General features: G+C 62.6%; 42 protein-coding genes and 1 pseudogene (1 of these 43 running past the window's edge). 12 read left to right on the top strand and 31 right to left on the bottom strand.

Features of this window, described 5'->3' with window-relative positions; genetic code table 11:
• Nucleotides 1-1,241: the 3' portion of an NADH:flavin oxidoreductase gene (locus HXS66_RS12470; protein ID WP_176503666.1), read on the top strand. It extends 856 nt beyond the left edge of the window; 1,241 of the gene's 2,097 nt are visible here — the last part of the coding sequence; the start codon falls outside the window, past its left edge; it ends in the stop codon at nucleotides 1,239-1,241.
• A 57-nt stretch (nucleotides 1,242-1,298) separates the two neighbouring features.
• On the opposite strand, the gene HXS66_RS12465 is transcribed toward HXS66_RS12470, so the two are convergent.
• The 5 genes from HXS66_RS12465 to HXS66_RS12445 all read right to left on the bottom strand — a co-directional run bounded on the left by HXS66_RS12465 (nucleotide 1,299) and on the right by HXS66_RS12445 (nucleotide 3,728).
• A complete protein-coding gene (locus HXS66_RS12465) occupies nucleotides 1,299-1,625 on the bottom strand; it encodes a S26 family signal peptidase (protein WP_176503665.1) in 327 nt (108 codons plus the stop codon).
• Nucleotides 1,626-1,653: 28 nt separating this feature from the next.
• A complete protein-coding gene (sodN, locus tag HXS66_RS12460; protein ID WP_176493247.1) occupies nucleotides 1,654-2,154 on the bottom strand; it encodes a superoxide dismutase, Ni in 501 nt (166 codons plus the stop codon).
• 2 nt (nucleotides 2,155-2,156) lie between these two features.
• A complete protein-coding gene (locus HXS66_RS12455; RefSeq protein WP_077376715.1) occupies nucleotides 2,157-2,366 on the bottom strand; it encodes a hypothetical protein in 210 nt (69 codons plus the stop codon).
• A gap of 25 nt (nucleotides 2,367-2,391) precedes the next feature.
• Complete coding sequence (locus HXS66_RS12450) at nucleotides 2,392-2,811, bottom strand: tetratricopeptide repeat protein (protein ID WP_176503664.1); 420 nt, start codon at nucleotides 2,809-2,811, stop codon at nucleotides 2,392-2,394.
• Nucleotides 2,812-3,008: 197 nt separating this feature from the next.
• Entirely contained in the window at nucleotides 3,009-3,728 is a 720-nt protein-coding gene (locus HXS66_RS12445; protein ID WP_176503663.1) for a hypothetical protein, read from the bottom strand.
• 675 nt (nucleotides 3,729-4,403) lie between these two features.
• Here HXS66_RS12445 and HXS66_RS12440 point away from each other — a divergent pair.
• Nucleotides 4,404-5,066: an NADPH-dependent FMN reductase gene (locus HXS66_RS12440; RefSeq protein WP_176503662.1), complete on the top strand. Its 663-nt coding sequence runs from the start codon at nucleotides 4,404-4,406 to the stop codon at nucleotides 5,064-5,066.
• Between the two features lie 97 nt (nucleotides 5,067-5,163).
• Here the strand turns inward: HXS66_RS12440 and HXS66_RS12435 are convergent, their stop codons facing one another.
• From HXS66_RS12435 to HXS66_RS12410, 6 genes are all read right to left on the bottom strand, one after another.
• On the bottom strand, nucleotides 5,164-6,222 hold the full coding sequence (locus tag HXS66_RS12435; protein ID WP_218015178.1) for a type II asparaginase: 1,059 nt from the start codon (nucleotides 6,220-6,222) through the stop codon (nucleotides 5,164-5,166).
• A gap of 284 nt (nucleotides 6,223-6,506) precedes the next feature.
• Nucleotides 6,507-8,207, bottom strand: a complete 1,701-nt coding sequence (locus HXS66_RS12430; protein ID WP_176503661.1) for a gamma-glutamyltransferase family protein — start codon at nucleotides 8,205-8,207, stop codon at nucleotides 6,507-6,509.
• A 79-nt stretch (nucleotides 8,208-8,286) separates the two neighbouring features.
• Complete coding sequence (locus tag HXS66_RS12425; RefSeq protein ID WP_054556070.1) at nucleotides 8,287-9,126, bottom strand: sulfite exporter TauE/SafE family protein; 840 nt, start codon at nucleotides 9,124-9,126, stop codon at nucleotides 8,287-8,289.
• A 245-nt stretch (nucleotides 9,127-9,371) separates the two neighbouring features.
• Nucleotides 9,372-10,700 (bottom strand): TRAP transporter large permease subunit, encoded by a 1,329-nt coding sequence (locus HXS66_RS12420; protein ID WP_176503660.1) that lies wholly within the window; start codon nucleotides 10,698-10,700, stop codon nucleotides 9,372-9,374.
• The gene (locus tag HXS66_RS12415; RefSeq protein WP_176503659.1) at nucleotides 10,697-11,239 is read right to left on the bottom strand and encodes a TRAP transporter small permease subunit; all 543 of its coding nucleotides are present in this window, start codon (nucleotides 11,237-11,239) and stop codon (nucleotides 10,697-10,699) included. Before HXS66_RS12415 ends, HXS66_RS12420 begins: the two co-directional genes overlap by 4 nt.
• Before the next feature lie 138 nt (nucleotides 11,240-11,377).
• A complete protein-coding gene (locus HXS66_RS12410; RefSeq protein ID WP_077376697.1) occupies nucleotides 11,378-12,469 on the bottom strand; it encodes a TRAP transporter substrate-binding protein in 1,092 nt (363 codons plus the stop codon).
• A gap of 712 nt (nucleotides 12,470-13,181) precedes the next feature.
• Here HXS66_RS12410 and HXS66_RS12405 point away from each other — a divergent pair.
• Nucleotides 13,182-14,156, top strand: a complete 975-nt coding sequence (locus tag HXS66_RS12405; protein ID WP_176503658.1) for a hypothetical protein — start codon at nucleotides 13,182-13,184, stop codon at nucleotides 14,154-14,156.
• On the opposite strand, the gene HXS66_RS12400 is transcribed toward HXS66_RS12405, so the two are convergent.
• The 9 genes from HXS66_RS12400 to HXS66_RS12360 all read right to left on the bottom strand — a co-directional run bounded on the left by HXS66_RS12400 (nucleotide 14,151) and on the right by HXS66_RS12360 (nucleotide 26,352).
• Nucleotides 14,151-14,603, bottom strand: coding sequence for an Lrp/AsnC family transcriptional regulator (locus HXS66_RS12400; RefSeq protein WP_077376692.1), 453 nt, complete (start codon nucleotides 14,601-14,603; stop codon nucleotides 14,151-14,153). The genes HXS66_RS12405 and HXS66_RS12400 overlap by 6 nt on opposite strands.
• Before the next feature lie 177 nt (nucleotides 14,604-14,780).
• Nucleotides 14,781-16,496, bottom strand: coding sequence for a bifunctional UDP-sugar hydrolase/5'-nucleotidase UshA (gene ushA / locus HXS66_RS12395; RefSeq protein WP_176503657.1), 1,716 nt, complete (start codon nucleotides 16,494-16,496; stop codon nucleotides 14,781-14,783).
• 351 nt (nucleotides 16,497-16,847) lie between these two features.
• On the bottom strand, nucleotides 16,848-18,278 hold the full coding sequence (locus HXS66_RS12390) for a uracil-xanthine permease family protein (RefSeq protein ID WP_077376686.1): 1,431 nt from the start codon (nucleotides 18,276-18,278) through the stop codon (nucleotides 16,848-16,850).
• 273 nt (nucleotides 18,279-18,551) lie between these two features.
• A complete protein-coding gene (locus HXS66_RS12385) occupies nucleotides 18,552-18,860 on the bottom strand; it encodes a putative quinol monooxygenase (RefSeq protein ID WP_084208749.1) in 309 nt (102 codons plus the stop codon).
• Between the two features lie 173 nt (nucleotides 18,861-19,033).
• Entirely contained in the window at nucleotides 19,034-19,693 is a 660-nt protein-coding gene (nfsB, locus tag HXS66_RS12380) for an oxygen-insensitive NAD(P)H nitroreductase (RefSeq protein ID WP_176503656.1), read from the bottom strand.
• Nucleotides 19,694-19,879: 186 nt separating this feature from the next.
• The gene (gene guaD / locus HXS66_RS12375) at nucleotides 19,880-21,424 is read right to left on the bottom strand and encodes a guanine deaminase (protein WP_255303231.1); all 1,545 of its coding nucleotides are present in this window, start codon (nucleotides 21,422-21,424) and stop codon (nucleotides 19,880-19,882) included.
• A complete protein-coding gene (gene xdhC, locus HXS66_RS12370) occupies nucleotides 21,421-22,407 on the bottom strand; it encodes a xanthine dehydrogenase accessory protein XdhC (protein WP_176503655.1) in 987 nt (328 codons plus the stop codon). Before xdhC ends, guaD begins: the two co-directional genes overlap by 4 nt.
• Nucleotides 22,404-24,818 carry a xanthine dehydrogenase molybdopterin binding subunit gene (xdhB, locus tag HXS66_RS12365; RefSeq protein ID WP_176503654.1) on the bottom strand — a complete coding sequence of 805 codons (2,415 nt, stop codon included), beginning with the start codon at nucleotides 24,816-24,818 and terminating at the stop codon, nucleotides 22,404-22,406. The genes xdhC and xdhB overlap by 4 nt, the downstream gene beginning before the upstream one ends.
• Nucleotides 24,796-26,352 (bottom strand): xanthine dehydrogenase small subunit, encoded by a 1,557-nt coding sequence (locus HXS66_RS12360; protein ID WP_176503653.1) that lies wholly within the window; start codon nucleotides 26,350-26,352, stop codon nucleotides 24,796-24,798. Before HXS66_RS12360 ends, xdhB begins: the two co-directional genes overlap by 23 nt.
• A gap of 340 nt (nucleotides 26,353-26,692) precedes the next feature.
• Here HXS66_RS12360 and HXS66_RS12355 point away from each other — a divergent pair, with 340 nt between their 5' ends.
• Nucleotides 26,693-27,370: a TetR family transcriptional regulator C-terminal domain-containing protein gene (locus tag HXS66_RS12355; RefSeq protein WP_084209727.1), complete on the top strand. Its 678-nt coding sequence runs from the start codon at nucleotides 26,693-26,695 to the stop codon at nucleotides 27,368-27,370.
• A 140-nt stretch (nucleotides 27,371-27,510) separates the two neighbouring features.
• On the opposite strand, the gene HXS66_RS12350 is transcribed toward HXS66_RS12355, so the two are convergent.
• The gene (locus tag HXS66_RS12350; RefSeq protein ID WP_176503652.1) at nucleotides 27,511-28,086 is read right to left on the bottom strand and encodes a hypothetical protein; all 576 of its coding nucleotides are present in this window, start codon (nucleotides 28,084-28,086) and stop codon (nucleotides 27,511-27,513) included.
• Entirely contained in the window at nucleotides 28,083-28,439 is a 357-nt protein-coding gene (locus HXS66_RS12345) for a hypothetical protein (protein WP_077376667.1), read from the bottom strand. Before HXS66_RS12345 ends, HXS66_RS12350 begins: the two co-directional genes overlap by 4 nt.
• A gap of 424 nt (nucleotides 28,440-28,863) precedes the next feature.
• On the opposite strand from HXS66_RS12345, the gene HXS66_RS12340 reads away from it, so the two are divergent.
• From HXS66_RS12340 to HXS66_RS12315, 6 genes are all read left to right on the top strand, one after another.
• Nucleotides 28,864-29,778: a MurR/RpiR family transcriptional regulator gene (locus tag HXS66_RS12340; RefSeq protein ID WP_205632693.1), complete on the top strand. Its 915-nt coding sequence runs from the start codon at nucleotides 28,864-28,866 to the stop codon at nucleotides 29,776-29,778.
• Nucleotides 29,779-30,411: 633 nt separating this feature from the next.
• A complete protein-coding gene (locus HXS66_RS12335; RefSeq protein ID WP_176503651.1) occupies nucleotides 30,412-31,266 on the top strand; it encodes a transporter substrate-binding domain-containing protein in 855 nt (284 codons plus the stop codon).
• Nucleotides 31,267-31,313: 47 nt separating this feature from the next.
• A complete protein-coding gene (locus HXS66_RS12330; protein WP_084208742.1) occupies nucleotides 31,314-32,039 on the top strand; it encodes an amino acid ABC transporter permease in 726 nt (241 codons plus the stop codon).
• Complete coding sequence (locus tag HXS66_RS12325; RefSeq protein WP_077376658.1) at nucleotides 32,036-32,689, top strand: amino acid ABC transporter permease; 654 nt, start codon at nucleotides 32,036-32,038, stop codon at nucleotides 32,687-32,689. Before HXS66_RS12330 ends, HXS66_RS12325 begins: the two co-directional genes overlap by 4 nt.
• On the top strand, nucleotides 32,673-33,491 hold the full coding sequence (locus HXS66_RS12320) for an amino acid ABC transporter ATP-binding protein (protein WP_176503650.1): 819 nt from the start codon (nucleotides 32,673-32,675) through the stop codon (nucleotides 33,489-33,491). The genes HXS66_RS12325 and HXS66_RS12320 overlap by 17 nt, the downstream gene beginning before the upstream one ends.
• Nucleotides 33,492-33,580: 89 nt before the next feature.
• On the top strand, nucleotides 33,581-34,858 hold the full coding sequence (locus tag HXS66_RS12315; RefSeq protein WP_176503649.1) for an amidase family protein: 1,278 nt from the start codon (nucleotides 33,581-33,583) through the stop codon (nucleotides 34,856-34,858).
• 93 nt (nucleotides 34,859-34,951) lie between these two features.
• Here HXS66_RS12315 and puuE read toward each other — a convergent pair whose 3' ends face one another.
• The 3 genes from puuE to HXS66_RS12300 form a co-directional block, all read right to left on the bottom strand.
• Nucleotides 34,952-35,905, bottom strand: coding sequence for an allantoinase PuuE (gene puuE / locus HXS66_RS12310; protein WP_218015177.1), 954 nt, complete (start codon nucleotides 35,903-35,905; stop codon nucleotides 34,952-34,954).
• 120 nt (nucleotides 35,906-36,025) lie between these two features.
• Entirely contained in the window at nucleotides 36,026-38,848 is a 2,823-nt protein-coding gene (locus tag HXS66_RS17470) for an ATP-dependent DNA helicase (protein ID WP_176503648.1), read from the bottom strand.
• A complete protein-coding gene (locus HXS66_RS12300) occupies nucleotides 38,845-40,683 on the bottom strand; it encodes a VRR-NUC domain-containing protein (RefSeq protein ID WP_255303229.1) in 1,839 nt (612 codons plus the stop codon). Before HXS66_RS12300 ends, HXS66_RS17470 begins: the two co-directional genes overlap by 4 nt.
• Before the next feature lie 291 nt (nucleotides 40,684-40,974).
• Between HXS66_RS12300 and HXS66_RS12295 the strand changes: the two genes are divergently transcribed.
• On the top strand, nucleotides 40,975-41,697 hold the full coding sequence (locus HXS66_RS12295) for a DUF3581 family protein (protein ID WP_077376644.1): 723 nt from the start codon (nucleotides 40,975-40,977) through the stop codon (nucleotides 41,695-41,697).
• Between the two features lie 190 nt (nucleotides 41,698-41,887).
• Here the strand turns inward: HXS66_RS12295 and selD are convergent, their stop codons facing one another.
• Nucleotides 41,888-44,287: a selenide, water dikinase SelD gene (gene selD, locus HXS66_RS12290; RefSeq protein WP_218015176.1), complete on the bottom strand. Its 2,400-nt coding sequence runs from the start codon at nucleotides 44,285-44,287 to the stop codon at nucleotides 41,888-41,890.
• Between the two features lie 70 nt (nucleotides 44,288-44,357).
• Between selD and HXS66_RS12285 the strand changes: the two genes are divergently transcribed.
• The gene (locus HXS66_RS12285) at nucleotides 44,358-45,059 is read left to right on the top strand and encodes an ACP phosphodiesterase (RefSeq protein WP_176503646.1); all 702 of its coding nucleotides are present in this window, start codon (nucleotides 44,358-44,360) and stop codon (nucleotides 45,057-45,059) included.
• 15 nt (nucleotides 45,060-45,074) lie between these two features.
• Here HXS66_RS12285 and HXS66_RS12280 read toward each other — a convergent pair whose 3' ends face one another.
• The 5 genes and pseudogenes from HXS66_RS12280 to HXS66_RS17600 form a co-directional block, all read right to left on the bottom strand.
• Entirely contained in the window at nucleotides 45,075-46,262 is a 1,188-nt protein-coding gene (locus HXS66_RS12280; protein WP_176503645.1) for an HlyD family efflux transporter periplasmic adaptor subunit, read from the bottom strand.
• On the bottom strand, nucleotides 46,259-48,544 hold the full coding sequence (locus HXS66_RS12275) for a type I secretion system permease/ATPase (RefSeq protein ID WP_176503644.1): 2,286 nt from the start codon (nucleotides 48,542-48,544) through the stop codon (nucleotides 46,259-46,261). Before HXS66_RS12275 ends, HXS66_RS12280 begins: the two co-directional genes overlap by 4 nt.
• Entirely contained in the window at nucleotides 48,541-49,944 is a 1,404-nt protein-coding gene (locus HXS66_RS12270) for a TolC family protein (RefSeq protein WP_176503643.1), read from the bottom strand. The genes HXS66_RS12275 and HXS66_RS12270 overlap by 4 nt, the downstream gene beginning before the upstream one ends.
• Nucleotides 49,945-50,060: 116 nt before the next feature.
• Nucleotides 50,061-57,344, bottom strand: a complete 7,284-nt coding sequence (locus HXS66_RS12265; protein WP_218015175.1) for a hypothetical protein — start codon at nucleotides 57,342-57,344, stop codon at nucleotides 50,061-50,063.
• 258 nt (nucleotides 57,345-57,602) lie between these two features.
• Nucleotides 57,603-57,671: pseudogene (locus tag HXS66_RS17600) on the bottom strand (hypothetical protein); the annotation flags it as partial.

Raw genomic sequence — 57,671 nt, 5'->3', positions numbered from 1 at the left:
TTCGTGAGGCGATGGATTTCCCGACCTTCCATGGTGCCAAGATTCAGGACATCGCCACCGCGCGCCATGCCATCGCCACCGGCAAGGTCGACATGGTCGGCATGACGCGTGCCCACATGGCGGACCCGCATATCGTGCGCAAGCTGTTGGCCGGCAAGGAAGAGGATATTCGCCCCTGTGTCGGGGCCAACTATTGTCTCGATCGCATCTATCAGGGCGGATCGGCCTACTGCATCCATAACGCCGCCACCGGGCGTGAGCTGGAGCAGCCGCATGACATCGCACCGGGCGAGGTCGCCAGGAAGGTGGTCATCATCGGAGCGGGGCCGGCAGGGCTTGAGGCGGCACGTGTCGCCGGTGAGCGCGGCCATCAGGTGGTGGTACTGGAAGCGGCGGACCAACCCGGTGGCCAGATCCGCCTGACCGCGCAGAGCGAGCGGCGTCGCGAGATGATCGGCATCATCGATTGGCGCATCAGTCGCTGCGAGGCGCTGGGCGTCGAGATTCGCTACAACGTCTTCGCCGAGGCCGAGGACGTGCTGGCGGAGCAGCCGGATGTCGTCATCGTCGCCACGGGCGGCTACCCCGAGGAAGACATGCCGCAGGTCGGCAGTGAGCTGGTCGTCTCCAGCTGGGACATTCTCTCCGGCCATGTCACGCCTGGCCGCAACGTGCTGCTGTTCGATGATGCGGGAGACCACGCCGCACTCCAGGCCGCCGAGATGATCGCCAACACCGGAGCCAGGCTCGAGATGATGACGCCAGACCGCACCTTCGCGCCAGAAATCATGGCCATGAACCTGGTGCCCTACATGCGCAGCCTGCAACGTCTCGCCGTCACCTTCACGCCGACCTATCGCCTCGGCGGTGTCTCGCGCGGTGAGGAGGGCCAGTTGATCGCCCAGATCGGCAGTGATTACCTGGATGACGCCGTAGCGCAAGGCAAGGGCACCGGTGCCTACGCGGATCAGCGAATCGTCGATCAGGTCGTCGTCAACTACGGCGCCCGCCCGATGGAAGATCTCTACTTCGAACTCAAACCTTACTCGCGCAACGGCGGGGCAGTGGACTACGACGCCTTGATCGCAGGACTCGCCCAGCCTGCAGACGGCCCAAGTCCAGAGCACACCGAGCGCTCAGCAGACGGCAAGTTCCAGCTCTACCGCATCGGCGATGCCGTCGCGACCCGCAATACCCACGCAGCAATCTATGACGCGCTGAGGCTGATGAAGGTGGTGTGAGGGTGAGCAGAGAGGTGGGATATCACAGGGGAGCCATGGCAAGGGACAAAGAAAGGCTCACGTATTGTCTTGAGAGAAGGTGTGGATCACTCGCCCTTTGACTCGCCGACAAGACAGCAAGCCCATCTTTTCAGTCGAAGTACTGTCCGGATGGGTACCTTCCAGCCATAGCATGCCGTCTGGTTGTATCTCACGTATGCGCTTGATGATGCGGCCGAAGTGGGGGTGCCGTGCCACCACGATATCCCCGACGCGATAGCGCGATTTCCAGCGTTTCAGCGTGACGACATAATCTCCCGGCGCAAGGCCGGGAGACATGCTGAGTCCATTGACGCGATAGAGTCCGAAGGGCATCCGTTCACTCTTGATCAATTCACTCTTCATCAGTTCTTTGGCGCATCATGTCGCTGAATCAGTCCAGCTTCGGATAGACGACAGTTTCAGACGGCGGATACGGGCAGGTGGCGGTAAAGGTGGTGAGTCCCTTGGTATCCCAGAACGCCGCGGCGAATTCATTGATGAGGGTCAGCAGCTTTTCCCCCTTGTCCCGCTCGATGCCCTGTTTGCAGGCAGAGCCGGCCAGCATGATGCTGTGGACCAGTGCATCGATGTCCGGATAGGCGTCACGCTGCGGCTGCTTGATGTAGTCGCCCCAGATGATGCGGATCTCATGCTTGGCTTTCTCGGCGTGGCTTTCCTTCTGCTCCACCAGACGGGCGAGCAAGGCCTGGTCTGCCAGCGTCAGGCTGTCCTTCTGGCCCAGCTCATTGATGAGGTCCATGAAGCGGATCACGCTGAGTGCGGCGATCTGCGCAGCGGACGGGTCATAGATCTTGCAGGGAATATCACAGTGCGCGGAGGCCGCAGGGAGTGAGACCAGTCGGTCAACGGTGCGGAGCAGGGCATGAAGCATGTTCAATCCTCCTTTTGCTGAGTGTTGTGACGTTTGTGACGCGACTGACGAATGACAAAGAACGCGGTTCCGATGACGGCTGCGATGGCGCCATAGAACAGGGTGTGAACGAGGGGGCTGCTCCAGTCACTGTGGTCATGTCCCGGGTGGGCCAGTGCCGTATTGGCGGCGGTCAACAGCAGCAGTCCACTCGCGATGAGGGGTTTCTTCATGCCATATCTCCTGTGGGGGTGAGGATCAGTGATGGACCCGCGTCGCCGCATGACGCGCGGGGGTTGGCCGATAAGTCCGCTGACGAGAGACGCCTAGCCATTGCACGGTATTCATGATGTCCATTCGCACCTGGCCACTGCCGCGCAGCAAGGCTTGCTGGTGGGCATGGCACAGGCCCGGGACGGAAAGCGCATGGGAGAGGCGGGCATGGGCAGCCTGCAGGGCGCTCATCGCCTGCGGGTGCTGCCCTTGGGCGCGATAGAGCTCTGCCAGGTTCTGATAGCTCACCACCAGCGCCGCGACGCCGCCTTCCGGGTCTGCACTGGGCATCAGAAAGATGTCTGCCAGGTGGCAGGCACTGAGATAGTGCTGCTCTGCCATGACGTAGTCGCCCTGTTCGAACAACGCATTGCCTGAGCGGGTTTCACGCTTCCATTGGTCCATGAGGCCCTCCTGTGACCGGGTGTCGTCAGCATGCCAATCTTCATGATTATGATAATCATTATCATTCAATAATGGTGCAATACCTCGACTGCTGCAAGGGCTCAGGGAGAATCCGTCAGGGACGTCCTGTGATACGTCTCAGGCTGGCAGGGCCAGGCAGGTGATGTCAGCGAAGCACCGAGCTTGAATGGGAGGGCTCATTGACGACTGGTAGTCGCCGGGGACGATTGGGGAAGACGGTCGCTGCCGCCATCAGACCCGGGTGAGGCAGAGGGTGTCGGACATTCAGGTGTCAGCGGCGCTGTCGGGGCTGAGGGATAGCGCTGTCTGGCCGTGTGCATGATGGTCTCCATGCTGGCGTAGACCATGTAGAGCTCTCCCAGATGCTTGTCTGTCCTTAGCGTGGCATCGTGAAGCGGCAACAGACCGAAGCGCTTGAAGATCTTCATGTTGGCGCGCTTGCACAACGCCAGAATCCCATCACCATTTCTGGATTTCACATGGCGTGCCGCTGCAGCCATCAACAGATTGCCATGGGCGAAACGTTTGGCCTCCGGGGCCATCACCAGACGGCTGAATTCATAGATGGCACCTTCTGGGATGGAAACGACATCACTGTCGTCAAAGAGGGTGCGCGACTCGAGACCGCCAGGTGTGATGCGAATGCTGCCCAGCAAGGTATCGTGCTGTGTGTCCATCAGGCAGATATGCTGACTGTTGCTGTCGATCACGTCATCGTGGTCCGTGTGCTTCTTGAGATATGCCTTGGCGACACCATGGTGTTGGTCACGCAGCTTGAGGACCTGCTGGAAGAGTGGATGGCGACGACCGAAGAATGACACCGTCTCTCGATGGGTCTGATGCGTGAAAGAAGAGGTGAACTGCGTGATGACGGCGACGTCGTGACTGTCTTTCATTCCCTTGCTGACTCCTCGCTTCCTGAGGTGGATGAGATATCTCATGCTTGTGGGATGGTAAAGCTAGCACTTTATTAGTTTTAGTGCATGTTTGTTGCGTCGCCATGACAGGTTCATGATGGGGGAAGCCGGATGTCGGTCTGCGCGAGACTCCGCCCTGCGGGATCACGCCAGGACTGAAGCGCGAAGAGGGCATGGTCGGATATTTGGCGATATCATTGGCAAAAATGTCGCGAAAATTGGGTTGATGGCATGATTCTGGGTGGTTCGGCGAACGCGGTCATCCATCGTGAGCCATCTTTCCGCCTTGCCAGTGGCGGGGGGATCGTCGTCCCTCGTCAGCAAGGAAATGGCGCAACCTCGAATATGCCATAACGCTACCCAAGGCTCATTGCTGGCGGAGATGTGCTGAGGAAACGGTGATGTGGCGCATCGTTTCCTGTCGAGGAATTCGTCGAAAGCGATCTCACCTTCGCGAGGTAAGCCTTGGGTGACGGGCGAAAATGGCGAAGACATCGAGTCTGATGTGTCGCTTCCGATCACGAGATACCACGAAGGGGGTTTCGGTCAATCTGCCAATCGGCCGAGATGGCAATGGAGCATGGTGGGAATGCGTGATTCAGGGGTGATGCGCTGCCAGAATCACCTTACATGACACACTTGAAGGAGTTGACAATGGCGCTCAAGATTCTGGTCTTTCTGGGGTCGGTACGGACAAGTCCCCCCCCATCCCCCGCACGTCTGGGAGAGCGGGTCGCCAGATGTTGCATGGCCAAGCTTGAGGAAAGTGGTCATGAAGCGGTGTTGATCGACCCCCTGAATTACGACCTCTCGGACCCCTTCAAGCCGCTGTTTTCCTATGCACAACGCAATGCCCCGCAGGACTTGCTCAATCTCGCCCAGCAAATTGAAGCGGCGGATGGCTATGTGATGGTCAGCCCCGAGTACAACCATTCCATGAGTCCGGCACTGGCGAATCTCCTGAATCACTTCGGCAGCTCGCTCTACTCCTACAAGCCGTCGGTGATCGCGACCTATTCCGCAGGCCAGTGGGGCGGCGTGCGGGCGGCGGTCAACATGCGCACCTTCCTCTCGGAGCTGGGCTGTCTGCCGGTCTCGGCGATGATCCACGTGCCCCGGGCCCAGGACGTGCTCGATGAGGACGGCAGCTACACCGAGACTCAAGATGCCCAGAAATGGAGCGGCTATCTCGAGCGGGCCTTCGAACAACTTGCCTGGTGGGCGAATGCGGCCAAGCGCTATCACGAGAGTGAAGAGGGTGAGAAGCGCCCCGGCGCCTTCACGCGCAGCCCCTCGCAGCGCAACGCGCCTGAATGAATCACTGAGTGTGGAAAAGCAACAAGGGACTGCCGTGGCAGTCCCTTGTTGCTTTGCGGGTCACTCTCACGCCGCGTCATGCCATCTGGTGGATGGCTTACTCGAAGTAGGCGCGCAAGGTGTCCATGTCATCGGTTTCGGTCAGCGCCAACGAGAGCAGAATGCGCGCTTTCTGAGGGTTGAGTGCGCCGCTGCCGATACCTTCTTCCTTGGCCGTCACGATGCCGTTGCCGGTACGCGTGCTGCGAACGACTGGCAGACCATCTTCCATCGCCTGCTTCACCAATGGCTTCAGAGTGTCCGGAATGGAGCCATTGCCGCTGCCGGCTATCACGATACCCTTGGCGCCATTGTCGAGTGCAGCGGTGAACAGCGCCGGGTCCATGTCCTGATGGGCGTAGATGATATCGACCTTGGGCAGGCCATCGAGGGACGTCACGTCAAAATGTGGCTTGTCGGTCGGGGTTGCCGGTGTGTAGTAGAAGTGCGGCTTGCCGCTGATGAAGGCACCCAGATAGCCCTGCTCGGTCGCCTTGAAGGTGTCCATCATGATGGCATTGGTCTTGGTGGTGTAATACGCCGAACCGATGCGGTCGTTGAGCACGATCATCGCCCCACGACCCTCCGCGCCTTCATCGGCGGCCAGCGTGACCGCCTCCAGCAGATTGAAGGGGCCATCGGCACTGATGGCGGTCGCCGGACGCATGGCACCCACCATCACCACCGGTTTGTCGCTTTCGACCGTGAGATCCAGGAAGAAGCCGGTCTCCTCCAGCGTATCGGTCCCATGCGTGATCACCACGCCATGTGTGGCATCAGTGGCCAGCGCCTCATTGATCGATTTCGACAGCTTTAGCAGGATTTCCTGATCGATGTTGCTGCTGCCGGTATTGGCGATCTGCTCGCCCGTCACCTCTGCCACGTCTGCCAGTTCCGGTACGGCATCCAGCAGTGCCTGCACGCCGATGCTGCCGGATTTGTAGTTGGTGGTGTCCGTGGAGGAGGCTGAACTGCCCGCTATCGTGCCGCCGGTCGCGTAGATCTTGACGCCCGGGTGATCCGCCGCATTGGCCTGAATGCCATAGGCCAGTGAACAGGCGGCGATCGAGATGGCAGCTACAAGGCGGCGAGGCGTCATGAAGGAAGCTGTGGTCATTGTGGTGAGTCGCTCTTTGTCGTTGTTGTCGGAGTTATCGATGCCAATGGCCTGTCGATACCGTGCTGGCCAATGAACATCCGATGCGTCTGTGCAGAGGCAGGCGGTTTGCCTCATGGTTTCCTCAATCATGAATAAGGAAAGTTTAATGTCATGACGAGGTCTCATCCCTGCCCCCCGGGGTCTGACGGGGGGAGGGAGGGGGGGGGAACCGTACTATTGTCAGCATCAATCTGAGTAGCAATATCCCGGCCAGCTCGTGACGCTGAGCTGGCCGGATTTCATCAGGTCAGCGCTGCACCACCATCACTGCGCGGATCGTGTGCCGCCTCGACCTGGCCATCGGGGTGACGCATCACCGCACCGGCGTGACCCAGCGTATCGCTATAGGCGTCTTCCAGCACCTCTACTTCATGCCCCAGCTCCCTGAGTGCCTCCGCCATGTCACCCTCAAGGCGCGATTCGAGCTTGAGGCTGGTGCTGACATCGCCCCAGGTGCGACCCAGCAGCCAGCGTGGAGCACTGATCGCGGCCTGCAATGACATGCCGTGGCGGGCGATGCGCGTGAAGACAGCCGCCTGAGTCTGTGGCTGACCTTCCCCCCCCATGGTGCCGAAGGCCATCACGCGGCCATCATCGAAACACGCCAGTGAGGGGTTGAGGGTGTGGAAGGGCTTGCGGCCCGGCGCCAGGCTGCGCAGTCTGTCGGGCGCCAGATCGAACGCCAGCCCGCGGTTCTGCCACATCACGCCACTGCTCGGCAGTACCATGCCACTGCCGAACTCCCAGTAGACGCTCTGGATGAAGCTGACGGTAGTGCCCTCGCTGTCCGTGGCGCCCATCCAGATGGTGTCGCCCTCGGCGGGCTCGTGGGGCCATTCCAGGGCGGCCTGCATGTCGATCATTGCCGCCTGCTGAGTCAGGGCATCCTGTGAAAGATGTACCTGTTGCGTCGCGATGCCGCTTTCCAGCCCGCCCTCGAGGCAGTCCGGAGAGGTGATCAGGCAGTCGCGCACCAGGAAGGCGCGTTTGGTGGCCTCGATCAGCGCATGCAGGTGACGCGGTGTATTGCCCTCCGCTTCGCTGATGCCGTGCCTGGCGCTCAATTCATCGTAAAGCCCCAGAATCATCAATGTCGCCAGACCCTGGGTCGGGGCGGGCAGGTTGTATACCTCACTGTCGCGCAGACGCACCTTGAGCGGCGTGACGCGTTGGGCGCGATAGCCGTTGAGGTCCTCCAGGCGCAGCGGACTGCCGGCGGACTGCAGTTCCTGCGCCATGTGCGCCGCCAGCTCGCCTCGGTAGAAATCGTCCAGCCCGGCATCCGCCAGGCGGGCGAGGGTCATGGCAAGCGCCGGCTGACGCAGGCGGGCGCCTTCCTCGAGCGCCATCGGCTCCCCTGACTCGCTCTGACCCAGATAGCGCTGCGCAAACCCGGGTTGCCGTGACAGCACGGCCAGGTGCTTCTCGCTCAAGGCTTGCTGGCTGGCGCTGACCGCGACCCCGTCATTGGCATGGCGGATGGCCTGGCGCAACAGCGTCGCGAGAGGCAATGGCGCGCGCTCGGCGTCGGAGGTGTCTGCCGAGAAGGCCAGTGCCTCCTGCCAGCCGCCGATGGTCCCGGCCACCGTCAAGGCGGACAGCGGCCCACGGGTGGGGATGCTGTCGCCATTCACCAGGGGAGCGCCTGTCTCGTCATCGGCGACACCGTAGCCTTGCGCGGCGTAGAACTCTCGGCTGGCCAGCGCCGCGGCCGGCCCACAGGCATCGATGGCGATGGGGGCGAGACCGGGTCGCTTGATCAGCCAGAAGCCATCGCCGCCGATACCATTCATGTGCGGATAGACCACGGCGATGGTCGCGGCCATCGCGACCATTGCCTCGATGGCGTTGCCACCATCGCGCAGGATATCGCGGCCCGCTTGCGCCGCCAGATGATGGGGCGCGGCGCAGGCGCCGCCAAAACCACGTCGGGTATGAATCATGGCGTCTTGCTCCTGAGGATTCCGTTGTTGTTATTGCGCCGTTGCTATTGCGCCGTTGTCATTGCGCTGAGGGCGGAGATCAGCTGCCGGTGAACAGGTCGTAGAACATGCGCAGTGCCGTGAACATCAGGAAGATGGCGAAGACCTTCTTGAGCTTGGCGGCATCCATCGCATGGGCCAGCTTGGCACCGATCGGCGCACACAGCATGGTCGCAGGCACGATGGCGGCGAAACCGAGCAGATTGACGTAGCCGATGGAGCCCGGCAGCAGGTTCGGCTCCCCGATGCCATTGAGCAGGAAGCTGGCGGTGCCCGGCAGGCTGATCACCAGCCCGAGCGCTGCGCCCGTGCCCACGGCCAGGTGCATCGGAGTGCCCAGGGTGCTGAGGGTCGGCACGCTCAGGGTGCCGCCGCCGATGCCCATCAGGGTCGAGACGCCACCGATGAAGGTACCCAGCGCACCACTGCCCAGCGGGCCCGGCAGGCCAGTGCCCAGCACGGTGGACTGACGACGGAACATGTTGAGCGCCACGAGGAAGGCGACGGTGGCGAACAGCCCCATCAGGACCGCGCCGCTGAACAGGTTGGACAGCAGGCCGCCGATGATGACGCCGATGATCACGCCCGGCAGCAGACGCTTGAGTATCGCCGGGTCAAGATTGCCCTTGGCGTAGTGGGCCCTGGCCGACATGATCGAGGTGGGAATGATGGTCGCAAGCGAGGTGCCGACCGCCTGGTGCATGCGGACCGCCTCATCGACACCCAGCAGGCTGAAGAGGTGAAAGAGCACGGGCACGATGACGATACCGCCGCCGACCCCCAGCAAGCCGGCCATCACGCCGGCAATCATGCCGGTGACGATGAGTGCGGCGATCAGACCGAGAATCCAGTGCAGTGGATAGGCTGAGAACAGTTCCATGGTGTTTCCTTGTAGTACCCGTATGGCGCGGGGTCATTCATTGCTGGTGAAAGTTGCCGACAGACGACATCGGCAGTCGAGGCATCTCCCTGGAGCGCTTTCTCTCGCGCTGTCTCCGAGGGGGTGCGAGCGGGTTGGCGAGCCAAGACATTACGCGTTGCTGAATTATCTTTTCAATGCCCTTGTGATGGCCAGGCCCCGTTGGTGGCGTCAAGTCGCCTGTCAGGCTGGCCATCGTGACCGGGTTACCAGCCGATGGCGTCCGGCAGCCCGGTGGCAAGACCCGGGAAGCAGAACAGCAGCACGACGGCCATGGCCTGCAGTCCCACGAAGGGGAGTACGCCGAGATACAGGTGGCGTGTCGTGACTTCCGGTGGCGCGACCCCCTTGAGGAAGAACAATGCCCAGCCGAAGGGAGGCGTCAGGAATGACATCTGCAGATTCATCGCCACCAGTACGCCCAGCCATACCATGTCGGTGCCATAGCCGATGAAGACCGGCAGGAACATCGGCAGTGCGATATAGCTGATCTCGATCCACTCCAGGAAAAAGCCGAGCACGAACAGTATCACCATCAGGAAGATGAGAGCGCCCAGTTCTCCCCCCGGCAGCAGATTGAACAGGTCATGCACCATGTTCTCGCCGCCCAGACCGCGGAAGGCCAGCGAGAACGGCTGCGCGCACAACAGGATGAAATAGACCATGGCGGTGATGGTCAGGGTCGAGTGCAGGCAAGCCTTGAGCATCGGGAAATCGAGGCGCCGCGCCAGCAGTGCGATCACGAGACTGCCCAGTGCGCCCATCGAGGCCGCCTCGGTGGGGGCGGCCACGCCACCCAGAATCGAGCCCAGTACCGCGAAGACCAGCATCAGCGGCGGAATCACGCTGCGCGCCAGATCCCTCAGCAATTCCTTCATGCCGCCAGCGGCGGCGCGCTCCTCTTCTGGAATGGCCGGGACGAGTTCCGGCTTCCACCAGCCCAGCACCAGCAGGTAGACGATGTAGATGACCGCGATCGCCAGGCCCGGCACGAAGGCCGCGGCGAACAGGGTACCGACGGATTCGCCGAGAATCTCCGACAGCAGGATCAACACGAGGCTCGGCGGAATGATCTGCCCCAGGGTGCCGGAGGCGCAGATGGTGGCCGAGGCCACGCCCGGGTGATAGCCGCGGCGCAGCAGGGTCGGCAATGTCAGCATGCCGACGGTGACCACAGTCGCACCGACGATCCCGGTGGAGGCGCCCATCAGTACGCCGACCAGAATGATCGCGATGCCCATGCCGCCGTTCACGCCACCCATGGCGCGCCCGATGGTCTCGAGCATGTCCTCGGCGACCCGCGATTTCTCGAGCATGACCCCCATGAACACGAACAGCGGTATCGCCAGCAACGTGTAATTGGTGACCACACCATAGAGACGTGCCGGCATCAGGCTGAACAGCAGCGGGCCGAAGCCCGCCAGACCCGCCACGAAACCGGCCACCGCCAATGAGATCGCGACCGGAATCCCGATCAGCATCAGGATCAGGAAGCCGCCGATCATGCTGAGGGCAATCCACTCATTCGGACTCATGAAGGCACCTTGGTGTTGGATGACGTGGTGGAAGAGGCGTCGGGCATGCGGTTCGTCAATGTCAGCAAGGCGCGCAGGCAATCCGCCATGCCCTGCAGGGCAAGCGCGGCGAAACCGATGGGGATGAAGGCCTTGAGCAGGTAGCGATAGGGCAGGCCGCCGGGGTCGGGTGAGCCTTCCATCAGTTGATACGACTGCTCGGTATAGCTCAGGCCGAGCCAGGCAATGGCCGTGCCGATGGCGATGGTCATCAGGGCGCCGAGCAGATCCACCAGCGCACGCCCCTTGGGGGGGAATCGATCATAGAAGACATCGACGCGAACGTCGGCGCGATGCTTGAGGGCATAGGAAATGCCCAGCAGCGCGATGGGGGAAATCAGATGCCACTCGAATTCCTGGAGTGGCACGGGACTGATGCTGAAGAAGTAACGCAACAGCACGTTACTGGCGACCAGCACCACGAGTGCCAACAGCGAGTAACGGGCAATGATGCCCAGCCGCTCGATGATGCCCTCGAGACAGTGGATGACATGCAGCATGACATGACCTCACGAACGCCACGACGGGACAGGCCGTGGCGTAGACAGGGGGAGCAGGGATGACACCAGCGGTGATCCGTTCAGGCACTGGGGACGTGAGCCGCAGGTACCGCCACGGGGGAGGTTCGATGTCAGCCGTCAGAGTGCCAGGAAGGTCTTCTCGCTGACGGCGGCCCATTCCTTGTGTTGATCGCGGAAGGCCATGAACGACTCGTGCACACGTGCAGTGTCCGGATCGGCGGCCGCCATGTCGGTCAGCGTCTTCTCGGTGACTTCCTTCAGGCGCGCCACCACGGAATCGGGCAACGGCTGAGCGGTGACGCCCTCGTTTTCCACCAGATCATTGAGCGCTTCGGCGTTCACCGACTCACACCAGGCCTGGCTCTCGACATTGCACGCCTGAGCGGCGGCCTTGACGATGGCCTGCAGGTCTTCCGGCAGACTCTCCCAGGCGGCCTTGTTGATCATCAGTTCTGTGACGTTGGTCGGCTCATGCCAGCCGGTGGTGTAGTAGTACTTGGCAGCCTTCTGAAGCCCCAGACGGCGGTCCTGATAGGGCCCGACGAATTCGGCGGCATCGATGACACCGCGTTCCAGCGCCGGGAATATCTCGCCGCCCGGCAACAGGCGCACGGCGACGCCCAGCTCGGCATAGACCTTGCCGGCAAGCCCCGGGATACGCATCTTCAGGCCTTTCAAGTCCTCCACCGTGTTGATCGGCTTGCGGAACCAGCCGGTCATCTGCACGCCGGTATTGCCCATCGGGAAGGCGATCAGTCCCTTGGGGGCGTACAGCTCATGCCACAGCTCCAGGCCGCCACCGTGATACAGCCAGGCATTCATGCCCTGGGTATTCATGCCGAAGGGGACGGTAGTGAAGTACTGGGCAGCGGGAATCTTGCCGGCCCAGAAATAGGCATTGCCGGCGTTCATCTCCACCACGCCACTGGCGACGGCATTGAAGCCTTCCAGTGCCGGAATCAGCTCACCGGCCGCAAAGTGCTGGATCTTCATGCGCCCGCCCGACATGGCTTCCACCTTGCGGCAGAAGTCGGTCGGGCTACCGGGGCCCTCGACATAGAAGGGCGATCCCGGGCCGTAGGCATTGGTCATCTTCCATTGATAGGTCTTGCTGGATTCCGCGCGCACGATGGCGGGCGCACCCATCACGAGTCCAGCGGTTGAGGTTGCCAGAGCGGCACCCAGGAACTTGCGACGATCGAATGTCATGGGAGGTTCTCCTGCGGACGGATGACCAGTAGTGCCCCTGCGGCGGTGGATGTGCGGATGCGGCAAGGGGAGCCTGTACGGCGTGCTGACATCGAGGTCAGCGATCTTGTTGTGTCGGTGTTTCTGCATGCTCTTGAGTAGCGATGTCTTTCATTTGTCAGTTTTGAGGCTGTCATTTGTCATCGCGCTACGGGGATGACTCTGCAAGCCGTGTGCCATTTCGCCGCCTGAGAAATTTTCCCAATTATTTCAATTAACTACGTGCAAGATTAGGGCGCTGTTTTCCGTTGAGAATGCGCGCATGCGTCTCCGGAGTTGCACATGTGAGACCGTGGAGCCGCTGATGTGCGGAGTTCAGTGCCTGACAAATGTCAGAAGATCACGCCAATCGCGGCATTTGTTCATCGATAGCATCACGGAAGGTGACATCTGGCTCGCGAATGTGGGGTGGTGATGATCAATTGTCATGCTTGCCGCATTGTGGTGCGCTTGAGTCATCGCGGTGCATTGCCTCTGAGCGAGGCTGTCAGGAAAGGGCTTGGCACGAGAGGGCTGAGCGGTGCGTGGGCTGATAGGGACGGGGGGGCAGGGAGAAGAGAGAGCTGGGCGGAGCGAGCCGACAGGGACATGAATGGGGCCGGTGATTGCCGGGCGATGACGACAGTCAGCAAGCCCGGTGGCATCATGCGGCTTTGCCCTGTTGGAGCCTTGCATGTCACCTCATGATTCTGACGATTCCGCTTCTCCCACGCCGGCCACGTCTGCCGTCTCCTCCACGCCTTTCGCGAGACATGCTGGCGTGCGCCTGCCTGCCGCCCCCGGCGCACCCACTGACGCGCGAATACCCCGCGCCTTCCTAATCGCCATCCTGCTGGTAATGGCAGTGCTTGCCTGGTGGGAGTTGCCCCAGCAGTGGGCACGCGATGTCATCGATGCCACCCTGGGGCAGGCCTTCAGTGCCTTCGCCATCGCCAAGGGCCTGAACGCGACCATCTCGGTGCTGCAGTCCTCGACCATCGACCTGCAGGTATTTCAGGTCTCGCCCGGGGAGGCGCTGGACCCCGCCAATGACATGATCGAGCGCTTCTCGTGGGTGATGTTCGCGGCCACCGGCTCATTGGCGCTGCAGAAATTGCTGCTGGGCATCTCCGGTTCCGTGATCATCAAGAGCATGACCACCGTGGCCTGCCTGCTGGCGGTGTTCGGCCTGCTGGCCGAGGGCAGGCGGGCAGACAGCGAAGCCGGGCGCGTCCCTCCCTGGTGGCAGCAGGCACTCGTGCGCCTGGCGCTATGGGGCATCGCGCTGCGCTTTGCCGTGCTCAGTGTCGCGCTGGCCAGTGGTGCGGCAGGTCAGGCCTTTCTCGATGACAGCCGAGATGCGCAGATGGCGCAGCTGAGCGTGACGCAGCAGCAGCTGGCGGAAGTGGCGGACAAGCAGGTGGGAGGCGAGCACGAAGAGCGCAGCTGGTGGCAGCAGTTCAAGGGCAGCATGGAAGGCTGGGTCGGTGGGCCGATCACCAGTGTCACCGAGGGCTTTGATGCCATGACCGACAAGGTGATCGACCTCACCATGCTGTTCATCACCCAGACGGTGCTGTTCCCGCTGGGCTTTCTGTGGTTCACCATGCGCTTGCTGCGTGGGTTGGGTCGCATGCACTTAATTCGCGACCCCGGCGCGTGCTTATAGCCGTGCGCCACCACGACGATGCTTGACGCGTGTCATCAGCGACTTGCAGTCGACGGAGAGTATCTCGTCACGATTGAAGATATGTTCGCGCACGAAGCTGTCGAAGGCTTCGTAGCTGTCGGTGAGGGTGTGGATGTGCAGGCTTTTCAGGTCGCTCATGATGTAGAGACTGACCACCTCGACACAGGCGGAAAGCTCCTCGGCGATGCGCTCGATGGCGCTGGGCGCGACGGTCAGGTCCACGAAGGTGGAGATGCCCTTGCCGAGCTTGTCCGGGTTGATGACGGCGGTGAACTGCTCGATCACGCCACTCTCGACCAATGCCTGGACGCGTGAGCGGGCGTGAGCACGCGAGATGCCCAGCTTGCGGGCGATGTCGGCATAGGACATGCGGCCGTCCTTGATCAGCAGGTTGAGCAGCTCACTGTCGGTGCGGTTGAGGTTCATGGGCCAGGGTCTCGACGGTCTTTGTTGTAGTGGTGCGCATGTCTTATCAAACCTGTGCGATCCGCACTTGTATAGTCCGACTGCAGCCCTGGCGAGGATATTCCGGCTCTGGAAACGACAACGGGACGCCAAGGCGTCCCGTTGTCATGTGCATGTTTAGAGCAGAAGCCTTGAGCGTCACTGATAGACGATCTCGCCCTGGGGCGCGTACGGCGCGACGTCGATCGGGCTCTGCTCGGCAAGGTAGGCCTTGAGCACATCGGCATCGACGAAGCCGGTATCCAGGTAGCCCGGCAGGTCAGTGACCTTCGGATAGCCATCCCCGCCGGCGGCATTGAAGCTTGGAACGCTGAAGCGATATTGCGCGCTCATGTCCAGTGGCTGGCCCTGGATCATCACGTCAGAGACGCTGCCCTCGGCCCGGTCGACCTGCATGCTGATACCGGCGAACTGGGCATAGGCGCCGGAGTCCACCGGCTGGGTCGCCACGGCATTTAGGTAGTCGAGCACCTCGCTGCCCGACATGCTGACGACCCCCACGGTGTTGCCGAAGGGCAGTACGGTCAGCACATCCTTGTAGGTGATCTCTCCTTCAGGCAATGAGGCGCGCACGCCACCTGAGTTCATCACGCCGAAGTCTGCCTTGCCGGCCTGCATGGCGGCGGTGGCGATCAGGCGGCCCAGATTGGTCTGGGCAAAGCGCACCACGTCGCGATCCCCCTCCAGCTTGCCGTTGCTCTGCGCGACGCTGACATTGAGCTGCGCCTGACCCTTCTCCTGATAGGGGCGCAGGAACTCGAGCAGCTCACTGTCCTCGGCGATTTCCTCCTTGACCAGCACCTTGTGACGCTCGCCGTTCACTTCGACGGTCTTCTTGAGGTTCACAGGGATCAACTGATAGTTGAGCATGGTCAGCTCGCCATTGCGGAACTCGTAATCGGCACGCCCCACGTACTTGCCCCATTCGTGGGCCTGCACGATATAGGTGCCGTTCTGACGGTCCGGCTGGCAATCATCGCCGGGCGCAAAGTCCGCCATCCGGTTGACGCCCTCCATGCACACGGGCTCCTGAGAGTGACCGCCGACGATCATGTCCAGCGCCCCGGTGGGCAGGTAGCGCGCAAGCGTGACGTCGCCCGGCGCATTGATGCCATGCTCGGCGTTCTGATAATGCCCCATGTGGGTGACGGCGAAGATCAGGTCCGGCTGCTCGTGCTCGTTCAATTGCTCGATGACCTTGCGTGCCTCTTCCTTGGGATCGCGAAACTCGAGATTGCTGAAGTACTCGGGATTGCCGATGCGCACGGTGTCTTCGGTGGTCAGGCCGATCACCGCGATATGGACGCCGTCTTCATCGAAGATCCTGTAGGGCGCGAACAGACGCTCGCCGGTGGCCTTGTCGTAGATGTTGGCGGCCAGCATCGGGAAATCGGCCCAGTCGCGCTGCTTGAGCAGCACGTCCAGCGGGTTGTCGAATTCATGATTGCCCACCGCCATGGCGTCATAGCCGATGCGGTTCATGCCCTTGAAGTCGGGTTCGGCCTGCTGCAGGTCGGACTCCGGCACGCCGGTATTGATGTCTCCGCCGGACAGCAGCAGCACGCTGCCACCCTCGGATTCCACTTCGGCGCGGATACGGTCGACCAGCGTCTTGCGTGCCGACATGCCGTATTCGCCATCGCTGCTGCGCCAGAAGCGACCGTGATGATCATTGGTGTGCAGCACCGTCAGGTGATAGGACGTGTCTGCCTGCCATTCATGGTCCTGATGGGTGGCGCAGGCGCTGAGCGTGCTCAGCAATGCAGCCCCCAGCAGGGTCTTCAGCGCCAGGCGCGAGCGGGGGGATGTGCGCAAGCCCGGCGCGTTTGATGAGGTGAGTCGAGTGTTCAGCATGAGCGATACGTTCCTTGTGTCTGGCTCCGAGGCGCTATGGCGCCTTCCAGCCTCAAAGTGCTGATTGTCAGGGTGGCGATTGCAAGACTATTGATGAGAAAGCGCTTATGTGTAGTGGGTGAAGGGTAACCGATGGCAAGGCACACCGCTGTACGAGTCTGTCTTGCCATTGTGGAGATTGGATGACCTGCTCAGGAAGTGCGAGCTGTGCGCCGCTTGCCTACGTCAGCGAATGGCGTGAAGAAGTGTGGCTGACCTGTAGAAGCGCGACTGGCCTCAAGAGGCGACCGACATGAAAAAACCGGCCAATGGTGCGCCGGTTCTTTCATGTCTCATTGCGGCGCCTGCGGCTCAGGCGTGTTCCTGCTCCGCGCTGATGCTGTCGGTGGACTCACGCTCACTCGCTTTGGGATTGAACACCTCGGCATCTTCCATCTTCGGCAGCAGCAACTCGGCGAGGATGGCAGTCAGGCCGCCCATGGTGATCGGCGAGCGCAAGGCATCGGCGAAGGCCCCCGGAATCGCGTTCAGCACATCCGGTACCATGCCGACGCCCAGACCAAGCCCCAGGGCCAGCGCGATGATCATCATCTCGCGACGCCCGATGGGCTGCGCCATCAGGATGCGGATGCCGGAGACGGCGATCAGCGCGAACATCAGCGTGGTGGTGGCACCGAGCACCGGGCGCGGCATCTGCGTGAGCAGGGTGGCGATGAAGGGCGACAGGCCCAGCAACAGCAGGAAGCCCGCCACGTAGCGGCCCACATGGCGGCTGGCGATACCGGTCAGCTGGATCACGCCGGTGTTCTGACTGAAGGTGGTGTTGGGGAAGGTGCCGGCCAGCGCGCCGAGTGCGGAATTCAGGCCATCCCCTAGCACGCCGCCGCGCAGACGCTTCTGATGCGTGTCGTCATCCACGGCGAGCCCCGAGGCGCGTGCGCTGCCGGTGAGATCGCCGACGGTCTCGATGGCGGTGATAATGAAGATGAAGGCCACCGGCAGGAAGGCGGCCAGCGAGAAGTCGAAGCCGGTATTCAGCGTCGCCGGGTGCGGCAGAGCGATCAGTGCGGCATCCGCCAGTTGTGGCGCATCGTACATGCCGCCCAGCGCCGCGATGATGCAGCCGACGGCCATGCCGATGAAGATGGAGGCGATTCTCAGCCACGGGTGACGCGAGACCTGACAGGCCAGTACCGTGATCAGCACGCAGCCGGCCAGCGCCAGATTGGCGGGGGCGCCGAAGTCCGCAGCACCGAAGCCGCCACCGATATCCGTCATGCCGACCTCGATCAGACTCAACCCGATCAGCATCACCACCACGCCTGTCACCACCGGTGTGATGACGCGCTTGAGCCATGGTAGCACCGTGCCCAATGCCATCTCGATCAGGCTGCCGGCCAGACAGGTGCCGAACAGTACCGCCAGCACCTGTTCGTCACTGGCATTCTGGCTGCGCGCGATCAGGCCGGCGGTGATCAAGGCCGACACGAAGCTGAAGCTGGTGCCCTGGATGCTCAACAGCCCCGAACCGAATGGCCCCAGGCGCTGGGATTGAATCCAGGTGGCGATCCCGGAGACCACCAGCGCCATCGACAGCAGACTGGCGGTGTAGGCCCCGAGCGATAGCGCACTGGTGATGATCAATGTCGGTGCAATGATGCCCGCCAGACTAGCCAGCAGATGCTGGGCCCCGGCGAGCGCCGAGATGGGAACGGAGGGGCAGCTCTCGAGGCCGAGCAGTGGCTCGTCGATCCCCTTGTGCTGGGAGGAAGCTTGGGTCATGGGACGCTCCTTGTCGGCTCGCGGCAAATGCGGGAGGAATGGGCTGATGATCGAGTATGACGATGCGTGATCACGCCATGCGATTCGCGGGCGGGCAATTATAAGCAAGAAGTGAACCAATATCAGGTGTCTTTTGCTGTCACGACGTCTTGTCGCCGAGGCACTCGATGACTGGCCGGATAACGCAGGACCCCGCCGAGCGTGACTCGGCGGGGTCCTGGAATTGACGTCCCTGTGGCCCGGGCAAGCGGGTGCAGGGTCAAGCGGCTGGCGTCAGACTGTCAGCAGACGCTGGATCTTGAGGCCGATCTCGCCTTCCGCGAAGGCCCCCAGGAAGCCCTGGAAGTGCTCGGATGCCACGTGGGCTTCCAGCGCTTCTTCATCCCACCATTCCTCCAGTACCACGAAGTCGCCTTCCGGTACCGGCTCGCCTTCCTCGACCTGCTTGTCTACCGCGAAGAGTTCATATTGCAGACAGCCCTTGTCGGACTGACTCTTCTCGACCAGGTCGGCGAGAATGTCACGGGCCTTTTCCTGCTGGTCGGCGGGGAAGGTCAGAGTCGCGATAAGCTTGAGAGACATGGCATGAATCCTTTCGTGAACGAAAATGATGACGCGTGAAGCGGATGCCCCACGTGACCGGCAGACGATGGGACATGAGCAGAAACGGTGTCATGTCCGATGGGCGGATGCAATGCGGCAGGCACGGAGCCCCGTGGGGGAATGCGCTGCCCGCCGCTCGATGACCCCTGCGCTTACAGGCGAGTGAAGAGTTCGTCTGCCGGCAGACGGGACTTGGGCAGTTCCGCATTGAAGTCGTCAGCGGCGCGATAGCCAAGGCTCACGGCGACCAGGGCGTTGAAGCCTTTCTCGCGCAGCCCGAATTCGGCGTCCAGCGCCACCGGGTCGATGCCTTCCAGCGGCACCGCATCGATGTTCAGGCTGGAGGCGGCATACAGCAGGCTGCCGTAATTGAGGTAAACCTGCTTGTCCATCCAGTGCTGCATGTCCTTGAGATCATGACGATGCAGGTCGATGAACAGACGACGGGCGCCGTCCATCATGGCGCTGAACTCGTCATCCTTCTTGAAGCGACCATCAGAGGCTTCGGTATCCAGCAGATGGTTCAGGTAGTCGTCGTCCAGGGTAGTGCGGGTGCAGAACAGCACGACGTGAGACGCATTGGTGATCTTCGGCGAGTTGAAGGCGTACTTGTCATCCGTACCGGCACGTGCGAAGCGCTGCTTGGCATCGTCAGACTCCAGCACCAGGAAGTGCCACGGCTGGGAATTGACGCTGGAAGCGCTCAGGCGCATCACGTTTTCCAGTTCCTGCCAGTCGGCGGCGCTGATCTTGCGCGCCGGATCGAAGGCCTTGGTGGAATAACGACGTTGCATGATGGCAGTGGGAGTCATGATGACGGACCTCGTAATGCGTCGGCACCTCTGAGGGTGCCCAGGACGTTGAAAGAAGATGGCGCCATCATAACGAGTGGACTCAGCGTTGAGTATCCATGTCTCACGCACCTTTATGATGAAAAAATGGCACCAATTCTATAAATTGGCACCATTTGTCAGCATGTTGTCACACCTGTGATGCCCTCAGGGCATTAATGCTTCAACATGTGGGCGTGTCTTCGCAGCGGGGTGATCACTCAGCAGCATGCCGTGCCGTTTGCGGCAGCGGCCCGCCACATGCACCTCGCGAATCGCGCGGTCATCCCCGAGCATCATCAGGGCGAACAGCACCTCCCCCAGCGGTACCTGCTGTGGCTGTCCCCAGCGGGTACGCCGCGCCAGCAAGTGAGTCGCTGTGGGGTCGAGCACGATCACGTCTGCCTCCATCCCCGGATGCAGGTTGCCGACCTTGTCCTCCAGCCGCATGGCGCGCGCATTGCCCAGCGTCAATTGATAGAAGCCCTGCCAGGGCGTCAGTGGCTGGTTGGCACGTGACGCAAGCCCCGCCACATCATGGGCGACTGCACCGTGCAACTGACCGACCTGATAGGCTGCCTTGAGGCTCTCCAGCTGACAGAGGCTGGAGCCACCGCCGACATCGGTGGCGATGCTGATGTTGATCCCCTGATGGCGGGCGCTGGCGCGATCGAACAGCCCGCTGCCGAGGAACAGGTTGGAGGTCGGACAGAAGGCGATGCTGGCGCCACGATCCGCGATGCGCTGGCGCATGCCATCGTCCAGGTGGATGCCGTGGGCGAAGGTGGTGCGCTCGTGACTCAGGCCAACATCCTCATAGATCGCCAGATAATCCCGAGCCTCGGGGAACAGTTCCGCCACCCACTTCACTTCATCGAGGTTCTCGGCCAGATGGGTCTGCAGGTGCAGGTCCGGCTGGCACTTGAGCAGTTGGCCGGCGGCCTTGAGCTGCTCGGGGGTGGAGGTCGGGGCGAAGCGCGGGGTCAGCACATAGCCGAGGCGATCACGCCCGTGCCAGTCCGCGATCAGCCGCTCATCGTCCTTGAGCGCGGTGACGCCTGAATCGAGCAGTGCCGGCGGCGCATTGCGATCCATCATCACGCGACCGGCATGCACACGCATGTCGCGGCTCCGCGCGGCCCGGAACAGGGCATCGGCACTGCTGGCATGCGAGGTGGCAAACACCTGGGCACTGGTGGAGCCATGACGCAGCAGCTCATCGAGGAAGATCTCGGCGACCTCGGTGGCGTGCGCGGGGTCGGCAAAGCGCTGCTCGGCGGGGAAGGTGTAGGTATTCAGCCAGTCGATCAGGCAGTGACCATAGCTTGCGATGATATCCAGCTGCGGGAAGTGCACGTGGGTATCGATGAAGCCTGGCATCATCAGACCGGTGACGCTGTGCGGCGGGCTCAGGCGGACAAGCTCGTGCATGTCGCTGTGCGCGACAAGGGCGGAGCAGTCGCCCAGCGCCACCACCTTGCCGGCGTGCATCACCAGCAGGGCATCCGCGTAGTACTCGATGGCGGGGTCCCGCTCGCCTGACGCAAGCGTTCCTTGCGGATCGTCCAGAGGCTCATCCAGGAAGTGCAGCAGGGCGCCACGCAACAGGCTGACGCTTTCTGGCGCCTTTGCGGCCGAGCGCAGCGCCCCCGTCAGTCGGCGGTCATCCAGGTGGCAGGCCACAGATAGCGGGGTGTCTTGGTCAGTCATCATTCGGCCTTCCGTGTCGGTTCTGTCTGGTGCATCGCGTCAGGGGCAAGGCGGGCGCGCAGCTGGCGGGCACCCTTGCGCGTCAGGCCATTGCCGTCCAGTGATGGGGGGTGTGACGAGGTTGGGGAGTTCGCGTCGTCGGTCTGCTGGGCGGCTTGGCTGGCCTGCAACTGAAGCAGTTCGGCCACCACCGCGATCGCGATCTCCTCGGGGCGTTTGCCCGGAATCCCCGGCACACCGATCGGGCAGCGAATGCGGGCGACCTCGTGCTCGTCGAGATCGCAGCGCAGGCGCTGGCGAAAGCGCGCCCACTTGCTGCTGGAGCCGATCAGCCCCAGCGAGGCCAGGTCATCACGCGGTGCAAGAGCCGCCACCAGCGCCTGGTCCTCGACATGATCATGGGTCAATACCAGCACATGACTGCCCGCCCTCACTGGCAGCGAGTCGGAGGCCGGCGCCGCTTTCGAGAGCGGCAGGTCCGTCAGGATATTGAATGTCTGGCGCTGCACACGGCCCTCACTGCCCGCAGGAATCGTGGCGGACTCGAGCTGCTCGGCGCGTGAATCCCGCCAGTCGATCTGCCAGTCCAGCGGTGCCAGGAGGTGGACGATGGCCTGACCGACATGGCCGGCGCCGAACAGGGTCAGCCGTGGCGCAAGCGTCGGGTACAGCTCGATCAACACCTGCACGTGGCCACCACAGCATTGTTGAGCATGCTGGCCCAGCGCGATCTCCTCGAGATGACAGCCCGATTGTCCCTGCGCCAGCATCGCTCGGGCGCGCTCCACCACCAGCTGTTCCAGCCGGCCGCCGCCGAGGCTGTCGTGCAGCGTATCCGGGGTGATCAGCATCTTGCTGCCGGCACCTCGCGGGGCGGAGCCCGCCACCGTCACCACGGTGGCCAGGGCATGGGCCGTCAGCGCTGCCTGTGCCTCGGCGAGCGCCTGATACCAGCGGCCCGTCGCGGCACTCTTGATTGCACTCATGACGGCACCTGCGTTGGCTCTGCGCCGGCAGTGGCGTGCTGCTCCTGCCAATCACGCTGCTCACGCGCCGCCAGCATCACGCGCTCCGGCGTGGCAGGGGTATCCAGGCGCACTGCGCGGCGGTAGTCGGTCAACGAGGCCAGCGCATCGCGCAGCGCCGCCCACACGCTGATGGCGAGCATGAAGGGGGGCTCACCCACCGCCTTGGAGCGATAGATGCTGGCGGCCGAGTTGGGGTGTCCTTCCAGCAGGCGTACCGTGATCGCGCCGTCGGGTACGTCGCTGATGGCGGGTATCTTGTAGGTGGCCGGGCCATCGGTCAGCAGGCGGCCATCCTCGTTCCACTTGAGTTCCTCCGTCGTCAGCCAGCCCATGCCCTGCACGAAGCCGCCTTCTATCTGACCGATGTCGATGGCCGGATTGAGCGAATCTCCCACGTCGTGCAGGATCTCGGCGCTTTCCAGGCGGTATTCGCCGCTCAAGGTATCGACGACCACTTCACACAGCGCCGCGCCGAAGGCGTAGTAGTAGAAGGGGTGTCCGGTGCCACTTTCGCGGTCGTAGTGGATGTCCGGGGTGGCATAGAAGCCCTTCTCGGAGAGCGAGATGCGTTCCAGATACGCCGCCTGGATCAGCTCCCCCCATGTCATCAGTACGCCGCTCGGGCCATGCAGTTCGCCATTGTCGAGGCTCAGGCTGGTGCGTGGCTGGGCGAGATGTTCGGCGGCGAAGTCGAGCAGGCGCGCCTTGAGGCGCAGGCAGGCATCACGTGTGGCCATGCCGTTGAGGTCCGCTCCCGAACTTGCCGCGGTCGGTGAGGTGTTGGGTACCTTGTCGGTGCGCGTGGCGGTGATGCGCACCCTGTCCACGCTCAGGCCCAGCTCACGGGCCGCGACCTGGGTGATCTTGGTGTGCAGGCCCTGGCCCATCTCGGTGCCGCCATGATTCACCTGCACGCTGCCATCGGTATAGACATGCACCAGGGCGCCGGCCTGATTGAGGTGCTTGGCGGTAAAGGAGATGCCGAACTTCACCGGCGTCAGCGCCAGCCCCTTCTTCACCACCGGATTGGCGGCATTGAAGGCGCGAATCTCGGCACGACGCGCCCAGTAGTCGCCCTGCGCCTCGAGCTGGTCGATCAGCGTGGTGAGAAGTGGGTACTGATTGACGTGCTGGCCATAATGCGTGGTCTCACGGCCCTCGCAGTAGAGGTTGCGCTTGCGGATCTCCAGCGGGTCGCGCCCCAGACGCCTTGCGATATCCTCCATGGCCGCCTCGATGGCGAGCATGCCCTGCGGACCACCGAAGCCGCGGAAGGCGGTGTTGGACGCCACGTTGGTGCGGGCACGGATACCGCGTACGTGGGCATTGCCGAGGTAATAGGCGTTGTCGGCATGGAACATGGCGCGATCGACGATGGCATCCGACAGATCCGGCGAGTGGCCGCAGTCGCCGGTCAGCTCGATGATGGCGGTGTCGATGCGCCCGCTGTCATCGACACCGAACTGGTAGCGGTGATGGAAGGGATGGCGCTTGCCGGTCAGGCGCATGTCGTCATTGCGGGGCAGTCGCAGTCTGGCGGCCCGCCCCGTACGACGCGCCACCAGGGCTGCCAGACATGCCACCGGCGCGGCCTGGGTTTCCTTGCCGCCGAAGCCGCCTCCCATGCGACGGGTTTCCACCGTGATGGCATGGAAGGGCACGCCCAGCACCTCGGCGATCAGCTTCTGGACTTCGCTGGGGTGCTGGGACGAGCTGTGCACCAGCATCTCGTCGTCTTCACCCGGCAAGGCCAGCGCTGCCTGGCTCTCCAGATAGAAGTGTTCCTGTCCACCGCTCTCAAGCTCGCCGTCCAATTGCCAGGCGGATCTGGCAAGTCGTTCGCTGACGCTTTCGCGTGTCGTTGCCCGGCCGTTGGCCAGACGTGCCTGGGTATGGGTCGGGCGCACCAGATCACCGCGACTGGCGGCCTGGCAGGGATCAAGCGTCAGTGGCAAGGGGGTCACCGCCACCTTGGCCAGTCGCGCCGCCTGACGCGCCGCCCGCTCGCTCTCGGCGGCAACCACGAACAGCGCCTGACCATGATGACTGATGCGATCACTGACCAGCAGCGGGTCGCCGGGGAAGACCGGCCCCACATCGCTGTGGCCGGGGATGTCGGCGGCGCTGAGCACGCAGACTACGCCGGGAGCACGGCGCACCGCCTCGAGATCCAGTGTATCCAGGGTGGCGTGCGCGACCTCACTCATGCCGATGGCTAGATGCAGCGAACCCGTGGGCAGTGGCAGGTCATCCACATAACGCGCCGAGCCGCTGACATGGCGCTGGGCGCTTTCATGCTGACGCGACTGGAGAACGGGGGTGGCCGGCGCGGCGCTGGCGTCGGACTCAAGACTGTGCAAGGTACGCATCGAGGCTCTCCAGTGGCATGAGGGGGGCAGTCGCGTGACGTTCATTGTGGATTCGCTGCGCCACTCGGGGGACCAGATGGCTGGCGGCCAGCAGACGATACTCGCGGGAGCCACGCACGTCCGAGAGAGGCGAGAAATCGGCCTGGATGGCCTGCTCGATCCTGTGGCGAGTGAGGGTGTCGAGCTGGGCGGGCGTGAGTGATTCCAGCGTTTCACGGCTCAGGAGTGCCTCGAGATGCGGTGCACGTGCCGGAATGCCGGCCATGCCGCCGAAGGCGACTCGCCAGTGCTGAGCATGGCCACTGGCATCGCGCCGCCAGGCGAAGACCCCCAGCAGCGTGGAGATGTCATCATCCCGCCGTTTGGAAAGCTTGTGGACCGCCAGCCGCTGATTGTGAACCGGCCGCGGCAGGAAGAGGGAATGGATGATCTCGTCGGGCATCAATTGGGTGCGCTTGTAGTCGAGGAAGAAGTCCTCAAGCTTGAGGATGCGCTCCCCATCGACACTCATCAGCTGGAGATAGGCCTCCAGCGCGATCAACAGCGGCGGCATGTCCCCGATGGGTGAGGCGTTGCCGATGTTGCCGCCCAGCGTGCCACGATTGCGGATCTGTTCACTGCCCAGGCGAGTGAGCAGGTCCGCGCCCTCGGGATAATGTTCACGCAGCAGTGGCATCAGCTGGCGGTAGGTCACCGCAGCGCCGATCCACCAGCCTGCCTGGCCGGCGTGTTCCCCTTCCTCGATGGTGCCAAGGGCCGCGACACACGTGGTATCGATCAGTGCCGGGAAGTCACGCAGGCGTTGCGTGTATTCCAGCATCAGATCCGTGCCCCCCGCGATCAAGGGCGCCTGGGGATGTGCGGCGCGCAGCGCCAGCAGCTCTTCGAGACGGGTGGGACGATGGAAGGTGCTTGAGCCTTTCAGTTCGCTATCTCGCTCGCGACGGGACGCTGAATTCGCCTCGCCAGTGGCGGGCTGACAAGCTGCCTGGCCGGATGACAGCAGGGTGGCCGGCCCGAATTCTCCCTGCAGCAGGCGATGGGCAGCCTCGCGTATCGGTCGATAGCCTGTGCAGCGGCACAGATTGCCGCCCAGCGCATGGTCGATCATCTGGTCGCGCCGCGCGGCATCGAGACTCTCGCCCTCTGCGCTGCGCAGCTGATGATCGGCGTGCAGCACCGCCAGGCTCATGGCGATGCCCGGGGTACAGAAGCCACATTGGCTGGCGTGGGTCGTCACCAGCGCTTGCTGCACCGGGGAAAGCGAGGAGGTGGCGGTCTCGTTCGACAGTCCCTCGATGGTGATCAACTCGCAATCCTGCAGCTGGTGGGCGGGCATCAGGCAGGCATTGACCGTCGTCATGGGCTGGCCCGGCACCTGCAAGGCAATCGTGCAGGCGCCGCAGTCACCGGACGCGCAGCCTTCCTTGGTGCCGGTATGCCCCAGAGAGGTGCGAAGGGCTTCAAGCGTTGTCGTTCCCGGTGCAGGCGCGGGCAGCTGACGCGCGTGTCCGTTCAAGGTGAAGTCGATCATGCAGGCATCCCGTCAGGTCGTCTTGTCATTGTGGTGCCTTCAGGCGTATGGCACAGCCGAATCTGGGCATTGCGGGCCCGATTGGCGTCTTCGAGTGTCAATGTAACAGCTCATGTTGTATTTCTAGCAAGAATCTGACCAAATGGTCAGCCAATGGTGTGGTATTTTTGCGTGGGTGGCGCAAGTGCGCGTCAGGAGAGCGACGCATCGAGCGTATCGCGCCTGCCCGGGGTGAGCATTCTGACCACAGCATCGTGACGTGAGGCCGAAATCGAAGGTCATGTTCCGGTGCTGTGGTCAAGATGCTCGAACGATAACGTCTATTTGATGAGTGATGCTGATGCCTGCAGATTCTCCTTCTTCCCTGTATGCCGAAGTTCGTCGTTCCCGAAGTGCGGAATTCAGTCCGACACCGACCAGCTCTCCCCGTGAGCAGGCGGAAAGTCGAATCATGGAAGCTGCCGAGTGTGTCTTTGCCTGTCACGGCTATCGTGGCAGCACACTCAAGCAGATCGCGGACGTGGCCGAGTTGCCCAAGGCCAATCTGCTGTATTACTTCGGTTCCAAGGAAAAGCTCTATGTGCATCTGCTGGAGCAGACGCTGACGCGCTGGAATGCGTCACTTGAGGACATCACGGCCGATGATGACCCGCGCGAGGTGCTGGAGGCGCTGGTGCGCGTCAAGCTCAAGCTGGCACGTCAGGCCCCACAGGCATCGCGCCTGTTCGCGGCGGAGGTGATCAGCGGCGCGCCGTTTCTGCGTGACTATCTCAGTGGAGAGTTGCGCCAGTGGGTCCAGGCGCGCTGCGAGGTGATGAAGGCGTGGATGGCAGCTGGCAAGCTGCGCGAGGCGGAGCCGATGTGGGTCATCTATCTGATCTGGTCCACCACGCAGCACTACGCGGACTTCGCCGCCCAGATCGACCAGCTGGGCGGTGCGCCGCGCACGGATGAGGACTGGGAACAGCTGGCGGACTTCGTGGCCAGCACGCTGTGTGATGGTCTCTGTCCGCGCTGAGCCATTGGTTCGGCCAGATGGGTCATGGCAGACACGACAACGCCCGCTCCGGTGTTCCCGGCGCGGGCGTTGTCGTGTCTGCTGGTGCGTGTCATCGGAATGTCGTCGAGATGTCGGATGGGGGAGCTGGAACAGGAGGCTCAGCTGGCCAGCTCAAGTGCATTCGCGGCCTTGCTCGTCAGGTGGGCGCCGTTGCGTTGCTCCGGCTCACAATGCTGATGCATCTGCCAGCCATCGCGGGCGTCCTGCGCCAGATAGATCAGTGCGGCATCGGCAGTGAGCCAGAGTCTGGCAAGATCACGTTGATGTCGGGTGCGGTTGGCAATCGGCAGGGCATCCGCACACACGATGACCACCGGCGCCTTGAGCAGCCAGCGTGGCGCATGGCTTGGCCAGCTGTGGTGCACGGCGTCCAGCCAGGGCGCCTTGGGGCTGGCGGGGGAGGTCTGCCAGCGCCAGCCACGGCCGACTTCCAGGATGCCGCGTGAGGTCCACAGGAGGCTGCGACGTGGCAGCTGGGCTTCCATGCTTGCCAGCAGCGCGTTGTCACTGTCGGCCAGTGACTGGATGGCGCCCCGCTCGAGCGCCAGGCGCTCGCCGGCATGCAGTCCGGCGTTGATGTCGAAAGTCACGCGCATCACGGGTTCGGCGTTCACTGCGCAGTTTTCCAGCGGGATGTGCATGCCGCATTCCATGCCGATGGTATAGACACTCATGCCAGCATGCCCCGACGGACCATGCTGTGACGCAACAGGGTCTGATGACGATGCTCGGCTTCCCAATCCGCGTGCACCTTGTGGTTGATGTTCGGGTCAAAGACGGCCTGTTGCTGGGCGACGCGTGATGCGTCGATATCACCGACCGCACGGGTGTCGCTCACCTGCGAGGACATCAGCAGGGGCGGAGCTTCGTAGCCCATTGCCATCACGCCCAGCAGTTGTGAGGCGCAAGCGGGGGTATCAGCGGCTTTCTCTGCGCCCACTGTCAGAGGAGTGAAGGTCTGTGCGGCAAGCTTGTGAGTCATGGCCCGACAGGTATCGAGCAGAGTGGTCATCGTAGAGGTGGCCATGAGACAACTCCTTGCGCCACGCGAGCGCTTGATCGGTAAATTTGCCATCTTGGTGTTCGGTGGGTGTCCTGTCGGGTGGCGCATTGCCTGTGCCCGCTGGGTGCCCACTTCATGTTTAGCGATCTGCATGCCGCTCCAGGGAGAATTACGCCAAAACAACCACTTGGTGAACACGTGCTGAGGCCGTGCCTGTCATCGCCCGCCCTGCAGCTCATGTGATGGGCCGAATTCCCGGGTCAACCGCCACCCGAGAGGGCAATTGATGCACTGTCACCTTGCCGCTGGCCCGACGCTTGCACTGTGATGAGGCACAATGACGTCTGGGGCATCCTTGAGCCCCGGGCGCGACGCCAGTCCCCCGTTGCCATATCAGACCCTGAGTGGCGGCCCACGGGGTGCCATGACACCAGAGAGACCCTTCGCCATGACTCAAGCCACGCGTGATGACTCCAGTGCTTCAGCCACTGACTCCGAGATGCCTTCTCGCGCTGCGGCAGCGTCGCTGGCAGGCCAGAGCCTGCATCAGCGCCTGACTCACCACCTTGAGCGATTGACCCCCAACGAGCAGCGTATCGCGCGTTTTCTGCTCGCGCATCAGGATGAGCTGGCGCTCTACAATGCCGCCGAGCTCTCACGGCTGACGCATGTCTCCAAGGCCACCGTCAGTCGCCTGTTTCGCCGCCTCGGCTATCAGGACTTCCGGGAGGCACGTGATCAGGCGCGCAGCCTGCGTCATGCGGGCGTGCCTGTCGTCTCGAGCACGCCCACGCCAGACCACCATCAGCGCCACTATGAGCAGGAGTGTCGCAACCTGCGTCAGGCACTGGCGGCGCTGGACATGCTCGACATGGAAGCGCTGGGCCGCACCCTGGCCAATGCCGAACGCTTGCAGATCATCGGCTTTCGCAACGCCTATCCGCTGGCACTGCATCTGCGCCAGCAACTGCTGCAATTGAGAGGGCAGGTGGCGGTCCTGCCCCAGCCGGGCCAGTCACTCGGGGAGGAGGTCGCGCGGCTGAGCGCCAATGACGCCGTGGTGATATTCGCCATGCGCCGGCGCCCGCAGGGGCTGGCACGTCTGCTGGGGTGGCTGGGCCAGGCTCCCTGCACGGTACTGCTGGTTTGCGATGACAGCCTGAGCGAGATCCCTGCCGGTATCGAGCATGTGCTGCGCTGCCCGCTGGACAGTGTCAGCGCCTTCGACAGCTATGCCGCCGCCATGAGCCAGATCAACCTGCTGGCCACACGCCTGCTGCATGACGACCTCGTCGCTGGTCGCAGCCAGATTCGCCGGGTGACGGACACCTTCGAGTCACTCGAGGAGCTGGGAGACGGCTAGCAGTGTCATTGCGGTTGCCTGCGCTGCCGCCCATCCCATCACGATGCTTCTCGCCCTGCGGGTTGCGCGCACCCGCAGGGCGCATGGGCTGCCTGATTGCACCAACAGTGTCCCTTTTCATGTCGATGACGCCCGGACACTGTGCGTTCGAAGAAGCGTCATCGAGGGCGTGCAACGCAACTTCTCTCCCTCGCACTGCCTTCCCGCTCGTATTCAAGCTCGGCCTCTAGCCCGCCCTCTAGCCCGCCCCAGGCTCTCTTGAGGCCCGTCATCTGGCCTGTCTTCACGCCTGCACTTCATCACCTGAACCATTGTCAGGCGAGCGCCTCGTGCACGTTCGGGCCGTACTGGCGTGGCGTTGGCACACTCGTTGCAAAGATGGATAAGGGAATCACTTGTTTCATTGGTCAGGATTTGAGTTTCACGTTGCCCGCCAATGCGACGAGGAGTCAGCGGACAGGACTCGTCCGATAGGGCCCATCAGACAGGGCTTGTTGAAGAGGGATTGCCAGACAAGCCCTCGCGAAACACCACTGCGATAACCACCAACAACAATGAAACGCCCCAGGGCGCCGAGCGCATGATGAGTCGTTCTCCTCAGCGCTCGGAATTGACTGACACCGGAGTTGACCGATGAGCAAGCGTCACGAGAGCAAGGCCTTCAAGCACGCATCACGCACAGGCAACACGCAACGTCTTGGCAACTGGTTGCGCAAGGGGATTCTGCTGGCCGTCTGGGGCACGCTGGCCGCCACGGCCCTGACGGCCCGTGCGGATGCGCTGAGCGATATCACCGACAGCGGAGTGCTGAAGGTGGCGGTGCCCCAGGACTTCCCGCCGTTCGGCTCAGTCGGGCCGGACCTTGAACCACGCGGCTACGATATCGACATGGCGCGCTATCTGGCGGATGAGATGAACGTGAAGCTGGAGCTGGTGCCGGTCACTTCGGCCAATCGCATCCCCTATCTGCAGACCCGCAAGGTCGATCTGGTGATCTCGAGTCTGGGCAAGAATCCGGAGCGTGAGAAGGCGATCGATTTCTCCGATGCCTATGCACCGTTCTTCCTCGGCGTGTTCGGTGAGAAGGGCAGTGAGGTGGACTCCGCCCAGGGGCTGAGCGAGAAGATCATCGGCGTGACACGTGGCTCGGTGGAAGACATGGAGCTCAGCAAGGTGGTGCCGGAATCGACCACCGTGAAGCGCTTCGAAGACAACAACACGACGTTGTCGGCCTTCCTGTCAGGGCAGGTCGAGATGATCGCCACCGGCAACCTGGTCACCGCCGCCATCGCCGAACGCAATCCCTCCCGCGTGCCGGTCAGTGTACTGCCGCTCAAGAACTCTCCCTGCTATGTGGGCATGCGGCATGACACGCCGGCGCTCAAGGCGCGCGTGAACGAGCTGATCGCCCAGGGGATCGAGGACGGCACGCTCAACGCGCTCTCCGAGACCTGGTTCAAGGCGCCGCTGCCGTCACTGGATGCCTGAATCGAGCTGTCGCACGCCTGACTCCCTTTTCCCGTGAGGCTTGATCGATGAACTATCTCCCGGATTTCTCGCGCCTGCTGCCGTATCTGCCCGACCTGCTGGCCGGGCTGATGACGACGGTCTGGTTGACCATTCTGACCACCACGCTGGGGATACTCGGTGCGGTGATGTGTGTCTGGCAGCGCCATCGTGCGCCGAGCAGCGTCTTCAGCCGACTGCTGGGCATGCTGGTGGAGCTGCTGCGCAACACGCCCTTCATCGTCCAGCTGTTCTTCATCTTCTTCGGCCTGCCGGCGCTGGGGCTGTCACTCAGCGCCGAGATGGCCGCGGTGATCGCGATGACACTCAACCTGGCGGCCTACAGCAGCGAGATTCTGCGTGCCGGTGTCGATGCCACCGGTCGCGGCCAGTGGGAGGCCGGGCGTGCGCTGGGTCTCACGCCCTGGCAGCGCTATCGCCATGTGGTGCTGATGCCGGCGCTGGAACGCATGTATCCGGCGCTGACCAGCCAGTGCGTGATCGTGATGTTGGGTTCCGCCGTGGTCTCCCAGATCAGCGTGGCGGACCTGACCTTCGCGGCCAACTTCATCCAGTCACGTACCTTCCTGAGTTTCGAGAGCTACGTGGTGACGGCAGGCATGTACCTGCTGCTGGCCATCGCGATGCGCGCCTTGCTCAACCGCATCGGGCGTCGTCTGTTCGGCTTTCGCCACCTGACGCCAGCCCCGCGCCGCCGTCTGTCTTCCCATGTGCTGAGAGAGGCCCACTCATGATCGACTTCACGCTGTGGGACATCCTGCGTAACCTGCTGCTGGCGGCGCGCTGGACGCTGGCGCTGTCTCTGATCGCCTTCATTGGCGGCAGTCTGGTCGGGCTGGCGCTGACCTTTCTGCGCCTGACCCGCTGGCCGGGGGCGGCGCTCTTCTGTCGCCTCTACACGGAGCTGTTTCAGGGCACGCCGCTGTTGATGCAGCTGTTTCTGGCCTTCTTCGGCGTGGCGGTCTTCGGGCTGGATGTCTCGGCCTGGACGGCGGCGGCGGTCGCGCTGACGCTGTTCAGCAGTGCCTTCCTGCACGACATCTGGCGTGGCTGTGTCGAGGCGGTGCCCAAGGGGCAGTGGGAAGGGGCGCGAGTGCTGGGGCTCGGTTATCTGAAGACCATGCGTCACATCATCCTGCCGCAGGCGCTGCGCATGGCCATCGCACCGACCGTCGGCTTCTCGGTGCAGATCATCAAGGGCACCGCGCTTGCCTCGGTGATCGGCTTCGTCGAACTGACCAAGGCCGGCACCATGCTCAACAACGCCACCCTGGAACCCTTCACCGTCTTTGCGCTGGTCGCGTTGCTGTATTTCGCCATGTGCTATCCGCTCTCGCGGCTGGCTCGCCACCTGGAGGCACGTCTCAATGTCACTGCTCGCTGAAGTTTCCCCGCTGGACACCGTCTCATCCGATTCCTCGGTCACCGAGAGTGGTGCCGTCTCCGAGAAGGCAAAGGCGCCGCTGGTCAGCCTGTCGGCGCTCACCAAGTCCTTCGGCGATCTGACGGTGCTCAAGGGCATCGATCTTGAAGTGCGCCCGGGCGAGGTGGTCTCGATCATCGGTCGCAGCGGCTCCGGCAAGAGCACCTTGCTGCGCTGTATCAACCAGCTGGAACAGCATGACGGCGGTAGCATCCACGTCGCCGGCAATCTGCTGGTCGGTAGCGAGATGGACGCCGCCGCTCTGGCGCAGGATGTCGGCATGGTGTTCCAGAGCTTCAATCTGTTCCCCCATAAGCGCGTCGGCGAGAACGTGATGCTGGCGCCGATGCTGGTCAAGGGCGTTGCACGGGATGTCGCGGAGCGCGAGGCCCGCGAGATGCTGGCCAAGGTCGGGCTGGGGGAGAAATTCGATGCCTGGCCGAGCCAGCTCTCCGGTGGCCAGCAGCAGCGGGTGGCGATCGCGCGCGCCCTGGCGATGCATCCCAAGGTGTTGCTGTGTGACGAGATCACCTCGGCGCTGGACCCGGAGCTGGTCGGCGATGTGCTCAAGGTGCTGGAGCAGCTCAAGCGTGAGGGCATGACGTTGATTCTGGTGACCCATGAGATGAATTTCGCCCGCGATGTGGGTGACCGCGTGATCTTCATGCACCAGGGGCGCGTGCATGAATCAGGCGACCCCGCGACGCTGTTTGCCAATCCAGCCACGGAAGAGCTGCGCCAGTTCCTTGGCGCGGTGCTGTGATCACACCGCACCGCACCGCACCGCACCGCACCGCACCGCGCCACGCCACGAAGGCGAACCCCCTGATGAGTCGAAAGGAGTCGGTCCCGATGGACAAGCGTATCTATGTTGCCCCGGCGCGTTTCTCCGGGCCGAAGGGAGAGGGGTCTCTTGAGGGCAAGCGACTGGTGGTGAAGGATCTGTTCGCGATCAAGGGCGAGCGCACCGGACAGGGCAATCCTGACCTGCTGGCGAGCGCTCCCATCGAGCGGGGGACGGCGCCCAGCGTGTTGGCGCTTCAGAAGGCGGGGGCCGATTATCGGGCGCGCACCACTACCGATGAGCTGGCCTACAGCCTCAATGGCACCAATGCCCATTACGGCACGCCGCAGAACCCGCGTGCGCCGCTGAGGTTGCCGGGAGGCTCAAGCGTAGGCTCTGCAGTAGCGGTGGCGCGCGGTGAGGCGGAGATCGGGCTGGGAACCGATACCGGTGGCTCCATTCGCGTGCCGTCCAGCTACTGTGGGCTCTACGGGCTGCGGCCGACCCATGGCCGCATTGACACGTCAGGCCTCAAGCCGCTGGCGCCGCGCTTCGATACCATCGGCTGGATGACGCGGGATCTCGCGACGCTGACGCAGGTCAGTGAGGTGTTGATGCCGCCAACGACAGCGACTCGTTTGCCGGCAAGACTCATCCTGCTGGTGCCGGAAGGGCTGGCGGCGGGGCCTTATCAGCGACTGCTGGGGCCGCTGGCGCGTCGTCTAGAATCACTCGGTTTTCGCTGCGAGCGGCGAATGTTCAGCCAGGCCTTCATGGCGAGGGCCAGTGAGGCCTTTCGGATTCTGCAGGGCTGCGAGATTCGTCGTACGCACCAGGCATGGTTGAGTACACCGGAGCAGGGCCCCGACTCTCGCTGGCCGCAGCTGAATCCGGATATCGCGGCGCGCCTCAAATGGTGCATGACGCTCAGCGATACTGACGAGCAGGCAGCAGAAGCCAAGGCAGACACCGTCCGCCGCTGGTACCGCCAGCAGCTGGCAGCCAGTCATGAGGGCGGCGAGAGTGCCTGCGACGATGGCAGTGCGGCTGCCCATGCCCAGGCCGAGGCCACCAGCGAGGCGGTGTTCGTGCTGCCCACCACGCCGGGCGCTTCACCGCTGCTGGGCGCAAGCCTCGAGGAGATGGAGGCCTATCGTCACCGGCTGATGGGACTCACCGCACTGGCCGGCTTGAATGGCGCACCGCAATTGAGTCTGCCGTGGCTGACCGATGACGCAGCGCGCCTGCCGGAGGAGGCTGCACCACCGCCCTGGGGCGTCTCATTGCTGGGCCTGCCGGGCCGTGATGAGAGCCTGCTGGCATTGGCCTGCATGTTGGAAGACTGACTGGCGCAGCCTTGAAGGTGCGATCGCTGACCTTCGCTGGATTCAACCACAAACGCCGCATTCCGAAAGGGCTGCGGCGTTCTTTTTGCGATGTCAGCTGGCGGGGGTATAGGGATGCTCACGCTGCCAGTGCTCGGCGATATCGATGCGACGGGTGATCCATACCCTGTCGTGGGACTGGACGTAATCGAGGAAGCGTTTCAGTGCCGCGAAGCGTCCCGGTCGTCCGGCGATCCGACAGTGCAACCCGATGGAGAGCATCTTGGGTGCCGTGTCGCCCTCGGCGTAGAGCACGTCGAAGGCGTCACGCAGGTACTGGAAGAAGTCCTCACCGTTGTTGAAGCCCTGGGCGCTGGCGAAGCGCATGTCATTGGTGTCCAGGGTGTAGGGGACGACGAGATGCGGCACCTGCTCGCCATTGGCGGTGGTCACCTCCATCCATAGCGGCAGGTCATCGCCGTAGTAATCGCTGTCGTAGGTGAAGCCGCCGTGCTCCACCACCAGTCGGCGGGTGTTGGGGCTGTCGCGCCCGGTATACCAGCCTTGTGGCGCATGACCGACCAGCTCGCGATAGCTTTCCACCGCGCGTTCCAGATGGGCGCGCTCATGGGCTTCATCCATGTGCTGATAATGAATCCAGCGCCAGCCGTGACTGGCGATCTCATGACCATCCTCCAGGAAGCGTGCGACCAGATCCGGATGCCGCGCCAGCGCCATGCCGACACCGAAGACCGTCAGCGGCAGCTCGCGGCGCTTGAATTCATCAAGAATCCGCCACACGCCACTGCGCGAGCCATATTCGTAGATCGACTCCATGCTCATGTGCCGCGCGGGGTAGGCCTCGGCACCGATGATCTCGGAGAGAAACTTCTCGCTCTCGCTGTCACCGTGCAGCAGGCAGTTTTCGCCGCCTTCCTCATAGTTGAGCACGAACTGCACGGCGATCCTGGCACCCCCCGGCCAGTTGGCATGGGGGGGATTGGCACCATAGCCGATCAGATCCCGCGGATAGTCGTCGCCCCACAGGGCGTTGTCGTTGTCTGGCATCGTTCGGCTTCCTTGCGACCGGGGAGCGGAAAGGGGATGAGGCACTGTTCTATTGCCCATTGACGTGCAGGCTTTGTGCCATCTCGGGGCAAAGGCACGCCTGGCGTCATCCTGCTCGCGTCAGTCTGTCGGCGTCCACCAGCGCGGCAGCAGTCGTGCGACTTCCGGGCGCAGGAAGCGGTCATCGATCAGGTGGATCACGCCCTGATCCTGCTCGCTGCGAATCACGCGGCCGGCAGCCTGCACCACTCTGGTGAGCCCCGGGTACAGATAGGTGCAGTCATCGGCATTCAAGGGCTGGATGACAGGGCGCGGTGCACGGGTATCGTCGGGAGACTCGCTCGCTGGACCCTCCATCTGTTCCGGCTGGCTACGACGCAGGGCATCGCTTTGGAGCCACTGCGCCAGGCGCTGCTTGAGCGCTTCATTCTCCGGGCTGAAGCCGGCAAGCCCCAGGGTGGCGATGAAGGCCCCGATCAGACGCGTCCCCGGGAGATCGATCCCTTCGCCGAAGGCACCGCCCAGCACCGCGAAACCGATGCCCTGGCCGTCGGGGGTGAAGCGCTGAATGAAGGTGGTGCGCTCCGCTTCCGTCATGGCACGGGTCTGGCGCCATTGGGGAATCTCCGGCGTCAGCTGTTGCAGGGTGCTGGCGACCTGCTCGAGATAGGCGAAGCTCGAGAAGAATGCCAGATAGTTGCCCGGGCGCTGCTGATATTGGCGGGCCATCAGTTCGGCGATGGGCCGGCAGGAGGCCTCGCGGTCCCGCAGGCGGGTCGAGAGTCGATGGCGACTGACCTGTACCTGTGTCGCCCTGAACGGCGACTCGACACTCAACCAGACTGCATTGTCCGCCAGTCCCAGCAGGCGGTGATGATAGGCCGGCGGATTGAGCGTGGCCGAGAACAATAGGGTGGCGTGGCTGGCGCGCAGGCGGGGGGCCAGCCACGGCGCCGGGCTGACGCAGCGCAGTCGCGGCTGTATCTGGCGCACGCTGCGCCCTCGGGGCTTGCGAGGCCGGGCTGCTGCTTCTGCTTCTGCTCCTACAGCCGATGCTGCGCCGGAGCGTGAGCTTGAACCGCTGGAGAGCGTTGCCTGACGCGGTGGTTTAGTGGCGGCGAGTTCGACCTCGAACAGCGAGTGATCGCCAAAGCCTTCCGCGAGTCGCGTGAGCGTCAGCGCCGCGAAATAGGCCTCCATCATCTCGCCGTCAGGCTCCACGCGACGGCTGGCCGCGGTGGATCTCGGACTGGAGTCTGATGGGGTGGTGCTTGAGGCAAGGGGAACGGCATCGCTCGCGATCAGGCCCAGCTGTTCTGGGGCTTGTGTGGCCGTTGCTCGCGCTGCCTGTTGCCTGGCCGCAGGAGGGGTTGCGGCCTTGTCAGGCTCCGCCAACCAGTCGCCCATCGCGCCCGTCCATTGCGTCAGCGCCTTGAGGAAGTCGCCGGGCAACGTCTCCAGCGCAAGACGTGCCTGTTGACTGCCGTCATCGATGCTGCCGTTCCCGTTGCTTGGATTCCCTGAGCTGCCGTTTTCCGGCCCGAGCTGCTCCAGCGCTCGCCACTGCCGGGCCAGCGTGCGGGAGGCCGAGCGCAGCGGGGCCGGATGGCCCGTGCGACTCAATTGCTTGAGCAGAAAGTGGAACTGTCGGGCGTCGAGTTCGGTGCTGTACATGCCGCGGGCGCGTTCGATGAGGTTGTGGCTTTCATCGACGAGCACCACGGAGCGCCAGTCATTGGCCTGGGTCAGGGCGAACAGCAGCGCATGACTGTCGAAGTAGTGGTTGTGATCTCCGATGATCACATCCGCCCAGCGCGAGAGCTCCTGGGCGAGAAAGTAGGGGCAGATCTCATGGGCCAGGGCGTGTCGGCGTGTCGTCGCCAGCGTCAGTGGCTGGCAATCGGCAAGCGCGGCAGAGCGTGCCGCAGGCAGGCGATCATGGAAGCCGCGCGCCAGCGGGCAGGACTCACCATGACAGGCGAGAGTCGGGTGCTCACAGGTCTTGCTGCGCGCGCCGAGTTCCAGAATGCGCAGCGTTGCGGCAGGCGTGTCCGGTGATTCCGCGTTCTCGACTACCTCTGGCACCAGGGTGGTCAGCGCGTCCAGCGCCAGCGCGCGGCCCGGAGTGCGGGCGGTGAGGTAGAAGAGTCTGTCCGTGCCGTTTCTGGGCATTGCACGCAGCGCAGGATACAGCGTCGCCAGCGTCTTGCCGGTGCCGGTCGGCGCCTCGGCCAGCAGCTCGCGTCCGGTCATCACCGCCTTGTAGGCATGCTCGGCCAGCTGGCGTTGACCGGGGCGCCAGGCAGGCCAGGGGAAGGCAAGCGTGCCAAGGGCGCTGTCACGGGCGCGGCGATGCGCCAGTTCATTGGCGGCGAACTCGCTGAAGCGTGCGGCCAGACGTGCAAGCTCCGCTTCCAGCGCCTCGCGACTCCACCAGGCTTCCAGGCGTTGTTCATCCTGTGAAGCCCCGATGGAGTCACCGCCGGATTCCGGTTCATCCTTGGCAGCGCTGGCTGGTGCGTCCGCGGCGATATCCAGATACACCAGCGCCAGCGTGATGCCCTCGAGATCGCGACTGCGGCACATCAGGGCACCGTAGACACGCGCCTGGGCCCAGTGCAGGGCGCGGTGATTCGCGGGCTGACGGGACAGGTCACCACGGTGGGTCTTGATCTCCTCGAGACAGTTGCGCCTGGGATCATAGCCATCGGCGCGGCCGCGAATCTCGAGATTGTCGATGCAGCCGGAGAGTGATATCTCGCTTTCGTAGTCCTTGCCACGCCGACGCACGATGCGCTGATGGCCGCGAATGCCCTGTTGAGCGGTGGGCGAGGGCGTGAAGCGCAGGTCCAGATCGCCCTCGCGTGCGGCGAAGGCGCACAGCTCGCGTACCGCGATCCGATAGCGCTCGGGTACGCTGCTTGAGGTGTCGGCGGTGATCATCGCGCAGTCGGTGCCTTGCGTGCTGTGGCCTCGTCCTCGACGGACGCATCAGAGGCGTTTACGGTCTGCCATTCGACACGGCACTCCAGCGCCGGAATCGCATGGCGGGCGAACAGGGCCAGCCACTGACGCTGGTTGTCCTGCAGGCGGTCGGTGGGTGCCTTGACCTCGATCATCCGGTACCGCTCGCGGCTGTTCTCGGGGAAGAACTGGATCAGGTCCGGCAGGCCAGCGCGATGCTCGCGGGGATTGGCCAGCAGGTGTCGGAAGCAGGCCTCCAGATGTGCCGGGGGGATGCAGTCCAGTGCGTGGGACAGCAGCTCCTCGCTCAACAGCGGCCAATGCACGAAGGGCGCTTGAATACCCTGTTTCTGCTGATGACGCTCACGAATCGTCTCTCGGTAGCGGCCATCGGACAGGCGCGCGAAGCAGTCCTCGAAAGCGGCCTGGCGACGGTTGACGAAGTCAGGGCGGTAGAGGTCCGCCGGACCGGTATGAAAGGCGTGGAAGAAGGCTCCCGGCAGGGGCGCGAACAGCACGTCCCAGCACAACAGGGTGAAGAGCGCGGGGAGCAGACCATTCTCGACATAGAAGACCGGTGCCTCGGGCGTGGCCAGTGCATGGGCGGCCGCGCGCTCGACCCCATGGATGCCGGCGGCGGCCGAGGTGGCAAGGTCCGGCACCGTAAGGGTGATCTGCGGCGTGGCCGGCGCCTTGGCGCGTCTGGGCGCGGGCAAGCCAAGGCCACGGCACAGGCGAGGCAGGGCGCGCTCAAGTGCCAGCTGTTCGTCCAGCGTGATGTCAGCACGCGCCAGACGCTCGCAGGCCAGCGCGTGGGCTGCGCTGATATCGCCGGAAAGCTCCAGCGCTCTCACTCGGCGCGGCATGGCACGCGGCGCGTAGGCGGAGTTCTCGAGGCAGGCGTACTGCAGTGCGGCTGCGTGATGCCAGCCCTGACGCTCGGCATCGCGCGCCAGCGAGAAACGCAGCCGGTCACGTCGCTGTGCCAGCCAGGCATTGGCGCGATTCGCCTCTGTCGCGTCGGCTTCTGACGATGTCGGCTCGTCCAGGGCCGAGATGATGCGCTGCCAATGCGGCTCCAGTTCAGCATGCGCCGTCTCACGATTCAGACGCTCCCTGGCCGCCTGCCAGTCCTCACGCAGCTGCTCCAGGGCCAGATAACGATCCACCTCCCAGCGCTGGGTGAAGGCGCGCGAGTCTGGGGAAAGCGCGACCGCCTCGCAGCGCAGCAGGCCCAGTTCACTGAGCACGAAGTCCGACAGAGTCTGGCGCAGGTTGCCGAAGAACATCAGGCTCAGGCGTTGCGACAGCTCACCAAGCCCAACACTCAGCGTGTTGGCGGTGGGGTCATTCAGCCACTCGGGCAGTGACCGTGGCGTGGTATCTACCAGCAGCTCGCTGAGGGCATCCGGCATCCGGCGTTTGGGCGTGCTTCTTGGCAGCTCGGGGAAGGCGTCCTTCAAGCGCGGCAGTGTCACAAGTGACAGCATTTCCTCCAGGTTCAGGTCAGCGTTCAGGCGGCACAGCCCATCAGGCGTGGCACTGTCGGCGATCGGTGTGATCAGAGGCTGGCTTGCGGCCTCGATGTCACCGATTTCGGCATAATGCAGCTGCGTGCCCTCGAAATGATCGCCCTTGCGCATCAGCAGGCGGACCAGCAGGGCCCGTGAAGGCTCCGGCAGGCGCGTGATGGCGTCCACCGTGGCACGCTCCGCCTCTGTCAGCAGATCGGCGTGGCACTGGCAGACCCAATCGAGCAGGGTATCGAAGTTGGCCAGGTAGTAGCGCGGATTGTCGAGGGGAGCGGCTTGCATGGCGACCTGTCGAAGTGGCGGGCAGTGCAGCGGTTTGCCCGAAAGCATGGGGTTATATACAGTATATGGCCATCTGTCGGGCTGCAAACTCTTGCAAAGCCTGTCACGAGTCACCATCTGCCTGTCAGCAAGTGGTAAAATCCCGTGATCGACGTGTCATGGCAGCCTCATGGCACGTCTGCTGGACAGGCGTGAAAGCGTGTCACCCTTGATTCCTCCCCTCGGAGGCATTTCCGCGATGGTTCAGGACGGGCCATCGATCATCATTCAAGCAGGGCAGGAAGGCAGTCCATGTTTCTTGATCAGTTTCACCGGGTCGAAGATGGCCGCGTGCGGATCACCGCCGAGCAGGCCAGTCGCTTCGCCAAGCAGATGGCGGGGGATTACAACCCCATTCATGACCCGGATGCGCGACGCTTCTGTGTGCCCGGCGACCTGCTGTTCTCCCTGTTGCTGGCGAAATTCGGCCTTTCACAGTGCATGACCATCCGTTTCTGCGGCATGGTCGGCAATGATGTGCCCTTGATCTTCGAAGCGCTGGAAGAACCCGACGAAAATGGCGTGTCCCTGCTGGTGCGCGATGAAGCCGGCAAGGTCTATCTGACGGTCGAGCGCAGCGGTGATACCACCCATGACGAGGAAGTGGTCGCCAACTTCACTCGCCAGTATATCGCCTTCTCCGGGCGCAACTTCCCGCACTTCCTGCAGCCGCTGATGCTGGAGAAGGGCGTGATGTTCAATCCTGCCCGCCCGCTGGTGATCTATGACAGCATGGGCTTCTGTTTCGAACGGCTCGATATCGCCGATCTGCATCTTGATTTCGTGCGCTCCTCGCTTGAGGTCAACGGCAAGCGTGGTGATACCCTGCTCGAATTCGGCATCCATGATGGCGAGCAGTGCATCGGCAGTGGCTCCAAGAAGCTGGTCGTCAGTGGGCTGCGGGATTACTGTGCCGAGACGATGGATGCCTTCGTTGAGTCCTTCGAGGCGCTCAAGCGCGAAGCGGAAGCCTGAGCCGGCCGAACCGAGATGGCCGAACGGAGCCAGTCGAAGGTGAGATGGCCGAAGTGAGCTAGCTCTCGGACTTGCGTGCTGCAGAGATCAAGACGCCCGCCAGAGAGATCTGGCGGGCGTCTTGTCGTGGGGGGCAAAAGACCGGCGGCAAGGGGGCGGCTGACGTCGTCGGTGAGTTGTCTCGCCGCGTTCAGCGCTTGATGCTGATCGGCGCCAGCGCATCACCCTGTGGCAGGATGCGCCCGATGATGGCGCTGGCGTGATAGCCGGCGGCCTTGAGCGCGGCCAGGCAGGACTCGGCCTCACCGGCCGGCACACTGGCCAGCAGGCCGCCGGCGGTCTGTGGATCGAACAGCAGCGGATAGCGCGGATGATCGATGACGCTGGCCTGATCCTTCAGGGCCCGCTTGAGACGCAGGTTGGCCGGTTGCAGTGAGCTGACCACCCCGCGGGCGACGCAGTCCTCGGCGCCGTCCAGTATCGGCAGGGCGTCGATCTCGAGTTCGGCATCCACGCCGCTGGCGCGGGTCATCTCCACAAGGTGACCGAGCAGGCCGAAGCCGGTGACATCGGTGGAGGCGCTCGCCTGATGGGCGCGCAGGATATTTGCCGCCTGCTGACTGGATTGCTGCATGCTCTCCAGTGCGGCATCGATCCAGCGGCCGCGCGCTTCCAGGCGTGCGTGCGCTGCCAGCAGGGTGCCGGTGCCGATGGCCTTGGTGAGGATCAGCACCTCGCCTGGCTGCATGCCGCCCTTGCAGGTGACGCCGGCCAGATTCTCCTCCACCAGGCCATTGAGGGCGAAGCCCAGCGCCAGTTCCTGCCCCTCGCCGGTATGTCCGCCGACCAGTGTACAGCCTGCCTCGTTGAGCACCTCGGTCGCGCCTTGCATCAGCTCGCGTACCAGCGGCTCGACCTTGCGCTCGATCCCCTGTGGCACCGTGGCCACCGCCGTCGCCGTATGCGGCGTCGCGCCCATGGCGTAGAGATCGCCCAGCGCGTGATTGGCGGCGATGCGCCCGAACAGATAGGGGTCATCGATGAAGGCGCGGAAGAAGTCGACGCTGTGTACCAGTGCCTGACCCTCGGGCACTCGCACGATGGCGGCATCATCCGGGGCATGCAGCCCGACCAGCACGTCCGCGTTCTCGCGCGGGGCAAGGCTCTGCAGCGCTCGGGAGAGCACGCTGGCACCGACCTTGGCGCCACAGCCGCCGCAGCGCATCGCCAATGCGGACAGGGCCTGATGCGCTTCCTGCTCATCCAGCTCGGCGGTCAGGCGCGGGTGGAGCCTGCCATCGCCGCCCTTGAGCGCCTGCCAGGCAGCGCTGATGCGCTGTTGCAATCCTGTCAGGCCGCCGGTGTCCGCAGCGTCCTGCATGCTGGGCAGTTCAGTGAAGCGTGCCATGAACTGGCGGTCGATATGATCCTTCCAGCGCCACAGCCACGGACGCAGCCACGGCGACACCAGCCCAAGATTGCCGCGTGAGGCAATGGCATCACGATCCCCGGTGCTGATCAGGGCCAGCCAGCGGGACTGTGGAATATAGGGATGTAGTGACTCTCCGCGCACGGCGCGGCGCAGGTTGTCAGCCAGCGGCCGTGATTGGCGCACGGCGAATACGCCGGCCTTTTCACGCGGATGATTGACCTGATGCGCGATATCGCCCGCGGCGAAGATGGCATCATCCTCAAGTGTCTGCAGGGTATCGCGCACCTTGAGAAAGCCATCCTCATCCAGGCTCAGTCCTGTCTTCTCCAGCCAGCGTGCCCCTCCGGCGCGTGTCACCCAGATGGCCTCGTCGGCCGGATGGCGGCTGCCGCTGGCACTGATCAGCTGGCGCTGGGATGACGTCGTGGAAGCGTCTACAGCGGTGATCTCCTCACCGAAATGCACCTGGATACCGCGTTCATGCAAGGTGGTGGCGAGTGCAGCGCTGACCTCAGGAGAATGGGTCGGCAACAGGCGCTGTCCGCGGGTGATCAGCGTCAGGTTCGGCGCGAGCGCAGCGGGCAACTCGGCGGCGAGGCGCTGCTGGATGGCCAGCAGCAGCTCGACCCCGCCGGCACCGCCGCCGACCAGCACGATGTCGAGAGGCCGCTTGGCGCTTTTGGCGCGCTCAAGCAGTCTCAGCCAGCGTTGCTGGAAGGTGCTGATCGGTTTGACCGCCACCACGGGGGCATCAGCCGCTTCGGGATCACCGATACCGTCGATGTGGGACAGGCGAGGCGTGGAGCCGATATTGATCGACAGCAGGTCATAGTCCACCGCCGGGCGCTCGGCGCAGATCACGCGGCGCTGGCCGCGGTCGATATCGATCACCTGATCCCGATAGAAGCGTGCGCCGGCGAACTGACACAGCCGACGCAGGTCGATATGCACATCATCAAAGGTGTAATGCCCCGCCACGTAACCGGGTAGCATGCCGGAGTAGGGCGTGTCGGTGTCGCGACAGATGACGGTGAGGCGTACGCCAGGCTCAGGCTGCATGGCGAAACGCATCAACACGCCAACATGGCTATGTCCCCCGCCGATCAGGACGATATCGCGCACGATGGGCGCCTTGGCAGGCATGGACGCAGATGGCATCAGAGGTCTCGATAGTCAGAAGAGGACGGGGATATTGAATAATGGGTAATGATATCAGGAGTCTAGCAACTTGAACTTTCTTGGTCATGCGCACCTGAGTCTGGCGGGCAGCGATAACTTCCTGTTTGGCAACCTGATTGCCGACGGCGTGCGCGGCAGTGACCTGAGCGGCTGGTCGCCTGAGATAGAAGCCGGCATCCGTTTCCATCGCCGCTGTGATGCTGTGATCGATGCCCATCCCGAAACTCGCTGGCTGTTGACTCAGGTACCGCCCGCGTCACGTCGTGTGGCCGGCATCGCCTTTGACATGATGTGGGATCACCTGCTGGCTGGTGAGATGCACGATGACGATATCGAGCGCCTCTATCGCCTGTTGGCGCGTGAGGAGGTGCCGTCACGCCTGACGAGCCTCATCGAGTGGATTCAGGTGCGCGATGCGCTCAGGCGCTATCAGGAGCTGGAGTTCACGCTCTCGACCATTGCCAGCATCGGCGAGCGCATGACGGCCAGACGCCGGTTACGCCAGACAAGTGATCCTCGCCAGCAAAGTGATTCACGAAGGCAAAGTGATTCACGAAGGCAAAGTGATACGCGAAGGCAAAGTGATACGCGAAGCGGAAGGCGTACGCACAAGGTGGGGGATCTGGAAGCAGGCGCCAATCCGCTGGCGGACATGACGCCGTGGCTGGCGGATAACCGCGCGATGCTTGAGGACAGCTTCGCGCGGTTGTGGCCGGACATGCTGGCATTGCGCCAGACGCCCGTTATCTGATGATCAGGCTTGCGCTCAGCGCAGCTCCAGACGCGTGAAGGGTCTCAGGAGATACGAGAGCACGCTGCGCTCGCCGGTCTCGATGTCCACCGTGGCGACCATGCCCGGCTTGATCGGCAGCGTCTCGCCATTGTGCTCCAGCGCCGCGGTCTCGCTGCTGACCAGCACGCGATAGTAGCTTTCCTCACCCCGTGGCGTTTCCTCTTCCAAGGTGTCAGAGCTGATGCGCTCCACCTTGCCCTCCAGCGTGCCGTAGACCGCATAGTCGTAGGCGCTGATGCGAATCGTGGCCGGCATGCCCGGGGCGATGAAGGCGACATCCTGCGGGCGGATGCGCGTCTCGAACACCAGGGTGTCCTCCAGCGGGGTGATCTGCATGATCTCCTCGCCGGGCGGGATGACGCCGCCACGCGTGGTGATGGCGATGTTGTTGACCACGCCACGCACCGGCGAGAGCAGCCGGGTGCGATCCAGCTGATCACGCCGCTGCACGGTAGTCTCTTCCAGTGTCGCCAGTTCGGACTTCTTGTCGGCAAGCTCGGCGTAGGCATCCTGCAGATAGGTATTGCGGATCTCGGCCTGACGGCCCTTGAGTTCGGCGATCTCGCGATCCAGCTTGAGCATCTCCATCTCGCCCACGGCACGTCGCTTGACCAGCGGGCGGATCACCGCGAGCTGACGCTGGGCCGCAGTGATCTCCTTGCTGACCGCATTCAAGGCGCTGTCACGCTTCTTGCGCCGCGCCGTGAACAGCTCACGCTCGGTGGCCGTCAGCGCCTCGTTGTCACGCACCTCCTCCGGAAACTCGATGCTGGCCTTGTCCAGTACCTCGGCTTCCAGACGTCCGATGGTCGCCCTCAGCGCCTGGGCCTGGCTCAGCGACTCCATGTAGGCCGAGCGGAAGCGGGTTTCATCGATGGCGGCCAGCAGCTGACCGGCCTCGACGATTTCCCCCTCCCGAACCATGATCTCGTCGAGAATGCCGCCCTCCAGGCTCTGGATGGTCTGCTGGCGCGAGGAGGGGACTACCTTGGCTTCACCGCGGGCCACTTCATTGACTTCGGCCCAGCTGGACCATGCCACGAAGAGCGCTATCACCAGCAGGCTGGCCCACAGCAGCGGACGTGACCAGTGGCTTTCCAGTCTCTGGTCCGGGCCGCCCAGCTCACGTTTGATGAGTTCGGGGTCAAAACGCTGGCTCATGAGGCCTCCTGGCGCTGGCGAGATGAGGAGGTGGCCGGTGTCTTGCCGGCGGATTGTCTGGCCATGATCTGATCCAGCGGGCCATCCATGACGCGCTTGCCATGGCGCAGTACCAGCGCGCGCTCGACCCAGCTGAGCAGCGACTTGCGGTGAGTGGCAAGCACCAGGGTGCGGCCGGCAAGCCACGGGCCAAGTGTCTTGATGACGTGCTGCTCGGTGGCCTGATCCAGCGAGGCCGTGGGTTCATCCAGCAGCACCACGACCGGGTCCTGCAGGATCAGGCGGGCAAGACCGAGGCTCTGACGTTGGCCGCCGGACAGGCTGTGGCGATCATGCAGCATCATGTCCAGCCCCAGCGGATGACGACGCACGAAGTCGCCCAGGCCGGTCATCTCGAGGACCTCCAGGAGACGCATGTCGCTGACATCCCGTCCGTCGATGCACAGATTGTCTCGCAGGGTGCCGCTGAACAGACTGATGTCCTGTGGCAGGTAGCCGATGGCGCGTTGGCGGTCGGCAGGGTCGATCTGACTCAGGGCGAGGTGATCGAGGGTCAGTTCACCGCTGGTAGGCGTGAAATAGCCGGCCAGCAGTCGCAGCAGGGTGCTCTTGCCGGCGCCATTGCCCCCCAGCAGCGCGATGTGTTCACCGGGCGCGATGCTCAGGCGATCCAGTGCCAGAGCCTCCGGCGCTTCCTCGTCATAGCGCCAATGCAGATTCTCGGCATGATAGTGACCGCGAGCCTGGGCGAGTCGCGCGAAGCGGCGATCACCGGGTCGCTCGATATCGGTCTCCATCAGCGCATCCAGGCCTTCCTTGGCCACCTTGACGTGCTGCCAGCGACTCAGCAGTGCGCTGATCTGCAGGGTCGGGCCGATGGCGCGCGACGACAGGATCGAGCAGGCGATCAGGGCACCGACGCTTAACTCGCCAGCCATGATCAGATAGACACCGGCAATGATGACGCCGACGTAGGCCAGCTGCTGCATGCCGGTGCCCCAGCTGGTCAGCCAGGCGACGGCATGGCGGAAGGTGACGCCACGGTGGGTCTGCTCGGAGGTCAGGCGCTGCCATTGGCGACTGGCATGGCCTTCGGCGCGACAGGCCTTGAGGTTCTCGAGGTTGTCGAGGGTCTCGAGCAATACGCCATTCTTGACCGCGGATTCGCGCATGCCCTCACGGGACAGGCGTGACAGCCAGGGTTGCGCCAGCAGCACGGGAATCAGCATCAACACGATGGCGGCCACCGGTACCCAGACCACCGGGCCGCCCAGCAGGGCGATCAGGCCCAGGAACAGCAGGGCGAAGGGCAGATCACCACAGGCCCCGAGGGTCGAGGCGGTGAAGAATTCGCGGATGGCATCGAAGTCTCGAATCTGGCTGGTCATCGCGCCGGTGGAGCGCGGCTTCGAGGCCAGGCGCATCTGCACGGCGTGGCGGAAGATGTGATCGTTGAGCTCGAGATCGATCTTTTTGCCCGAGTTCTCGATCAATTGCGCCCGCAGTGCGCGCAACAGCGCTTCCAGCGCGATGGCGAGAATCACGCCGATACCCAGCGCCCACAGCGTATCGACGGCACCGGTCGGCACCACACGGTCATAGACCTGCATCGCGAACAGGGCCGTGGCCACGGCCAGCAGTGCAGCGAGCGACGAGGACAGTGCGACTTCGGCGAAGACTCGCCAATGGGACTTGAGGCGTGATGTCAGCCAATGACCCTGGCGGGTCTGGCTGTAACCTTCTGCGCGATCCAGCGAGATCTCACCATGTGCGAACAGCGCAATGCCGGCGTATGCGGCGTTCAGCTCGGCCTGTGGCTGCCAGTACTCTCCCCCGGACAGCGGGTCGAGCAACTGATAGGCGGGGCCGCTGGGGGCTGCTTCCGTATCATCGTCTGCCGGGGTGTCGCTCGTGTCGGCACTCGACTCGGCACTCGGCTCGCCACTCGATTCGATGCTCGACGTTTCAGGCCACTGATGCGACGCCTCATGGGCCAGCAGTACGCGGCTGCTGCCGTCTTCCAGCAACACGACGCAGGGCATCAGGCTGGCAGGAATCTCGTCGAGGGGAGCCTGACTCAGACGTGCGGCAATGCCCTGGCGTGACAGGGCCTGCTCCAGATCCTGTGGCGCGAGCTGCCCCTTGGTCAGTGGCATGCCATGGCGCAGGCGTTCGAGGTCGATGCCGTGGCCCTGCAGGCGCAGCAACTGGCGAACGCTCTCCAGCAGCGGGTCGGGTCGGGAGGCCACCGGGGTATCGGCGGCAGACTGTACGGAGCTCATTGGCTGACTCCCTGGCTGACAGGCTGATGGGAATGAGACAGGTGAGTACTCGTCATCTCAGATGTCGCGGCAGTGGTGGATGGCGCGCGAAGGGGGGAGGTGACCAGTGGCAGGGCGCCCAGCTGGGTCGCGAGTTCATATTGATCGGTGAGCAGCTGGGTGTTGAGCTCGATCATCTGACGACGCGCCGCGAAGATCTCGCTTTCGATGGTCAGCAGATCCTCGATATTGCGTGAGCCGGTGATGAACTGGTCCCGATAGCTGCTGCGCAGGCGCTCCCCGCTGCGTGCCTGCTGATCCAGCGCCTTGATGCGTGCCTCGACCGCTGGCTGACTGGCAGACAGTCGCTGGATCTGGCGGCGCAGCTCACGGGCCGTGGAGGCGGTCTCGAACTGGGCGGCGGTCAGGCGTGCGCGGTCCGCTTCAGGCTGGCGCAACGGCGTCAGGCCTTGGAAGACCGGGGCCTCGATACGCAGGCCGATACTGGAGTCGCTGACCATGTCGTCGTTCGACTCATAACGTGAGCTTGTCGCCTCCAGTCGCAATTCCGGCCAGCGCTCGGCCTCGCTCAGGCTCAAGGCGTGGCGCGCGGCATTCTGCTGGCTGACATGACTGCGATAGGCCGGCGCGTTGGTGATGGCGGCATTGGTAGTGGCAGGGTCGCGGGCCAGGTCCGCCACGATCGGCAGTGGCTTCGGGGCGCTCAAGGCCACGCCCTGGAAGGGGCGTCCACTGAGAATCTCGAGTTCCTGTCGGGCGGTATCAGCATCGCCCTGAAGGCGTGCCAGCCATTCACGCGCACTGGCAAGGTCGACGGCGGCTCGGTCCAGCTCGACCCGGTCACCATAGCCCGAGAAGGTGCGATCATTGGCCAGCGTCTCGAGGCTTTCGAGCTTCTCGATGTAATCACGTACGCGGCGCATCATGGCGCGGTTGGCCCCGAGATCGATATAGGCGGTGATCGCCTCCTGGGCGATCTCCATGCGGGTCTGATCCAGGGTGTCACGCTCGACATCCCGCTCGGCCTTGCGTTGTTCAACCTCGGCTTCCACCTGCCCCCAGTCATAGAGCATCTGGCTCAGCGTGATGCGATACCCGCCTTCCGTGAAATTGTCCTCGGTGCCGACGCTGCTTTCCAGACGTGGCCAGTAGCCATCCTCGGCAATCTCGATATCCGTCCCTGCGGCCCGGACATTGGCCTGGGCGGCATCGATGCGAGGGTCATGCCTGAGCACATCGCCCAAAACTTCGGCGAGATCACGTGTCGTCTGAGCACTGGCCGGTAGCGAACTCGCCAGACCGGCTGAGACGACACAGACGGCGATGGAAAGCTTCTTCATTCGTATGCGCAGAGTTGTTGCCTGTCCGATGGCGGACGGACAACGAAATAGGGTGGGCATCATGTCACTCCTTGGCCCCAGGGTGATCCCTGAAGTTGCGTCATCCTGACGCTTTATTCGTGTTCAGTGTGTACTTGTTCATCGGGAAGGCGCCTCCTGAGAGGCGCATCCCGGGACTAGCCGTTATTGGTATTCACGGTAACGTCCTGGTCGATATAGAGCGTTGCGTCACCCAGTTGATAAGTATCATAGGTGGTGCCGTTGAACTCGGCAGTGGCGCCTGTTGTGGTCGCCCCATCAGCTTCCACGCTGTCGCCCTCATCGCCATCGATATACAGCTCGTTATCGTCATCCGTGAGGTTCAATACCGTATCGGCATCGATTTTCAGACTGGTGCCGGTCTCGCTGCTGGCCGAGATATCTAATACCTCGACATTAGTGGCGGTGTTCGCCGAAACATTCGAATCCAGCAGCGCAGTCAGATCAATGCTTTCCCCGGTGTTGTCGAAGCTCAAGGTATCAATGCCTGCACCGCCGTCGACCTCGAAGGTAAGAGTAGATGTCACGAGGGTGTCATCGCCCTCACCACCATCGAAGATGTTGCTGCCAGCGCCACCTGAGAGGTAATCATCTCCCAGATTCCCGATCAGAGTGTCATCGCCATCACCACCTTGGAGGGCATCACTTGCGCTACCGCCGGTTAAAACATCATTTCCCGCAAATCCGTAGAGATAGACACTGGTATCGCTGCTGCTCTCATCAAAAACATCGGCCTCTACGTCTCCAATAAGAATAGAGGAAGCATCAATCCCGCTGAATACCGAGCTGCTGTCCAGAAGATCAACGTCAACCAGTGAGGACAGTGTGCCTGTCGTTTCTGCGTCATAAACATCTGTGGCAGTAATGCTCAAAGCATCAAAGAGCTCCACATCTACGAGATTGATACCTCCTTGATCCAGTGTGACCGTCGCGAGAAGTTGATTTAGCGCTCCGTTGTCAATATCACCGCCATCAGCTGCAGTAATAGTGATCTGAGCATTGGCAGCAACGGTACCAATAATGCCCTCAAATTCGTCACCTGTGTCTTGAACAATGAGGCCGAGAGCGTTAGCTAAATCGTTATTCCAGGTAAATGCTGGAGCAGTAATGAGAGAGTCAGGGTCAATCGTAACTAGCGCACTATAATCAAGCACTACGGTTTGCAGATTATTGTCAGAATCTGCAACAAAGATATTACTATCATAAAGGTCAATAAGGCCAAGCGCCTCTAGACCCACCAGTCCGAGAAGTTCGTCATCATCCGCAGTCACAGTAGGGGCGACATTACTTACCGAGTCCAAGCTTTCGTTGCCAATGAAGGTGATATCCCCAGTTGCCGTATCACCATCACCATCCACGATTGTGACACTGACATTCGTTTCATTGACCTCAGTACCAATCAGCAGTTGATCATCAGTGATCAGTGCATCAATGATGTCACTATCGGACAATGTTTCGGAGGATGTGATGTCCACACCTTCAAGCTTGATGATCTGATTGGCATTGTATCCATCAGTAGCCAGATTGAGATCACCCGTAGTACTGATATAGATGGCGGTGTAGGCCGCAGTATCAACGCCCGCCGCGACATACTCGAAAGTGATGTAGTTCGCCAGATTGTTGCTGGTGCTGCCCACATAGTAGGCACCATCCAACAGATCAGTCAGATCAAGGGTATCGCCAGCTGGGGCATCGGCCTCACTGTCATTGTTGAAATCCAGAACGGTATCCGTTGCAGGTGTAGTGACGGTACCTTCATCACCGGCCTCCCAGCGAATGACATCGACGCCTGTCCCACCATCCAGGCTGTCATCCCCTGAACCGCCGATCAGCAAGTCGCTGCCAGCCGCACCATCAAGGGTGTCATCACCGCTCCCACCACGCAGGATATTGCTTCCACTTCCACCAATGAGCGTATCATCACCAGCGTAGCCATAGAGGTTGGACCCTGGCTCGGTCGCGGTGACGCTATCGCTCCCAGTATCGTTTCCAGTAGTACCCTCATCAACCGGGATGACATAGTCATCGACAAGAAGACCGACATTAGCCAATGAAGCATCAGTATCAGACGAGGTTGCAGCTAGTGCATCAGTCGCATAGATGGTGGTATTGCTCAAGATGGAGTCTGTAACAGAGTCTAAACTTGTTAAATCAAGAAGTAGAGACAATAATCCCGGTACCGAGATCGTAAACTCAATACTCGCCAAGAGCTCGTTGAGTTCCAGGTTAGTAACTTCGCCTCCATCACTATCAGAAATTGTGATAATCTTTTCGGAATCAGTATCAGTGTCTGGGGTAACAGTGAGACCTAATTCTGAAGCAAGCACTTCACTGTAAGTCCAGGAGCTAGTTCCCAATAATGAATCAATAGCATTCTGAGTTGATATGGTCCCTAGTAATAACTCATCTACTACAGCAGTAAGTGAACTTAAAAGACCACTAGTAGAAAGCGTTACTGAGGTCACATTATTTTCAGCATCATAGACACTATAAAGCTGATCTTCGCTCAAGGTCACGATATCAAGAACATTGATGCCGACAATGCCTAGCACACCGTCACTATCAGTCACGTTGGCTTGCGGACGTGTGTTGGCTTCATCAGCAGCTCTGAATTTCCCATCGTGACTATAGGTATAGTCACCGGTGCTGATATCAATACTGAACGACTCACCAAAATTGGTTTCTACCGCTAGGATGCCATCGGCGACCGTGATGGTATCGCCAGCACTAAGGTCGAAGACGTCACTTGTTCCCGTGATATCCGCATAGGTCCCATCATCCGAAAGAGTGAACGTCAGACCTTGCAGAGTGAATGACTGTACCTGGCCATTGGAGGAGTCCGCACCGAAGCCATAGCCTAAGCTTTCATCGCCATCAAAGATATTGCCGGTATAATCAGTCCCTAAGCTCAGTGCTACGACTTCAGCTGTTGTTGCAAGCTTAGGCGTATCGTCTTCAATAACGATTTCCAATGTACCACTGGTAGTAGCACCTCCATCAGTGAGAGTTACCAGTATATCGACAGTGGTTGAATCAACTTCATCCTGATCAATATTACCCAGTAGCACAGCACTATAGGTGATATCAGAACCGTCTTCGACGACAGTCACTTGGAATACAGCCGTTCCCTCAGAGGTCTGTGCCTCAAGAGTCTGGCCATCTTCGCTGGCGACCCAGGTCAATTCATCCCCATTGCTGGTGAGCACAGTAGAGGAGCTGAGTGAGAGAACAGCTGTGCTGCTGGTATCAGCGAATGCCAGGCTATCAGAGGCTTCCATCGTTGCGGCTGCAATACCCGTTTCAGATACCATAAGACGGGTATTTTCATCGAAGTTAAGAAAGTCAGAAGCTAGCTTCGTGATTTCGGCAGAGATGTCAGTGGAGTTCCCCGCATCATCTGTCACGGTCACTTTGACGTCGATGTCACCATCAGCCAGTCCGGAAATATCCTGACCATCGACCGTGAGGCCAGTGCCATCGATGACGATGTCATCATCACTGACCGTAATGGAATTGTCTTCACTGTCTGTGATGACGATATTGATATTTTCGACATCCAGTCCTTCTTCCACCGTACCTGCAAGTAGAAGATCGGTAGAGGCTGCCGCACTGATCTCGCCGTCGACCGCATTCACAACATAGATGGTGTTATCGATCGCATCAGGTGCAGTCAGATCGCTCTCCGTAGCACCAGTGGCCGTGGCGGTGTTGCCCGCGGCATCGGTGACGGTCATCGCGACACTGAGCGCGCCTGCGGTGAGTGCGGACAGATCCAGGCCGGTCACCGAGATATTCCCTTCGTCATCGACCGTGATGTTGCTGGAGTCGACGGTGAACGTGTTGGCCGGATCGGCGCTGTCAGTGATGGTGATCACGACATTGCCGTTGTCGAGACCGGCTTCGATGCTGCCGCTGAGGGCGACATCGGTGATGTCACTGGCGTTCAGCTGGCCATCATCGCCATCCACGAAGTCGATGGCACTGTTGAGCGGAGCGGTCAGATCACTGGTGGTCGCACCGCTGGCTTCGTCAGTGTTGCCCGCCGCATCGGTGACGGTCATCGAGACGGTGAGGGAGCCTGCTGTGAGGGCAGAGAGATCCAGGCCAGTCACCGAGAGCGCGCCGTCGGTGCCGACCGAGATGTTGCCAGCGTCGACGGTGTACTCATTGGCCGGATCGGCGCTGTCCGTGATGGTGATCACGACATTGCTACTGTCGAGGCCGGCTTCGATGCTGCCGCTGAGGGCGACGGCGGTGATGTCACTGGCGTTCAGCTGGCCATCATCGCCATCCACGAAGTCGATGGCACTGTCGAGCGGAGCGGTCAGATCACTGGTGGTCGCACCGGTGGCTTCGGCAGTATTGCCCGCTACATCGGTCACGGTCATCGAGACGGTGAGCGCGCCTGCTGTGAGGGCAGAGAGATTCAGGCCAGTCACCGAGAGCGCGCCGTCGGTGCCGACCGAGATGTTGCCAGCGTCGACGGTGTACTCATTGGCCGGCTCGGCGCTGTTCGTGATGGTGATCACGACATTGCTGCTGTCGAGGCCGGCCTCGATGCTGCCGCTGAGGGCGACGGCAGTGATGTCGTCGACGTTCAGGAAGCCATCGGCGCCATCGACGAAGGCGATGCTGCCCGTCGGGTCGGTGGTATCCACGGTCACGGCGCCCAGGTTCACGGCGTCGCTGACGTTGCCCGCGAGATCGGTCTGACGGATCTGCACAACGCCATCGGCGTAGACACCTTCGTCCAGCGTGAAAGTGGTGCCAGTGCGAGCATCCCAGGTGGTGCCGCCGTCGAGGGAGACTTCCCAGGTGGCATCGGTCTCGAGACCACTGACAGTGACCTCACCATTGCTGGTGATGCCGTCGTCCGCGACGTTGGTGTCGGCGGTGAGCGCAAGGCTCGGGACTTCAGGCACCGTGAGATCACTGGTGGTGGTGTCGTCGGTCTCGAAGGTATTGCCCGCTACATCGGTGACGGTCATCGAGACGGTGAGGGCGCCTGCTGTGAGGGCAGAGAGATCCAGGCCAGTCACCGAGAGCGCGCCGTCGGTGCCGACCGAGATGTTGCCAGCGTCGACGGTGTACTCATTGGCCGGCTCGGTGCTGTCCGTGATGGTGATCACGACATTGCTGCTGTCGAGGCCGGCCTCGATGCTGCCAGTCAGATCGACGGCGCTGATGTCTGCCAGATTGAGGAGGCCATCGTCACCATCGACGAAGGCGATGCTGCCCGTCGGGTCGGTAGTATCCACGGTCACGGCGCCCAGGTTCACGGCGTCGCTGACGTTGCCGGCGACATCGGTCTGACGGATCTGCACCGTGCCATCGGCATAGCTGCCTGCGGCGAGAGTGAAGGTAGCCCCCGTGCCATCGACCCAGGTGGTGCCGCCGTCGGTGGTGTATTCCCAGCTGGCGTCGGCTTCCAGATCGCTGACGGTGACTTCCCCATTGCTGGTGATGCCATCGTCCGCGACGTTGGTGTCGGCGGTGAGCGCAAGGCTCGGGACTTCAGGCGCCGTGAGATCACTGGTGGTGGTGCCGTCGGTCTCGAACGTATTGCCCGCTACATCGGTCACGGTCATCGAGACGGTGAGGGCGCCTGCTGTGAGGGCAGAGAGATCCAGGCCAGTCACCGAGAGCGCGCCGTCGGTGCCGACCGAGATGTTGCCAGCGTCGACGGTGTACTCATTGGCCGGCTCGGCGCTGTCCGTGATGGTGATCACGACATTGCTGCTGTCGAGGCCGGCCTCGATGCTGCCAGTCAGATCGACGGCGTTGATGTTCGCCAGATTGAGGAGGCCATCGCCACCATCGACGAAGGCGATGCTGCCCGTCGGATCGGTGGTATCCACGGTGACGGCGCCCAGGTTCACGGCGTCGCTGACGTTGCCCGCGAGATCGGTCTGACGGATCTGCACAACGCCATCGGCGTAGACACCTTCGTCCAGCGTGAAAGTGGTGCCAGTGCGAGCATCCCAGGTGGTGCCGCCGTCGAGGGAGACTTCCCAGGTGGCATCGGTCTCGAGACCACTGACGGTGACCTCACCATTGCTGGTGATGCCGTCGTCCGCGACGTTGGTGTCGGCGGTGAGCGCAAGGCTCGGGACTTCAGGCGCCGTGAGATCACTGGTGGTGGTGTCGTCGGTCTCGAACGTATTGCCCGCCACATCGGTCACCGTCATCGAGATGGTGAGGACGCCTTCGGTGAGCCCGGAAGTTGCGGTGCTCAGGTCCAGACCGGTTACGGACAGATTGCCGGCACCGTCGATCGTAATGTCAGTTGTGGCGACGGTGATCTCGTTGGCCGGATCGGCGCTGTCAGTGATGGTGATCACGACATTGCTGCTGTCGAGGCCGGCCTCGATGCTGCCAGTCAGATCGACGGCGCTGATGTCCGCCAGATTGAGGAGGCCATCGCCACCATCGACGAAGGCGATGCTGCCCGTCGGGTCGGTGGTATCCACGGTGACGGCGCCCAGGTTCACGGCGTCGCTGACGTTGCCCGCGAGATCGGTCTGACGGATCTGCACAACGCCATCGGCATAGCTGCCTTCGTCCAGCGTGAAGGTGGTGCCAGTGCCCGCGAGCCAGGTCGTGCCGCCGTCGAGGGAGACTTCCCAAGTGGCATCGGTCTCGAGACCACTGACGGTGACCTCACCATTGCTGGTGATGCCGTCGTCGGCGACGTTGGTGTCGGTGGTAAGCGCGAGGCTCGGGACTTCAGGCGTCGTGAGATCACTGGTGGTGGTGCCGTCGGTCTCGAACGTATTGCCCGCTACATCGGTCACGGTCATCGAGACGGTGAGGACGCCTTCGGTGAGCCCGGAAGTTTCGGTGCTCAGGTCCAGGCCGGTTACGGACAGATTGCCGGCACCGTCGATCGTAATGTCAGTTGTGGCGACGGTGACCTCATTGGCCGGCTCGGCGCTGTCAGTGATGGTGATCACGACATTGCTGCTGTCGAGGCCGGCCTCGATGCTGCCAGTCAGATCGACGGCGCTGATGTCTGCCAGATTGAGGAGGCCATCGCCACCATCGACGAAGGCGATGCTGCCCGTCGGGTCGGTGGTATCCACGGTGACGGCGCCCAGGTTCACGGCGTTGCTGACGTTACCAGCCACATCGGTCTGACGGATCTGCACAACGCCATCGGCGTAGCTGCCTTCGTCCAGCGTGAAGGTGGTGCCAGTGCCAGCATCCCAGCTGGTGCCGCCGTCGAGGGAGACTTCCCAGGTGGCATCGGTCTCGAGACCACTGACGGTGACCTCACCATTGCTGGTGATGCCGTCGTCCGCGACGTTGGTGTCGGCGGTGAGCGCAAGGCTCGGTGCCGCGATGGTGGCATCGACGGTGACGGCGCCCAGATTCACGGCGTCGCTGACGTTGCCGGCGACATCGGTCTGACGGATCTGCACCGTGCCATCGGCATAGCTGCCTTCGGCGAGAGTGAAGGTAGCCCCCGTGCCATCGACCCAGGTCGTGCCACCGTTGGTGGTGTACTCCCAGGTAGCGTCGGCTGCCAGATCGCTGACGGTGACTTCCCCGTTGCTGGTGATGCCATCGTCCGCGACGTTGGTGTCGGCGGTGAGCGCAAGGCTCGGTGCATCCGGCGCGGTGGTGTCGACGGTGAGCGTGAAGTCGGCAGACGGTGCACTTTCGTTGCCCGCGGCATCGGTGGCGGTGACGCTGAAGACGTGTTCGCCATCGGCGAAGCCAGTCGCCGGCGTGAAGCTCCAGGTGCC

It is taken from the genome of Cobetia sp. 5-11-6-3 (assembly GCF_013374055.1).
GTDB lineage: Bacteria > Pseudomonadota > Gammaproteobacteria > Pseudomonadales > Halomonadaceae > Cobetia > Cobetia marina.
The sequence above is the reverse complement of the archived record's forward strand: the minus strand, read 5'-3'. Positions and strand labels throughout refer to the sequence as shown.

Bases quoted from the DNA above. Each gene is read 5' to 3' on its own strand.
- HXS66_RS12350 (WP_176503652.1), bottom strand. From the start codon at position 28,086: ATGAGTGTCTATACCATCGGCATGGAATGCGGCATGCACATCCCGCTG.
- HXS66_RS12320 (WP_176503650.1), top strand. From the start codon at position 32,673: ATGTCACTGCTCGCTGAAGTTTCCCCGCTGGACACCGTCTCATCCGAT.
- HXS66_RS12325 (WP_077376658.1), top strand. From the start codon at position 32,036: ATGATCGACTTCACGCTGTGGGACATCCTGCGTAACCTGCTGCTGGCG.
- HXS66_RS17470 (WP_176503648.1), bottom strand. From the start codon at position 38,848: ATGATCACCGCCGACACCTCAAGCAGCGTACCCGAGCGCTATCGGATC.
- HXS66_RS12415 (WP_176503659.1), bottom strand. From the start codon at position 11,239: ATGCTGCATGTCATCCACTGTCTCGAGGGCATCATCGAGCGGCTGGGC.
- HXS66_RS12315 (WP_176503649.1), top strand. From the start codon at position 33,581: ATGGACAAGCGTATCTATGTTGCCCCGGCGCGTTTCTCCGGGCCGAAG.
- HXS66_RS12390 (WP_077376686.1), bottom strand. From the start codon at position 18,278: ATGACCCAAGCTTCCTCCCAGCACAAGGGGATCGACGAGCCACTGCTC.
- HXS66_RS12340 (WP_205632693.1), top strand. From the start codon at position 28,864: ATGACTCAAGCCACGCGTGATGACTCCAGTGCTTCAGCCACTGACTCC.
- HXS66_RS12440 (WP_176503662.1), top strand. From the start codon at position 4,404: ATGGCGCTCAAGATTCTGGTCTTTCTGGGGTCGGTACGGACAAGTCCC.
- HXS66_RS12450 (WP_176503664.1), bottom strand. From the start codon at position 2,811: ATGGACCAATGGAAGCGTGAAACCCGCTCAGGCAATGCGTTGTTCGAA.
- HXS66_RS12295 (WP_077376644.1), top strand. From the start codon at position 40,975: ATGTTTCTTGATCAGTTTCACCGGGTCGAAGATGGCCGCGTGCGGATC.
- HXS66_RS12445 (WP_176503663.1), bottom strand. From the start codon at position 3,728: ATGAAAGACAGTCACGACGTCGCCGTCATCACGCAGTTCACCTCTTCT.
- HXS66_RS12420 (WP_176503660.1), bottom strand. From the start codon at position 10,700: ATGAGTCCGAATGAGTGGATTGCCCTCAGCATGATCGGCGGCTTCCTG.
- HXS66_RS12455 (WP_077376715.1), bottom strand. From the start codon at position 2,366: ATGAAGAAACCCCTCATCGCGAGTGGACTGCTGCTGTTGACCGCCGCC.
- nfsB (WP_176503656.1), bottom strand. From the start codon at position 19,693: ATGACTCCCACTGCCATCATGCAACGTCGTTATTCCACCAAGGCCTTC.
- HXS66_RS12400 (WP_077376692.1), bottom strand. From the start codon at position 14,603: ATGAACCTCAACCGCACCGACAGTGAGCTGCTCAACCTGCTGATCAAG.
- HXS66_RS12345 (WP_077376667.1), bottom strand. From the start codon at position 28,439: ATGGCCACCTCTACGATGACCACTCTGCTCGATACCTGTCGGGCCATG.
- guaD (WP_255303231.1), bottom strand. From the start codon at position 21,424: ATGATGACTGACCAAGACACCCCGCTATCTGTGGCCTGCCACCTGGAT.
- sodN (WP_176493247.1), bottom strand. From the start codon at position 2,154: ATGCTTCATGCCCTGCTCCGCACCGTTGACCGACTGGTCTCACTCCCT.
- HXS66_RS12300 (WP_255303229.1), bottom strand. From the start codon at position 40,683: ATGCAAGCCGCTCCCCTCGACAATCCGCGCTACTACCTGGCCAACTTC.
- HXS66_RS12280 (WP_176503645.1), bottom strand. From the start codon at position 46,262: ATGAGCCAGCGTTTTGACCCCGAACTCATCAAACGTGAGCTGGGCGGC.
- HXS66_RS12275 (WP_176503644.1), bottom strand. From the start codon at position 48,544: ATGAGCTCCGTACAGTCTGCCGCCGATACCCCGGTGGCCTCCCGACCC.
- puuE (WP_218015177.1), bottom strand. From the start codon at position 35,905: ATGCCAGACAACGACAACGCCCTGTGGGGCGACGACTATCCGCGGGAT.
- HXS66_RS12435 (WP_218015178.1), bottom strand. From the start codon at position 6,222: ATGACCACAGCTTCCTTCATGACGCCTCGCCGCCTTGTAGCTGCCATC.
- HXS66_RS12270 (WP_176503643.1), bottom strand. From the start codon at position 49,944: ATGCCCACCCTATTTCGTTGTCCGTCCGCCATCGGACAGGCAACAACT.
- ushA (WP_176503657.1), bottom strand. From the start codon at position 16,496: ATGCTGAACACTCGACTCACCTCATCAAACGCGCCGGGCTTGCGCACA.
- HXS66_RS12360 (WP_176503653.1), bottom strand. From the start codon at position 26,352: ATGATCGACTTCACCTTGAACGGACACGCGCGTCAGCTGCCCGCGCCT.
- HXS66_RS12355 (WP_084209727.1), top strand. From the start codon at position 26,693: ATGCCTGCAGATTCTCCTTCTTCCCTGTATGCCGAAGTTCGTCGTTCC.
- xdhC (WP_176503655.1), bottom strand. From the start codon at position 22,407: ATGAGTGCAATCAAGAGTGCCGCGACGGGCCGCTGGTATCAGGCGCTC.
- HXS66_RS12430 (WP_176503661.1), bottom strand. From the start codon at position 8,207: ATGATTCATACCCGACGTGGTTTTGGCGGCGCCTGCGCCGCGCCCCAT.
- HXS66_RS12425 (WP_054556070.1), bottom strand. From the start codon at position 9,126: ATGGAACTGTTCTCAGCCTATCCACTGCACTGGATTCTCGGTCTGATC.
- xdhB (WP_176503654.1), bottom strand. From the start codon at position 24,818: ATGCGTACCTTGCACAGTCTTGAGTCCGACGCCAGCGCCGCGCCGGCC.
- HXS66_RS12410 (WP_077376697.1), bottom strand. From the start codon at position 12,469: ATGACATTCGATCGTCGCAAGTTCCTGGGTGCCGCTCTGGCAACCTCA.
- HXS66_RS12330 (WP_084208742.1), top strand. From the start codon at position 31,314: ATGAACTATCTCCCGGATTTCTCGCGCCTGCTGCCGTATCTGCCCGAC.
- HXS66_RS12385 (WP_084208749.1), bottom strand. From the start codon at position 18,860: ATGTCTCTCAAGCTTATCGCGACTCTGACCTTCCCCGCCGACCAGCAG.
- selD (WP_218015176.1), bottom strand. From the start codon at position 44,287: ATGCCATCTGCGTCCATGCCTGCCAAGGCGCCCATCGTGCGCGATATC.
- HXS66_RS12405 (WP_176503658.1), top strand. From the start codon at position 13,182: ATGTCACCTCATGATTCTGACGATTCCGCTTCTCCCACGCCGGCCACG.
- HXS66_RS12335 (WP_176503651.1), top strand. From the start codon at position 30,412: ATGAGCAAGCGTCACGAGAGCAAGGCCTTCAAGCACGCATCACGCACA.
- HXS66_RS12465 (WP_176503665.1), bottom strand. From the start codon at position 1,625: ATGAAGAGTGAATTGATCAAGAGTGAACGGATGCCCTTCGGACTCTAT.